We start from the raw sequence: 54,315 nt of genomic DNA, 5'->3' as shown, positions 1-54,315 counted from the left end.
AGCCGACGGCCCAGCCCGATCAAGCCGACGGCGCAGAGCAGGTCGGCCGCCCTGGGCGAGGGCGTCAGGCGCCTCGGCCGGCCTCGTAGGGGCGCCCACGTAGTCCGCCCGACCGTCGGTACGAGACCGATCCACCGTTGACCGCCGTCGGCAGGTCACCCGGTCGATCCAGGCCCATGGCGGCTCGGCGTACCCCCTCGCGCTGGGCGGCCAGGCGGCGCTGCGCCTCCCGGCGGGCTGCGGCCCGGCGAGCCTGCTCCCGGCGCACCTCGGCCTGCCGGGCCGCCAGCCAGGCCGCCTCCCGGGCCCGGGCGCGGCGACGACGACGCCCAGCGAGTGCCCGGCCACGCAGGTGGACGACGTACATGGCCAGGAGCAGGAAGGTGGCCGAGAAGCCGATCCAGAAGCCGGGGCTGACGAACAGCACGCCGATCAACTCGACGACGTTGAGCAACAGCAGAGCGGCGAGCACTCGGCGACGCCGGTACACGGCAGGGGTGTGCTGTCGGCGGGGCGGCGGGCGGCGGCGGGACCGTTTCGGTGCGGGTGGCACGGCGCGCAGCCGACCGGAGCGGCGGGCGGCCGGGGGTGCGGAGACCGGCGCGGCCAACGCACCCGTAGCCGTGTCCTCACTGAGTGTGATGATGAGCGCGCGCGGAGGGTGGACGGGTTGCCGTCCCGGCACAGTGCGGCGTCGCCGGCGGCGCTGGAGCACCCGCGCCGTCGACTGCGCCCGCTCCGCCACCAGCCGCTCGGTGGCGTCGTAGCGGCGAACCAGCGCCGGGGCCAGAGCGAGCAGGCCGGCGGCGGCGAGGACGGCGAGGAGCACCGAGGTCGGCACCCTCACCCCTCCCGTCACCGAATTCGAAGCAACCGCCACCCGACCGCAGGATCTTCCACCGATGGCGCTTGAATGCGTGGATCGTCCGGCCAAGGAGCGCTTGCCGCAGCTTGCAGTTACTTGAGGTTACGGCGAGCCGACCGGGATGCCACCGCGCCGCGCCGATCCCGTCCGTGGGACGGCTGAGAGGCTGTCGGGAAATCCCGCCGCGGCTACGGCGGGCCCCGCCGACGACCGGCGGCGTTGGAGGTTGGTCCGGATACAACACCGGTATCCGGGTCAACCTCCGTTTTGCCGGATCGCCACCTGGACTCCGCCTCGAACGCCCCGGGATCTCCCGACAGCCTCTTACCGGGCTTTGGCGCGGATCCGGTGCCAACGGGCCAGCAGGCCACCCTCGGCGGCGATCTCCTCACTCGTCATCGCGTATCCGATGTGGTCACGCCAAGCGCCGTCGATGTGCATGTAGCGCACGTGGTACGACTCCTCGCGGAAGCCCAACTTCTCCACCACCCGCCGGGACGGCTGGTTCTCCGGACGGATGTTGATCTCCACCCGGTGCAACCCGCCCGGGCCGAACACGTGGTCCACGGCAAGCGCGAGCGCCGTTGGGATCACACCCTGGCCGGCGACCCGGGCGTCCACCCAGTAGCCGACGTAGCCGGAGCAGAGCGCCCGCCGCACGATGCTGCCCACATTGATGTGCCCAACCAGCCGATCCCGGTCGGCCTCGCGCAGGCAGACCGCGAACGGCATGCCCTCACCCTCACGGGCTGACCGCCGCTGGTCACGGTGCACCCAGCGGAACGCGGCCGGCGAGTTCAGTTCGTCCCAACCGCCGGGCAGTGACGACTCCCAGGGTGCCAACCAGGCCCGGTTGGCCCGGCGCACCTCCGACCACGCCGCAGCGTCGGAGCGTCGGTAGGGCCGCAGCAGCACCGGGCCGTCCGCCAACTCCGCCGGCCAGCCCGGTGCCCGTGCGGGTCCGAAGAGACTCACCCGCACAGTCTCCCGCGTGAGACCGTGTCGTGCGCAAGTGGACCCACCGCACCAACCACACCCACCGGGACGACCGCACCCACCGGGACGATCCGGCGACCGCCTGACGCAGGCCGCCGACGGACCGACCGGGACAGCGTCACCGACGGCGGTCCAGCAGCAGAACATCCACCGTGGAGCCGGCGGCAGCGGTGGTGACGCGCTCGCCGAGCACCAGCAGCCCGTTGGCCTCGGCCAGCCCGGAGAGGGTGAACGGCCCCCCACTGAGCGGCTGGACGGTGTAACCACCGCCGCGCCGCTCGGCGACGTGCGCGGGCCGAAACTCGCGCAGCCCGCCCGGGGACGACACGGTCTCCAGCAGATGCGCCCGCACGCTGGGCCGGAACACCGGCTCGGCGCCGGCGAGCAGTTGGATGGCCGGGCGGGCCAGCACCTCGAAGCCGATCAGCGCGGCACCGGGATCGCCGGGCAGGCAGACCACCGGCACCTCCTCGGCGCCGACCGTGCCGAAGCCGAGCGCGGTGCCGGGATAGAGCGCCACATCGGTGAAGGTGACCGGACCAGCCCGGTTGCCCTCCCGCCGGGACAGGATCCGACGCACCATGTCTCCGGGGCCGGTGCCGGTCCCCCCGGTGGTGATGATCAGGTCGGCGCGCAGGGTCTGGTCCTCCAGCAGCCCGCGCAGCCCCTCCGGGTCGTCGTCGCAGATACCCACCCGGTACGCCTGCGCTCCCACCTCTGCCGCGGCGGCGGTCAGCGCGTGCGAGTTCGCGTCCACCACCTGCCCCGGCTGGCTGCCCCGACCCACGTCGACCAGTTCGTCGCCGGTGGCCACGATGACCACCCGTGGGCTGGGCCGGACCACCACGTGCCCGATGCCGGTGGCGGCGAAGACCGCGACCAGGGCCGGGGAGACGTACGTGCCGGCCCGGGCGAGCAGAGTGCCGCCGGGCAGTTCCTCACCGGCTCGGCGTACCCCGTACCCCCGCTTGGGGGTGCGGAAGATCTCCACCGCGGCCATGCCCTGGTCGGTCCACTCCACCGGGACCACCACGTCCGCGCCGATCGGCAGCGGCGCCCCGGCGGCCACCGAGAAGCACGAGCCCGGGGTGAGCCGGACCGGCCGCCAGCTCGCCGCGCCGAGATCGCCGACCACGTTCAGCCGGATGGTCCGGCCCCCGGGCGTGCCGGAGGGGGCCGGGACATAGCTCGGGCCCCGGCCCCCTCCCGAAATGTCCTCCCAGCGGGCGGCGTAGCCGTCCACGGCCGCCTGGTCGAAGGCCGGGAAGGCGTGCGGCGCGACGACGTCCTCGGCGAGGACATTGCCGTGCGCCTGCGTGAGGTCGAGGTCGAGTGGCGGCAGCGCACGCAACCTGCGCAGCACGCTGCCCAGGTAGTCGGCGAGCGGCGTCAACTCGTTCGCGGCCGCCTCGGCGTCGGCCGTCGCGGTCATGTACCAGATCCGCCTGCCGAGTCGGCCTTGACGAACTCGGCCAACCAGGACCGGAACTCGGCGCCCAGGTCGTCGCGCTCGGCGGCGATCTGCACCACCGTCTGCAGGTAGCCCAGCGGCATGCCGGTGTCGTAACGGGTGCCCCGGTAGACGATCGCGTGCACCGGGGTGCCCTCGGTGCGCAGCAACTCCATCGCGTCGGTCAGCTGGATCTCGCCGCCGCTACCCGGCTTCGTCCGTTGGATCGCGTCGAAGATCGTGCCGGGCAGCACGTAGCGGCCGAGCACCGCGAGGTTGCTCGGGGCGTCCTCCGGCTGCGGCTTCTCCACCATCCCGGTGACCTTGACGACCTCACCGATGTCGGTCAGCTCCGACTCGGCGGGCTCGACGGAGGCGATGCCGTACCGCTTGGTCTCGGCCGGGTCCACCTCGAAAAAGGCGAGCACGACGCCGCCGGTGCGGGCCTGCAGCTCCAGCATCGCCGGCAGCAGCGGCTCCGACGGCTTGACGAACTCGTCGCCGAGCAGCACCGCGAAGGGCTGGTCGCCGATGTGCGACTCGGCGTACCCGACGGCGTGGCCGAGCCCGAGCTGCTCGGGCTGCCGCACGGTGTAGATCTCGGCCAGCTCGCTGGGCCGACGCACGGCGGCCAACCGCTCGGCGTCGCCCTTCTCCTCCAGCCTGCTCTCCAGGTCGGGGCGACGGTCAAAGTGGTCCACCATCGATGTCTTACCCCGACCGGTGATCAGTAATACGTCACTGATGCCGGCCTGGGCGGCCTCCTCGACGATGTACTGCAGAACCGGCCGGTCCACCACCGGCAGCAGCTCCTTGGGCACCGCCTTGGTGGCCGGCAGGAACCGGGTGGCAAGTCCGGCGGCCGGGATGACGGCCTTGACCGCCAGGGGACGGCCAGTTGCGGCGACCGTCGATGAGGGGTTCGCTGAGTGCTCCGACATGCCGCGAGACTATCGGCCACGGCTCTGCCGCGGCGGCTGTGGCCCAGAAGACGCGCCGCCACCCGACGCCGGCCGCGCGGCGCCCGGGCCGGCCCACGCCCCGCCCGTCGCGCTGTCCGCCGGGTCGTCGGCCGACTCCGGCCGGGCCTGCGCCGGGCCGGCCGACGATGATTCCGGTACGCCCACAGCCGGCTCCGACCGGGCGGGCCCGCCCGGCTCCCGGATGGCGTGCACGGGCTGGCCGGCGCGCGGCAGCCCATCCGGTGGGCTCACGGCCCTCGCGAGCACCGGTATCTCCCGCGTCGGCACGTCCGGGTGCACCTCGGCGACCCGGTACGTGTCGCGGCCGGCCGCCTTGGCCGCGTAGAGCGCGTCGTCGGCGGCCTCCAGCACCTCCCGCCCGGTGCTGCCGTTGTCCGGAAAGACGGCGATGCCCACCGACACGGTCACCAGGACCGGCCCGGCGTACGCCTCGACGGCGATCGGCGTCTCGCGCACCACCGCGCCGAGCCGCTCGGCCACAATCGCCGCGCCCCGCGTGTCGGTCTCCGGCAGCAGCAGAACGAACTCCTCACCGCCCTGCCGGAAGGCCAGGTCGACCTCACGGATCTCGCCGCGCACCCGCCGGGCGAACTCGGCCAGCACCGTGTCCCCCGCAGCGTGCCCGTACGTGTCGTTGACGTCCTTGAACCGGTCGAGGTCCAGCGCGAGGATGCTGAGCATCCGCCCGAAGCGACTGGCCCGTTCCACCTCCCGCCGGATGGATTCGCGCAGGTAGCGGTAGTTCCACAGCCCGGTGAGCGGGTCGGTGAGCGAGAGCCGCTGCGCCTCCTCGTGCACCCGGACGTTGTCCACCGCAACCGCCGCATGGCTGGCGAAGGTGCGCAGGGTGACCAGGTCGTCGTCGTCGAACTCGTCCGCGCCCAGCCGGTCGTAGAGGGCCAGCACGCCGAGCGCCGCCGCGGCGCCGGCCTCGTCGGCCGACCCCGAGGTCCCGCTGAGGGTGGCCGCGGCGCCGCCGGGGGCGGCGAACGGGACCGCGACGTACGTGCGGCAGCGCGGCTCCCCCGACGGGGCCTCGGTCGGCTCGGCCCTGCCCCGCTGCGGTTCGCCGGTGGCGGCGACGGCGCCGACCACACCGACGCCCACCGGCACCCGAAGCGTCTGCGATCCGTCCGCGTCCCCCTCCGGCCAGCGCCCGTCCAATCCCTCGGTGCACTGGGCGACGAGCACCCCGCCGGTCTCCACCAGCAGCACGGCGCCGGCGCGCGCGCCGGTGGCTCCGATGGCGCTGCGCAGGATCACCCGCAAGATGCGTTGCAGGTCGTGCGTGCTGGCCAGGGTGTCACCGAGCACCGCGAGGTGCCCGCGGAGCTGGTCCCGGTTGCTGGTCAGCGCCGCGACGTAGGACCCGGTCTCCCGGGTCATCCGGTTGAAGGCGGCGGCCAGCCGGCCCAGCTCGTCGCGGCTGCGTACCGGCACTCGGGCGGTCAGGTCGCCGTGGGCCACCCGGTCGACCGCGCCAGCCAACTCCACCAGCGGTCGGGTGGTCACCCGGGCCAGCCGCCAGGCGGTCAGCACGGCGAGCAGCCCGGCCAGCACGACCACCCCGACAAGCGTGGCGTGCAGCCCCGGCGGCCGCTCGCTGGGCACCGAGAGCACCAGCGGCAGCGGCTGCGCGTCGGACGGACCGATCCTCCGCACGTACCGACCCTCGCTGGTCTCGGTGACCCGCTCGCCATCGACGGCGCTGGCGGCGGCCAGCACCGCGTCGCGTACCTCGCGGGACTCGGTCGTGTGGGTGACCCGCGCGGCGGTCGCTCCGCTGTCGAGCAGGGTGACCGCCACCCCGGTCACCGCCGCCAGCCGGGCGACGAAGGCCGGGTCGACAAGTTGCGCGGCGGTCACCCTGCCCAGCAGGGTGCCAGCGCGGTCGCGCAGGTCGACCTCGGCGGCCAGTGCGCGGACCGGGCTGGTCGAACCCGTGGTCGAGTCCGAGCAGTCCCGCCACGGGGTGGACGGCGCGCCGGGCGAGACGTAGGTGACCTGGCCGTCCACGTCGGTGATCAGCACCGCAGCGGCCAGGCCCCGGCTGACCAGTTGAGCAGCGGTGACGGCCGGATCGGCGGTGAGGGCCACCGCGTCGGCGGCAGCGCGCAACTGCTGGCAGAGCGCGTCGACCGACGTCCGCACGGTGGACGCCGCCACCGCCAGGCGCTCGATCGAGCGGCTGCGGTCGACAGCCGCGACGGTGGAGGCGACGAAGAGCGCGCCGAGCAGGACCGGCCCGAGCACCACCACGAGGAAGGCTGCTGTCAACCGCCCGCGTAGCGTCACTCGGTCCCCCCGGAAGTTCCGCCTCCGATGCTTGCGATGCTGACACAGAGCGACCGTGCGAGAGGCGTTGCGTCAGGAGTGTTGCGTGCCGGAATTTTCTGATGAAGCAGAAGTGACCCGTGCTGCGAAGCGGGACGCCCGCGTCGAGCTGCTCGCCCGCCGCCGGTTGCTGCCCGGTCCCGCCCGGGTCGCCGCCGCCGGGCGCGTGCAGGTCGAGCTGGTCGCGCTGGTACGCCGGCTGCGCCCGCAGAGGATGACGGCGTACGTGCCGGTCGGCTCCGAACCGGGCGGCGCCGACCTGCCGGAGGTGCTGCGGGCGGCACTGCCAGCCGACGCCGAGTTGCTGCTGCCGGTGCTCCTCGCCGACCTCGATCTGGACTGGGCGGCGTACACCGGGCCGGACGACCTGATCGCCGCGGGTCGGGGTATCCGCGAGCCCGTTGGTGCCCGCCTCGGGGTGGCCGCCGTGGCGGGCGCGCAGCTGGTGGTCGTACCCGCTCTCGCGGTGGACCACCTGGGTCGGCGGCTCGGACGCGGCGGCGGCTCGTACGACCGCGCACTCGCCCGGGTGCCCGAGGCGACGCTGACGGTGGTGCCTCTGCACGACGGCGAGCTGGTTGAGGCGCTGCCGGCGGAGTCGCACGACCGCCGTGTCCGCGCGGTCGTCACCCCTGCCGACGGGGTGCGTACGCTTGATGATGGCCCGGGTGCGGCGCAGGGTGTCGCGCCCCACACGTCCGCTGGACGAACCCGGGGCGAATGACGCACCATTGGCACTCGAATACGTCGAGTGCCAACTGGCTGAGCCCCAGATCCGGAGGAGAACGTGCCCACGTACCAGTACGCCTGCACCGCGTGCGGTAACCAGCTCGAGGCGGTGCAGTCCTTCTCTGACGCGCCGCTGACCGAGTGCCCGGCGTGTCAGGGGCGGCTGCGCAAGGTCTTCAACTCGGTCGGCATCGTCTTCAAGGGCTCGGGCTTCTACCGCACCGACTCGCGGGCGTCCGGCTCTGAGGCGACGGCGGACGGCGCGGCCAGCAAGCCGGCGAAGTCCGAGTCGTCCTCCGGCGAGGGATCGTCGTCGTCCTCGTCGTCCGGTTCCTCCTCCTCATCGTCGGGTTCGTCGTCCTCCTCGGGGTCGTCCTCTTCGGGGTCGTCGTCCTCGGGGTCGTCGTCCTCTTCGGGTGGGTCGAGCGGCGGCAAGGCTCCGGCGGCCAGCTCCGCGGCCTGACCCGTCCGCCCACGCACGGTCCTGACCCGTCCGCCTCACGCACGGTCCTGGCCCGTCCGCCCCACGCTCGCCGGGCCGGGCCGGGCCAGGCCGGCGGGCCTTGATCCACTCGGGTTCACGGATGTCGGGCTGTCCCGGCTGGTTTGATAGCCCGCCTTCCTTGACCTCGAGTCGATCAAGGCCGATGCGATAGCAGGTCGAGCCGACCGGTGGGAGTTATCCACAGGCCGGCCGGTTATCCACAGGCACCGTCCGACGGCCGGCCGACCAGGGTGGAACGGCCTAACCTGCCGCCACGGGGGTCGCTGCGGCACCCGGGGACGGGAGGCGGCAGAGACCATGGGTGATCCAGACTCCGCGCGGGCGTTGCGTCCGCTGCGCCGGCCCACCCTGCCCGGCGGGCGCTCCCTGCTCCGGGCCGGCCTGGTCGCCACGCTGCTCGGCCTGGCCGCCGCCGTTCTATACACCCCGAGCAGCTGCCCGTCGACCACCGTGCCCTCCGCGGGAGCAGACGGCACGGCCGGGCAGGTCGACGAGGGCGGGTCGACCGACCCCCGCAGGACAGGCTCCACCGATCCGGACCGGGCCGACCTCGACAGGCCAGACCCCACCGACCCCGACCGGGCAGGCCCCACCGACGGAAGCGGAACGGCCGGGCCGCCGCCATCCGGCACGACCGACGAAAGCGGCGCGCCCGCCGCGAGCGGAAGGACCAGGTCGCTGCCGCTGCCGAGCGGCGCTGTCGGGGTGCCGGTCCGGTTGGCCGAGCCGGCCGCGCTGGCGGTGGTCCGCCCCGGAGCCCGGGTCGACCTGCTCGCGGCGGCGCCGGGCGGGGCGGGCACCGAAGCAACGTTGCTCGCTCCCGCGGCGCTGGTGCTGGACGTGCTGGGCGCCGGCGCGACCGACGGGACCTCGGCGCTCTATCTGGCACTCCGCCCCGACCAGGCGCAACGCGCCGTCGGCCTCCCCGAGGGCACCCGGTTCGCCATCGTCGTCCGCAGCTGAGCGCCAACCCGCAAACCCTCCCCCGGGCCGCGAGCCGGGCCGGGCCGGGCCGGGCCGGGCCGGGCCGGGCCGGGCCGGGCCGGGCCGGGCCGGGCCGGGCCGTCGAGGTCACCACGCTGTCGGTTGCCGGGCTGTCGACCGACTTCGCCGCGAGCCGGGCCGGGCCGTCCAGGTCACCGCGCTGTCGGCCGGGCCGATGTCGCAGGGAGCCGGCCAGGCCGCAGGTCAGTCCCAGTGCGGAGGGCGTTCGGCGAGCAGCCAGTCGTCGTTGCCGCTGGCCCGCTCGCCCCAGCCGCGATCGGTGTCGTCGGAGGTCTGCTCGGGCAGCACCACGAAGTCTTCGCTCAGGTCGACGGTGCGCTCATCGTCGCCGCGCGCGCCCTGCGTGCCGGGGTCCTCGGTGCTCACGAGCGGCAAGACTAGCGCAGCCGACGGCAGCGGACCCGCCGTCGACGATGCCACGCCGGCCAGAAACGACCGGGCCGCCGCCCGCGTTGGTAGCGTCGGACGGCGTGACGACCCCCAGCGGTGGCAGCACCCCGGACGACTACTGGCGACGCCCCGGCACCGGTGACGACGCGGTGGCGGATCAACCTCCCGCCGCGCCCGTGACGACACCGGCGAACGCGTACGCCGGCCCGCCGCCGAGCGTGCCGCCGCCGACCGGCTGGCGTCCACCCGTACACCTGCAGCCGGCGCCGCCACGGCGGCTGCCGCCGCAGGACATGGCCGACCTGGACGCAGCTGAGCAGCGCTCGCAGCGGGTGACCTACGGCTTCGGGGCTGCGGCCAGCGTGGTGCTGGTGGTCCTGGTCTGCCTGCTCTGCTCGCGGGTCATCTTCTGATCCGCGCCGTGTCTGCCGGTCAGAGGGTGGTGCTCCAGACTGCCTCGGCGCCGGTGTGGCCGGTCAGATAGACGTAGACCAGGGCGGCGATGGACAGCGCTACGACCGCCACCGCCAGCACCGGGGTGACCAGCGCCGGCAGCCGCGGCACCCGAGGGTGTCCGCTGGTCGCCACCAGCAACAGGATGGCCGCGATCCCGAGCGGCACCACGATGCGGAACAGAATGTCGCCGTAGCGGGAGTGCTCGAAGATCTGGTCGAGGATCTGGCCCTGGAAGCCCCGGGCAACCAGCGCGTCGGTGAACGCCTCACCCGACTCGACGGCCACGAAGGCCATCACCGGCGCGGCCACGGCGAGGAGGCCCAGGGCCCAGTCCAGCCGGGGCCGCCACCGCGGAAGCCCCACGTACGCGATGGCCAGCACCGCCAACAGCGGGACGAACACGACAACCGCGTGGACCACCAGGACGTGTACCGGTAGACCCAGGATCTCCTCGAACATCGAACCCTCCAGGTCGATCATGGTTGAGGATTGTCAGCGTACGGTCCGCCAATTGTCCCCAGGCTCTCGACCGGACACACGCGCGCGACCCCGATCGGGTTCATCGTCGCCCGGCCCTGCTCCTGATCTTCTGGGCTGTGTCGGCGGCCACCCGGGCCGGGCGACGGTTGTCGATGCCGGCCGGGCGTGCTGTCATTGGCAAATGTCCGGTACCGAGGAGCTGCTGCGATCGAAGGGCCTGCGTGTCACGCGGCCACGCCTCGCGGTGCTCGATGTGCTGGCCGGCGGCGGCCACCTGGAGGTCGACGAGATCACCCGGCGGGTCCGCGAACGCCTCAACTCGGTCTCCACCCAGGCGGTCTACGACGTGCTGGGTGCGCTGTCCCGGGCCGGGCTGTCCCGGCGGATCGAGCCGGCCGGCGGTCCTGCCCGCTACGAGGCACGCGTGGGCGACAACCACCACCATGTGGTCTGCCGGGGCTGCGGCGAGATCGCCGACATCGACTGCGCGGTGGGCAGCGCCCCGTGCCTGGAGCCGAACGTCGCGCACGGGTTCGAGGTGGACGAGGCGGAGGTGACCTTCTGGGGCCTCTGCCCGAGCTGCCGGGCCCGCCGCTTCGCCGACGTCTGAGCGGCGCACCGGCGGTACGTGGCCGACGCGGTCGGCCACGGCCGTGGCACTCTTGGGCGGTGGACTCCGATGACCTCGGCCTCTTCGGTCCGGGTTCGGTTACGTGGAAGGTGCACGAGGAGCCGATCCTGATCGTCGCTGGCCTGCGCTCGCTCTACCTCCAGGCGTTGCACCCCCGGGCGATGGCCGGGGTCGCGCAGAACAGCAACTACCGCACCGATGCCTGGGGCCGTCTGGTCCGCACCGGCACCTACGTGGGGACCACCGTCTACGGGACGACCGCCGAGGCGGAGGCGGCGGGCGCCCGGCTGCGCCGGTTGCACGCCCGGCTGCGGGCCACCGACCCGCTCACCGGCGAGGAGTTCCGAATCGACGACCCGGACCTGCTGCGGTGGGTGCACGTCACCGAGGTCGAGTCGTTCCTCAGCACCGCCCGGCGTGCCGGGCTGCCGCTCAGCGACGACGAGGTGGACGGCTACTACACCGAGCAGCGCCGCTCCGCCGCCCTGGTCGGCCTGGATCCGGCCACCGTCCCGGGCACCGCGGCAGAGGTCACGGACTACTACCGCGCCGTACGGCCGCAGTTGCGGATGACCCGGGAGGCCGCCGAGACGGCGCTCTTCCTCACCGCCCCGCCGCTGCCGTGGAAGCTCAGCCTGCCGGCCCGGTTGGGGCTCACCCTCGGCCCGCCGCGCTGGGCGTACCTGGGGATCGCGGGCACCGCGCTCGCACTGCTGCCGGCTTGGGCACGCCGGATGTACGGCGGGCTCGGTCTGCCTACCACCGCACTGTCGGCGGACCTGACCGTGCGCGCACTGCGGCTCGCGTTCACTGCCGTCCCCCGTCGCTATCTGGAGGGGCCGTTGCTGCAGGCCGCCAAGGAGCGGGCCGCGCGCCATGCCGCCACTCCGCTGGCCGGCTGACCTGCCCCTTACGTCTCAGGGGGTCAACCGGCGGCGGGACGGTCCATGGCCGCCCACGGCTCCTTGCCCGGCACCTGCGCGCCGGCCGGGCAGTGCCGTCGGAAGTCGCACCAGCCACAACGCGAGCTGGGAGCCACCGGGAACGCCTCGTCCGCGTCGGCGCCGTCCGCGACGGCCCGTTCGGCGGCCATGATGTCGCGGGCCGTCTCCTCCGCGCGGGTCAACTGCCGGGCCAGCGACTCGACGGTGTGGTCGTGGCCGGCGACCGTGCCGGTCGGCAGGTGGTGCAGTTCCACCCGGCGGCACGGTCGGCGGAACACCCGCTCGGCCGCGTACGCGTAGAGCGCCAACGCCTGCGAGCCCCGGGCGTCGTCCGTGTCCAGCCCGGTGCGACCGGTCTTGTAGTCGACGATGACCAGCTCCGGCCCCTCCGCCCCGGGCCGCGAGTCGATCCGGTCGGCACGGCCGTTGAACGCCAGCACGGCGGTCTTGACCGCCACCACCCGCTCCACGCCGAGCGGGTCGGTATCCGGCTCCAGCGTCTCGACGTACGCCTCCAACCAACCCAGCGCCCGCCGGTAGGCGGCCCGCTCCTGCTCGTCGTCGCGGTAGCCCTCGCGGACCCAGGTGCCCTTGAGCAGGGTGGCCAAGGCTTCGGGGCGGCGCCGGTCAGCGGGCAGCGCATACCAGTTTTTGAGGGCGGTGTGCACGCTGGCGCCGAGCGAGTTGTGCGCCCACGGCGGGCCCTTGGGCGGGGCCGGCCGGTCGACGTAGGAGTAACGGTAGCGGCGTGGGCAGTCCGCGTACGCGCCGAGCTTGCTCGGTGTGCACACGAACAGCCGCTCCGGCATGCCGTCGAAGCCGAGCTGCTCGGCGCCGCCGGCGCGCTGTTTCGGGGCCCGGCCGCCGGCGGCGGGTCGGCCCGCTGAGGAGGATCGTCGCACGCCTGCGATCCTGCCATCCACCTCCGACACAATGGGTGTGCCGGGGTCAGGTCATGTTCACGTACTGCGTGACGAAGGCGAACACCGCGTCGGCGATGAGCTGCACGGCGATCGCGGCCAACAGCAGGCCGGCGATCCGGGTCAGCACCTCGATCCCGCCGGGACGCAGGATCTTCACAATGCCGCCGGAGAAGCGCAGCACGATCCAGACCGCGAGCATCACGGCGAGGATCGCCACGGCGATCGCGGTGAAGTCACCCAGCCCGTCGGCCTGCTGGACGAAGAGCATGGTGGCCACGATGGCACCCGGGCCGGCCAGCAGCGGGGTGCCCAGCGGCACCAGCGCGATGTTCGAGGTGGCTTCCGAGCTCGGGCCGTCGGTCTTACCGGTCAGCAGCTCCAGGGCGACGAGCACGAGCAGCAGCCCACCGGCAGCCTGCAACGCCGGCAGGTCCACGTGCAGGTAGGCCAGCAGGGTCTGCCCCGCCACCGCGAAGACCACGATCACGCCCAACGCCAGCGTGACGGCCTGCCAGGCCGCCCGATTGCGGTCGCGGGCGGGCAGCGGGCCGGTCAACGCCAGGAAGATCGGCATCATGCCCGGCGGGTCAGTGATCACCAGCAGGGTCACAAAAACCTCGCCGAACAGCTTCAGATCCACGTGATCAACCTAGCCGCGCCGCCAAACGCCGAAACTGGGATCAGCCGGAAGCGACCTCGGTCACCCCCTCGGCGACGATCCGCTCGTACGCGTCGACGCTGGTGCCGAACGCTCCGAGCTGGACGGTCTTGTGGGTGCCGTGGAAATCCGACGAGCCGGTGACGAGCAGGCCCAGCTTGGCGGCGAGCGCCCGCACGTGCTCCCGCTCGGCCGGGCTGTGGTCCTCGTGGTCGGCCTCGAGCCCGGCCAGCCCGGCGGCGGCCAGCTCGGCGATCAGCTCGTCGGGCACCACCCGGCCGCGTCGGGTGGCCCGGGGATGGGCGAAGACCGGCACGCCGCCGGCCGACCGGACCAGCCGGATCGCCCGGAACACGTCGATGTCGTCCTTGGGCAGCCGGTACCGCTCGCCCAGCCAGTCCGGGCCGAACGCCTCCCGAGTGCTGGCGACCAGGCCGGCCCGGATCAGCGCCTGCGCGATGTGCGGGCGGCCCACGGTGCCGCCGCCCGCACCGGCCAGGATGTCCGGCCAGCTCACGTCGACGCCGTCGGCCCGCAGCAGCGCGACGATCCGTTCGCCGCGTTCTTCCCGGGCGGCCCGCACCCGGGCCAGCTCGGCCACCAGTTCCGGGTGGCCAGGGTCGAACAGGTACGCCAGCAGGTGCAGCGGCACCCCTGGCTGCGCACCGGACCAGCGGCAGGACAACTCCGCACCCCGGATCAGGCGTAGTCCCGGCGGCAGCGCGCCCACGGCTGGTGCCCAGCCGGCGGTGGTGTCGTGGTCGGTGATCGCCAGCACGTCCAGCCCGGCCGTGGAAGCTGCCCGGACCAGCTCGGCCGGGGTCAGCGTGCCGTCGCTGGCCGTCGAGTGGGTGTGCAGGTCGATCCGCGGGACGGAGCCGGTACGCGAGGTCACCGTCCGACGCTACCGAGGAACCACCGAGCCCGGCTCACGGAGGTGACCCCGACCGCGTGGGGTCAGAAGTTGGCCACCAGGACCGGTCGGTCGCCGGCTGGCACGCCGGGCACCGGGACGGCGCTGGCCGGCTTCCCTGCCCACACCCGGCCGACATCGACCCGGACCAGCTTGCCGGCGTCGTCGAGGTACGAGGCGTGGGCCTCGTTGCTCCAGACGATCGCGCCGGTCATCGGCGGCCCGGCCGAAACGGCGGTCGTGCTCGGCCCGAGCCGCAACAGGTCGACCAGCAGTGCCCCGCCGACCGTGCCGACCGACCCGTTCACCAGCAGCCACCGCCCGTCGGCGGAGATCCCGCCGACTCCGTCCTGGCTCAGCTCCGGACCGCAGCCGGTGTGCACCGGGTTCAGGTGACGCGCCGGTTCGAGCACGGCCAGGCAGGTTCGGCCCGGGTCGGTCGTGGAGATCTGACCGACGAGCCGTCCGTCGGGCAGCCTCCCGTAGACATTGAGGGTCTTCTGGTCGACGGCCTCGGGCAACTGCCCGGCACCGGGCCGCCACAGGGTATGACCGGCGTTGGCCGGGTCGAGTCGGACCAGCACGCTGTCACCGACGAACCGGACAGGTTCCGCTGCTGCGGGTGCCGGGGTGCGCACCGCCCCGATGAGCTGGGTGCCGACCACGCCTGCCGTCAGTAGATCGCTGCCGTCGCGCCAGGCGACCTGGCGGCTGTCCGGTGCCAGGACGATCGGGCCCGCCCCAGCCAACAGCACCTGCACCAACCCGTCGTTCTGCACCACCCAGAGGGAGCGACCGGCGGCGGTCGGCGTGCTGACCACCAGCCAACCATCGCCGCTGGGCAGGAGCTGGGCGCGTTCGGCCGGCCCGACGTCGGGCAGCACCAGCCGCCGCCCGTCGGCGCTGACCAGGGTCTCGCTCACGAGCATGTCAGCGGACGTTCCGGGTGAGAGGTCGGGACCAGGAACGCTGGTCGGGATCGGCCGGCTGGACGGGTCCGGGTCACCGATCACCACGATGGCTGACCCGCCCCGCCCGGTCTCGGTGCCGAGCTGGGCCATGCCGGCGCTGAGCAGCACGGTGGCGACCGCCGCAAGGGCGACGCCTGCCGCGGTGCGCCGACGCCAGATCCGGTTCGCGCGGCGGATGGCCTGGCCCGCCGGGTCGGCGCCCATCGGGCGGGCAAGGACGACCTGGCGCGAGAGGGTGTCCCGCACCGCACCTTCCAGCTCCTCAGGCCGCACCTGGTATGAACGCCGCGGGCCGTCCGTCAGGTTGTCGGGCCGGCCTGGGAATCCGCTCACTGCTGCTCCCCGGAGCGCGTGCCGACGGGCACGGCCGCCGGGGCGGGGGGCAGCACGACCTGCGGGCCGATCGGACGCGGCGCGGCTGGGCGGGGCGTGGCCGGGCGTGGCACGGGTCGGCCAGCCGTCTGCCGGGGTCGCAGCGTCGCGGCAGCACCGGTGGCCGGGACCTGTCCGCTCGGGGCACCCGAGCCCCGTGGCCGGGCGACACCGGCTGCGGCCGGCTGGTTGGCAGTGCCGACTGCGGCCGCCAGGTCCGGTGCGTCGGCGCCCATTCGGCGGCGCAGCGTGGCCAGCGCTCGGGACGCCTGGCTCTTCACCGTGCCCGGTGAGATGTCCAGCATCGCGGCGGTCTGCGCCTCCGACATGTCCTCGTAGTAGCGCAGCACCAAAACCGCCCGTTGCCGGACGGGCAACTCCCTGAGATGCCGCCAGAGCAGGTCACGGTCAAGCTGCTGCGCGATCTCGTCGACACCGGCCCGCTCGGGCAGCACCTCGGTCGGGCGTTCACCGTGCCAGCGCCGCCGCCACCAACTCGTCGACGTGTTGACCATTACCCGCCGGGCGTACGGCTCGACCGCCTCGATGCCACCGAGTCGCTTCCACGCGAGGTAGGTCTTGGTCAGCGCCGTCTGGAGCAGATCCTCGGCCGTGGCCCAGTCCCCGGTGAGCAGGTAAGCAGTGCGTAGGAGCGCGGCCGAGCGGGCAGCGACGAACTCGCGGAACTGCTCCTCCAACGAGTCCCTGCTCGCCACCGCCCACCTCCACACCCCAGTCGTCCTGGCAGAGTGCCATGTCAGAGACGTTCCGGTCCATGACGAAAGGTGCGCACTTGCTCCGATGTTCGGTCGAAAACCTTCACGCGCCGTCGTCGGCCTTGGCCTCGTCGGCCTCCTTGCCGAGCCGGGCCTCGACCGCCTGCGGCTCGTACATTTCCTCAACCACGCGCAGGTAGAGCTCGTTGGGGTTGGGCAGGTTCTTGATCTCGCGGAGCGCCTGCTCCTGGCCAGCGGACTCCAGCACGAAGGTGCCGTAGTTGAGCGCTCGGCCGGTCGGTGTCTGCTCGTACTTCATGTCGGTGACCCGGACCAGCGGCATCATGGCGACCCGGCGGGTGATGAGGCCGGCGACCACCATGACCCGCTTGTTGGTCAGGATGAACCGGTCATACCACCAGTCTGCGATCCGCCAGGCCACCCAGCCCATCACGGCAAACCAGAGCAGCACGGCGATGGTGGTCAGCGCGCCCACGTTCTGACCGGCAAGGAAGCCGGAGAGGTAGCCGAGCACGAAGGTCGCCGCGATGCCGATCAACAGCGGGGTGCTGAGGTGGATCCAGTGCCGCTTCCACTCACCCCGGTAGCGCTCGGTGGGGAAGAGGTAGCGGGCAACCAACGAGCTGGGCTCGTCTTCCAGTGGCAGCACCCGCCGAGGGGTCGCGCCGGTCGCGTCGGCACGCAACCCGGCCAGCTCGTCCTCGGAGATCTGCGGCGGCTGGTAGCCGGACTCCGGATCGCGGATCCACGCCCGATCGGAGCGACCCTGACCGGCATAGCCGGGCCCGTCGCCATAGCCGACGTCGTCCGAAAGGGACGGACCATCGGACAGGCTGGGCCCGGCCCCGTAGCCCGGGCCGTCATCAGGCCCGATCCGCGGGATCGGCTCGGTGTCGCGCTCGCGGCGCTCCCGGTCGGGGTCGTCCGGGTCAAAGGGTGGACCGGAGGGGCTGCCCATCGGCGGCTAGGCGACGAGACTGGTGAAGAAGTCGCCGAACCCCTGGGCGATGTCCATGATCCCGCCGCCGAGCGACTTGAACACATCTGCCGCAGAGTTTGGTCGGTAGGCGACGAAGAAGATCAAGAATGCGATTCCGGCCCAGGTGAGGACCTTCTTGACCATGGCGGGCCATCCTCTCGCGCGGCGCCGGGTCCCATTACCGCAGCGGCACCCAGAGTATCAGTGTGGTGTCGTACAGTGAATATCTGCGTCCGTTCTCCGTCAATCCGGATGGGTTGTCAAGCCCTGCCGGGTAAGAACGGGGATGGTGCGCCGTACACGAGCTCGGGCGGAGTCCACTCGGTCAGGTCGTGTAGCACGACGTCTTCCGCGAGCAGGTGACCCGCACTCGCCGGCCAGGCTATCGCATGGAGCCACATTCCCCGAGCCTCGCCTGCGTACGCGCTTCGATCCGTCGGAGAATTCACCAACCACAGTGGAGTGGGGTGTCCGCTGACCCTGATCCTGGCCTGCCCCACGTGGTCGGGGTGACCCGGCCCCGGATCGGTCAGCGCGTCGGCCAGTTCCGGCCCCGGGTCCGGACCGGCCAGTCCGGCGAGCCGGGTGCCCAGGCCGACGCCCGGCTCCTCGGCCACGAAGACCAGGTCGGCCGGACCACCGCCGAGGGGCGCCGGGCCCGCGATAGCCACCGCGGTCGCCCGCACTCCGGTCCGTTCGTCCCCGGCGTACGCCACCCCGGTGAGGGTCCAGCCGGGCGGCAGCGGCCACGGGCACCACAGCGGCGTCACCGGCGGATCCCCGGTCGCGGTGATCCGCTCCACCACGCTCGCCACAATGTCCGCTCCGATATGCTCCGGCACGTGCAGAGGCGGCACCGGGCCGCAGCGCAGACACCTCGAGTCGGTGTGCATCAGATCCGGCGCCCGTACCGGGCCCCCGCATCTCGGACAACTCACCGCGACACTCACATCCCCACCGTCACCCCAGACCGCCGGCACGTCAAGCCGGAACGTCCGATTCGGCACCCGGGCGCGGGTCAGTCCGGCGGCACGCCGGCGTGAGCACGGATCCAGGCGTGCATGGCGATGCCACTGGCCACGCCCGCGTTGATCGACCTCGTCGAGCCGTACTGCGCAATGGAGTACAGCTGGTCGCACGCGGCGCGGGCCGGCGCGGAGAGTCCGGGTCCCTCCTGGCCGAACAGCAGCACGCAGTGCCGAGGGAGGGCTCCGGTCTCCAGCGGACGCGAACCGGGGAGGTTGTCGATGCCGAACACCGGCAGCCGCCGCTCGGCCGCCCAGGCGACGAACTCCTCGATCGTCTCGTGGTGCCGCACGTGCTGGTAGCGATCGGTCACCATCGCGCCGCGCCGGTTCCAGCGTCGCCGTCCGACGATGTGCACCTCGGCGGCGTTGAACGCGTTGGCGTTTCGGACCACCGTGCCGATGTTGAAGTCGTGCTGCCAGTTCTCGATCGCGACGTGGAAGCCGTGCCGGTGCCGGTCCAGGTCGGCGACGATCGCCTCGTGCCGCCAGTAGCGGTAGCGATCGACGACATTGCGCCGGTCCCCCTCCGCCAGCAACTGCGGGTCGAAACGCGGGTCGTCCGGTGGGTCCCCCTGCCAGGGGCCCACGCCCACCTCAAGCTGGTCGTCGGTCACGGTCATCAGAGGGTACGGACCGCGCCGGCGTTCGACGCGACGGCCTGCCGGATCAGCCCAACCCGAGCGCGGCACCGAGCCGGTCCAGGAAACGCCGGTCCGCCGGGCTGGCCGGTTGGTCCAGCCGGCGTTCGCCGGGGCCGGGGGTCGCGCGGCAGACCCGGGCCGCGACCGACTGCACCCACTGGCGGTACGCGGCCGAGTCGGCGGGGTCGGCGCGCCGCCGGAGGACCCGGCTCGCCACCCGACAGGCGGCCAGCACGTCCACTAGATCGGTGAGCTGCTCGGCGGGCTGCGGGGTGCCGTCGTGACGGGCATAGATCGCGGCGACCACCGCGCGGACCAGATCGCTGTCGAAGGCTCGGCCTGCGGCCACGGCCTCCAGGCCGGCCAGACCCGCCGTGACCCCCCGTTCCGTGCGGCCAGGGCCGGGAGCTGCGGCGGCCACGAGGACCCGACCGGGCAGGCTGGTGAGCAGGTCCCACTCGGCGACGGAGTAGACAGCGGTGGTCAAGGGTGCGGCTCGGCGGCCGGCAGAGGGCGGCTCTCCGGCAACGGAGTGGCTCATCGGAACCTCCGGCGCCAGCATATGCCCCGAAAACGGGAACAGGGCCTCTTCCCCCACAGAACCCGCGGTGGGGGAAGAGGCCCAGAGTCCGACGGCGGTCGATCCGCCGCGATGCTCAGCGCGGCTCGGGAAAGCTGGGCCGCTCCGGATCCACTCCATCGGGGACGGCGCTGGTCGCATACTCCCGCTTGGGGACCATGACCTTGCGCCGGAAGACGCAGACCATCGTGCCGTCCTGGTTGTAGCCGCGGGTCTCCACCGACACCACGCCCCGGTCGGGCTTGGAACCGGACTCACGCTTGTCCAGCACCGTGGTCTCGCCGTAGATGGTGTCGCCGTGGAAGGTTGGCGCGACGTGCCGCAGCGACTCGACCTCCAGGTTGGCGATCGCCTTCCCACTCACATCGGGCACCGACATGCCGAGCAGCAGCGAGTAGATGTAGTTGCCGACCACGACGTTGCGCTTGAACTGGCTGGCCGTCGCGGCGTAGTGCGCGTCCATGTGCAGCGGGTGGTGGTTCATGGTGAGCAGGCAGAAGAGGTGGTCGTCGTACTCGGTGACGGTCTTGCCCGGCCAGTGCCGGTAGACCGCGCCGACCTCGAACTCCTCGTAGTAGCGGCCGAACTGCATCCTGGTCCCTTCGACGGACGGCGATGGAGTTCGGCACAGCATGCCTTACCGGTGGTTAAGGCGATCGGCAGGGCGCGACGGCGGCGGAAATGTCACACCGGTCACTCGAACGGGGGGAGACGCAATGAGCGGCGGGGCCCTCCCCGGCACCCGCCGCCCACGCTCTGATGCCGAGAATTCTGCCCTACGCCAGCGTAGGTTCAACAGAGACCGCGGTCACATTTATCTTTTTGTAACACTACTCTCCGTGATGGCGTGGAGGTTGATCAGCGATCTCTGCAGGCCGGATACGTCCTTGTCAAGGGTCAAGTTACCGATTCGTAGCGTTCAATCGGGTAGATCTCCTTGGAAACGCTCCCATCACCGCAGGTCACGCAAGTGCGTCATGCATTTGCGTTCCGCAGGTCGGAATTAACAGACGTAGATCGATGGCCCCCGGCACCCCCTGGCAGCCCTGGCACGTTTCGTGCCCCACCGTCCGGGAATTCGATACGGTCAGCCCTGGTTCTACGGGACGTAGACAAACCGCGGTGATCGGAGAGTGAAATGGCAACCGTTGAGCTGACCTCGACGAACTTCGACGAGGTGACCGGCAACGACGGCATCGTCCTGGTCGACTTCTGGGCCGAGTGGTGTGGTCCGTGCAAGCGGTTCGCCCCGGTCTACGAGCGCTCCTCGGAGAAGCACCAGAACATCGTCTTCGGCAAGGTCGACACTGAGGCTCAGCAGGAGCTGGGCGCCAAGTTCGACATCCGATCCATCCCGACGATCATGGCGATCCGCGACGGCGTCATCGTCTTCGCCCAGCCGGGCGCCCTCCCCGAGTCCGCCCTGGAGAACCTGATCGAGCAGGTCGAGGCGCTGGACATGGACGACGTCCGCAAGCAGCTGGCCGAGCACAACCACTGAGCCGCCCCCACGACGGCACGCGAGGCCGGGCCCGGTACGGGCCCGGCCTTCGTCGTACCCCCGCAAGCGCATGCATGATCACCTGCCTGGGCAGGTCGAATTGACCGTCGGAGGGACCCGACGCAGTCGGTAATTCCCGTATCGTCACGACCCGATGGAAAATCTGACCACCCGCGGGCGCGTGACCCGGCTGGGCGCGACCGCAATCGGCCTCGTCCTGCTGCTCGTCGGCACCTTCTGGGGCAGCGACGACGACTTCCCGTTCGGCCCGTTCCGGATGTACTCCACCTCCAATCCGCCGAACGCACCCGCCCCCGACACCCGTGTCGAGGGGGTGAACAGTTCCGGGGCCGTGATCGACCTGAACCAGGAGGCGACCGGCATCCGCCGCGCCGAGATCGAGGGCCAGCAGGCCCGGTACGCCGCCGACCCGACGCTGCTCACCGAGATCGCCGACGCGTACGCCGAACGCCACCCGGCCGCCGCCGCGCTGGTCGAGGTCCGCATCGTCATCCGCTGGCACGGCATCCGCGCCGGCCGACCGACCGGCCAACACACCGATGAGACCGTCGTCCGCTGGCAGGCATCCCGATGAGCCGCTGGCTGACCGAGGCCGTGCCCCGGGGCCGGGTGGCCGCGTTCCGGACCCTGATCTACCTCTTCGTCGCCGCCGACCTGGTGATCTTCACGCCGTGGGTACGCACCCGGGTCACCGTGCCCGGCGACCTGTACCAGCCGCTGCTGATCGGCCGCCTGCTCTCACTGCCGACGCCGACGCCGGCCCTGGTGGCGGTGATCTTCTGGTCGTTGCTGCTGCTCGCGCTCCTCGCCGCGACCGGACGGGCACCCCGCCTGCTCGGTTGGGTGGTCTGCGCGCTGTACCTGGAGTGGATGATCATCGCGATGAGCTACGGGAAGGTCGACCACGACCGGTTCGGGCTGCTCATCGCACTGGCCGTGCTACCCACCGCGGGTCGGGCCCGGCACGGCGACACCACCCGCACCGAGGCCGGTGGCTGGGCTCTGCGAGTCACCCAGATAGCGGTGATCTGCACGTATTTCCTCGCCGCCTGGGCCAAGCTGCGGTTCGGCGGTCTGGACTGGCTGACCGGCTCGGTCCTGGCTCGCGCGATCATCCGGCGCGGCACGGACCTGGCAGACCTGATCGCCCAGGTGCCGTACCTGCTGATCGTCGCCCAGTTCGGCATCGTGGCCTTCGAGTTGCTGAGCCCGGTGGTCTTCCTGCTGCCGGCCCGCTGGCGACTCGCCATGGTCGGCTTCTTCTACTCGTTCCACGCGGTCACCATCGCGACCATCACGATCTCGTTCGCGCCGCACCTGGCCGCGATGACCAGCTTCCTTCCGCTGGAGCGGGTCCGCCCGCTGGTCTGGGCCCGCCGGCTCGTCGGCCGCGAAACTCCCGGGTCGGTGACGGACGCCCCGGCTCCGGACCCGGCGGCCGTCGGCACGCAGCCGGCGTTACCCGACCAGGCCGCGGTGGGAGCCGGTGCGCAACCAAGGCCACTCGGCGATCAGGCCCCCGTGGTCGGGCGACCGGCCGGACCGTAGAGCCGTTCCCGGGCCTCCTGCGGCAGGGAGCAGGCCGCCGTGCCGCCCGGCAGTCGGTGCCGGTTGCGCGCCACCCAGCGGTACGCCGGCCAGGCCGCGGCGCGTACCGGCGGAAACCGCAGGCCGGCACCGGCGACCCGCCAGAGCGGACCGCTCGCGGCGAGCAGCTTCGCGATGGCGTCCGGACCGGCGGCGCGCGAGCCGTCCGCGCCGACCCACTGCACGGCCTCCTCGCACTCGACGGCCGTGAGCCCGAGCGCGTCCAGGTCGGCGAACTGCCAGGGCACCACCCGAGCGGCGGTGGGGATGCGGCGTGCGATGAACTCCGCGCAGCGCGTGCAGAACGCGCAGTCCCCGTCGTAGACGAAGGTCGACGTCTCCATGGTGTCCATCCTCCCCTCTCCGACCACCGCAACGACCACCGGTGTACGGCGGGTCACTTGCATTCGACTCGTACACGGCGGCGCCACCCCTGCCGCTGGCGCTGCCCGCCTGACCCTGCTCGAGCCGGTGCCGGAGCTACAGTTGGCGGGTGCGTACCGCTCAGCAGATCCTCGCCGACTCCGCCGTGATCGCCGTCGTGGGCGCGTCCCGCGACCCGTTGAAGGCCGCGCACGGCGTGCCGTTGCACATGCAGCAGCACGGCTGGCGGATCATCCCGGTCAACCCGACCATCGACGAACTCTTCGGGGAGCGGGCGTACAAGACGCTGGCCGACATCCCGCACCCCGTCGACCTGGTGGACGTGTTCCGGCCGGCCGCTGACGCCGTGCAGATCGTCCGCGACGCGGCGGCGATCGGCGCCCCGGCGGTCTGGCTGCAGTTGGGCATCGTCTCCGCCGAGGCACGGCGGATCGCCGAGGAAGCTGGAATGGACTACGTCGAGGACCGCTGCCTCCTCGTCGAACGTGCCGCCGCCGGCCTGACCCGCCTCGGTTGAACGAAACCCGTACGCTTCGGCCGTGTTCATTCCTCGGCCGCGCCGGGTGCCGAGGCTGGGCGACGGATTGTGGCCGCGCCGGCTGCTGGCGCTGGCGGTCGCGGCATTGGTGGCGGCGGCGGTCGCCGCCGGCCTGTTCCGGGTACCCGCGCTCTCCGGCGTGAGCTGGGTCGTCTGGCTGGCCTTCGGGACCCGGCTGCTCGCGCGGCGGTGGCGGCCACGGAGGGACGGCCAGCTGCACTGGAGGAAGCGGGTCAGCGGCTTGGACATAGTCGAACCCGGCCTGGTGGCACACCGGTCGCTCGCCGGCTGGGTCGACCTGGCGGCAGAGGCGGTCGTGCTGATCGTGATCGGGGCGTGCCTAATCACCACACTGCCCCAGCACGGCTGGTGGGTCGAGGTCGCCCGACCGGTGCTCGCCGTCGGGGTCGCGGGGTGGCTTGGTCGGACCGCCTACGAGCAGGCGCGGTTCACCGGCCGGCTGGTGATGACCGTCAGCGCGATCCGGCATGGCCGCCAGGTCCTCGACTGGGCGAACATCGACCGGGTCAGCCCACACCAGCGCGACGGCCGGCTGAACGGCGTACGGCTGCGGCCGGCGGTGTGGCGATCGCTGCAGCCTGCCCCGGTAGTCGGTGGCCGGGACACAGCGGTGCCGGAGGATCGCCTGATCGCCGCGATCGAGGACTACCGGTTCCGGCCGCAGGATCTGGCCAGGGAGCCCGCCTCGCGGACGCGACCCTCGCCCGAGAGTGATGCCGCTGGGGCATCTTGATGCCTCAGCGGCATCACGTTCACAACCAACTGGCAGGCCGCGCAAGGCGGTGATCGATCAGAGCTTGTACTCCTTGAGCAGGCCGCGGGAGATGATGGTCTTCTGGATCTCCGAGGTGCCCTCGCCGATGAGCAGGAACGGTGCCTCCCGCATCAGCCGCTCGATCTCGTACTCCTTGGAGTAGCCGTAGCCGCCGTGGATGCGGAACGCCTCCTGGACGACCTCGGCGCAGTACTCGGAGGCGAGCAGCTTGGCCATTCCGGCCTCGACGTCGTTGCGTTGGCCGGCGTCCTTGAGGCGTGCTGCGTTGACCATGAGGGCGTGGGCGGCCTCGATCTTCGTGCCCATCTCGGCGAGTTTGAAGGCGATCGCCTGGTGCTTGGCGAGCGGCTGGCCGAAGGTCTTGCGCTGCTGGGCGTAGCTGACCGCCAACTCGAAGGCGCGGATGGAGATGCCGCAGGCACGCGCGGCCACGTTGACCCGGCCCACCTCGATGCCGTCCATCATCTGGTAGAAGCCTCGGCCCACCTTGTCGGCGCCGCCGAGGATCGCCGAGTCGGGCACGGTCACCCCGTCGAGCACCATCTCGGTGGTCTCGACGCCCTTGTAGCCCATCTTCTCGATCTTGCCGGGGATGGTGAGGCCGGGGGCGGTCTCGCCGAAGCCCGGCTCCTTTTCGAGCAGGAAGGTGCTCATGTTGCCGTACACCGACTCGGCGCCGGTGTCGGTCTTGACCAGGGTGGCCACCACCGAGGAGTACGCCCCGTTGGTCAGCCACATCTTCTGCCCGTTGAGCACGTACCGGTCGCCCTCCCGTACGGCCCGGGACTTGATCGCTGAGACGTCGGAACCGGTCTCCGGTTCGGACATGGAGAACGCGCCGCGCACCTCGCCGGTGGCCATCTTCGGCAGCAGCCGGGCCTTCTGCTCGGCGGAGCCGTGCTGAGAGATCAGGTACGCCACGATGAAGTGGGTGTTGACGATGCCGGAGATCGACATCCAGCCCCGGGACAGCTGCTCCACCACCAGCGCGTAGGTGAGCAGCGACTCGCCGAGCCCGCCGTGCTCCTCGTCGATGGTGAGGCCGAACAGCCCCATCTCGCGCATGCCGTCGAGGATGTCGGTCGGGTACTCGTCGGCGTGCTCCAGCCGCTGGGCGTGCGGGATGATCTCTTTGTCGGCGAACTCCCGGACGGTCTCCAGAATCGACCGCTGCACATCGGTCAGGCCGGGCGTCTGGGCGAGTCGAGCCATCTCAGCCTCCGAAGGTCAGCGCACTACTCATGGGTAACTGAACGCTGGGTCAGTATCGGTCTTCGGGCCAGCAGGGCCAAGGTGACCAGTCCACACAACCGCTGTGAAAAGGTTCACCGCTACGGGTAGCGTCCGGCAAGAGGGGCTTTTCCGGCACCGGCAGGAGGAGGACAGCCGTGAGCTACCCGCCGCCGTCGGGACCGCCAGGGGACGACCAGCCGCCGTCACCCTACGAACCACCCAGGGACCAGTCGCCGTACGGGCCGCCAGCGGACGAGCCGTCGCCGTACGGGCAGCAGGGGCCGCAGCAGTCGGCGCACTGGAGCCAGCAGCCGCCGTACCCTCCGCAGGGCCCCTACGGTCAGTACGGCCCACCGCAGTCCGGCCCCGGTCGGGGTACCAACGTGCTGGCGATCCTGTCCCTGGTGTTCGCCTTCGTGTTTCCGCCGGCCGGTGCCGTCCTCGGCCACGTGGCCAAACGGCAGATCCGCACCAGCGGCGAGGACGGCGACCAGCTCGCCACCTGGGGGCTGATCCTCGGCTACGTCTTCACCGGGCTCACCGTGCTGGCCTGCTGCGGGTGGCTGGCCCTGATCGTCCTTGGCCACGCCGGCAACAACAACGGGCGCTACTGACCGGCGATCCGGGACGGTCCACCGTGGTCAGCGGAACCGGGCCTCACGAACGCTGTTGCCGCCGTCCACCACCAGCATCTGACCGGTGATGTACGAGGCTGCCGGCGAGCAGAGGAAGCTGATCGCCGCGGCGACCTCGTCCGGAGTGCCCGGCCGACCCACCGGGGTGCCCAGCCCCTGCTTGACCTCCGCCATCGTGGACGCGGCGGTGTAGATGGTGCCGGGAGCCACCGCGTTGACGGTCACGCCATCGGCGATCATCTCCATGGCCAGCGCCCGGGTCAGCCCGACGACCCCGGCCTTCGCCGCGGCGTACGCGGCCTCGGTGGGCAGAGCGTTGACCGGGCCGGCCGTGGCGGCCAGGTTGACGATCCGACCCCAGCCCCGCTCGGCCATCCCACCGATGAACGCCCGACTGCACAGGAACGCGGTGGACAGGTTGCGGTCGATCTCGCCACGCCACTCGTCGTAGGTCAGCTGCGCGACCGGCCGCAGCACGCCCTGGCTGGCCCGACTGGCCAGGCCGGCGTTGTTGACCAGCACCTCGACGTCACCCAGCTGCTCGGCTACCGCGTCGGCGAGCGCGCCAACCTCGGACTCGTCGGTCAGATCCGCGACGAAGCCGGTCACCCCCAGTTCGGTGGCCCGCTCGTGGATGCGCCGGGTGGTGGAGACGATGGCCACTCGAGCGCCCAGGTCGGCGAGTCGCCGGGCGGTGGCGTACCCGATGCCGTCCGGGCTGCCCGCTCCGGTCACCAGGGCGACCCGCCCGTCGAGCCGCATGGTCACCGGGTCGGCGAGCGCGACCGGCTCATCCGGACCAGGGCTGCCCGCCGGCGTGGCCGCACGGGCACGCCGGGCCACGCCGGGTCGGCTGACGTCCCGTCTGGGTCGGCTGCCGGAGCGGTCCGCGGCGCGCGCGTCGAATGCCATGCCAGGATCCTGCCCGTTACGACCGGCCCGAGCAACGCGGCACCCGGTGGCGGGGACGTCGGGTTTGAGCGGCGCTGGCTACCCTGACTCCGCACCCGACCTGACGGAGAGTTCGCATGACCAACCCCCCATCGCCCGGCAACTGGACCGATCCCACGTGGTCGGCTCAGCCGTCGAGCCCCGCACCGGACCCGACCCTCGTGGCCGGCCAGCCGGTGCCCACCCAACCTGGCCCCGTCGACCCGTACGCGCCGGTCGATCCTTACGCCGGCGCGCAGCCGGCAGCGGGCCAGCCGATGCCCGGTTACGCCCCGCCCGGTTACGCACCCCAGCCCGGTTACGCATCCCAGCCCGGCTACGCCCCGACCGGCTACCCGCAGCAGCACCCCGGCTATGGCTACCCGCCACCGCAGAAGACCAACGGAATGGCGATCGCGGCGTTCGTGCTGGCGCTGGCCGGCTTCGCGTCCTGCATCACCGCGCCGGTCGGCGCGATTCTCGGGCACGTGGCTCAGAAACAGATTCGGCTCAGCGGTGAGGGCGGTGCGGGGATGGCGAAGGCCGCCATCATCATCGGCTGGATCCTCACCGGTCTGATCGTGCTGCTGCTCGCCTTCTACGCCGCCGCGATCATCTACGCGATCACGACGGGCGCCAGCAGCAGCTACTGATCGGCGGCTGGGTCGGCGTACCGCCGGTTGTGGGGCCGGATCGACAGCCGCCGGCGGTCGGTCCGGCCCCGGCCGGTCACTCCGCCGGTGGGGTGAACGACGAGGTACGGCTCATGCCGGCGGCCCGGCCCTTGGCGGCGATCACGAGCGCCATCTTGCGGGACGCCTCGTCGATCATCTCGTCGCCGAGCATCACGGCCCCGAGCCGGCCTCCGGCCTCCGAGGTGTAGTGCTGGTACGCGTCGAGGATCAGCTCGGCGTGGTCGTAGTCGGCCTGCGCCGGCTGGTAGACCTCATTGGCGGCGTCGATCTGGCCCGGGTGCAGCACCCACTTGCCGTCGAAACCCAGCGCCGCCGAACGCTTGGCCACCTCGCGGAACCCGTCGACGTCCCGGATCTGCAGGAACGGGCCGTCGATGGCCTGCTTGTCGTGCATCCGAGCGGCCATCAGGATGCGCATCAGGATGTAGTGGTACGGGTCACCCGGGTAGTCCGGGATCAGCGCGCCGACCACCAGCGACTTCATGTTGATCGACGCCATGAAGTCGGCCGGGCCGAAGATGATGGTCTCCACCCGGGGCGAGGCGCCAGCGATGGCGTCCACGTTGACCAGACCGGCGGCGTTCTCGATCTGCGCCTCGATGCCGATCCGGCCGACCTCCAGGCCGAGCGTCTTCTCGATCTGGGTGAGCAGCAGATCCAGCCAGTGCACCTGCTCGGCGTTCTGCACCTTCGGCAACATGATGCAGTCCAGGTTCGCGCCGGCGCCCTCGACCACCTCGATGACATCCCGGTAGGTCCAGGGGGTGGTCAGGTCGTTGACCCGCACCACGCGGGTCTTGCCGGCCCAGTCACCCTCGTTGAGCGCGGCCACGATGTTCTTGCGCGCATCCGGCTTGGCCAGCGGGGCAACGGCGTCCTCCAGGTCGAGGAAGACCTGGTCGGCCGGGAGCCCCTGCGCCTTGCCGAGCATCTTGACGCTGGAGCCCGGTACGGCGAGGCAGGACCTGCGGGGGCGACCGATCGCGGCCATGGATGCGCTCCTTCCAGCGTCCGGCGGGCATGCCGACGCCACCTGACGACAGATTCGAGACCTTAACGATCCCAAAGGGCGTTGTGACGTCACGGTAACCTCGCGCCATGACCGGGGTGAATGGACCTGTGGAAGATCTCACTGGGCGTCGACTGGTGGTGGTGACCGGAGCCAGCTCCGGCATCGGGTTGGCCGCCGCCGTGCACCTGGCCTGCCGTGGTGACCAGGTGGTGCTGGTCGGGCGGGACCCGGCCCGCCTCCAGGCCGCCGCGGAACGGGTACGGGAGAACTCGGGCGAACGTCCGGAGCTGTTCCGGGCCGACTTCGCGGTGCTCGACGACGTGCGCCGGCTGGCCGAGCAGTTACGGGCCGCGTACGACCGCATCGACGTGCTCGCCAACAACGCCGGCGCGATCGCGTTGCAACCACTCAGCACCGTCGACGGCTTCGAGATGTCCATCCAGGCCAACCACCTGGCCCCGTTCCTGCTGACCAACCTGCTCGCCGACCGGGTGGGCCGGATCGTGGTGACCGCCTCCGGTGCGCACCGCCTGGGCGCGCTCGACCCGGACGACCTGAACGCGCCACTGCGCGGCTACTGGCCGATGGGCGCGTACGGCACCAGCAAGCAGGCGAACATCCTGTTCACCGCCGAGGCTGCCCGGCGCTGGCCGGGCATTCCCGCGTACAGCTTCCACCCCGGGGTGGTGCGTACCCGGTTCGCCAACGACAGCAGGCTGGTCGCGTTCGGCATGCGGATCCTGCCGTTCCGCAGCCCGGAGAAGGGCGCCGAGACGCTGGTGTGGCTGGCCAACCAGGACCGCGCCCGGCTGGTCGACGGGGGCTACTACGCCGGCCGTCAGCTGCGTCGGCCGTACCGGAAGGCCACCGATCCGCAGCTCGCCGCCCGGCTCTGGGCGGCAAGCGCGAAGGCCGTCGGCATCGATGGCTAGCATGGCCGCCATGCTGACTCTTGTCGCGATCGTCGAGTTTCCCGTGGGCGCCGAGGCCGCCGGGCAACGCTACGAGGACACGGTGCTGGCCCTGCTCGGGCGGCACGGCGGCCACCTGGAACGGCGGCTGCGCGGCACCGACGGGCAGACCGAGGTGCACGTGATCCGGTTCGACGCCCGGGCCGGGTACGAGGCGTTCCTCGCCGACCCGGACCGGGCGGCCCTGCGTGCCGCCGTCGGCGAATCCGCACCGACCACCAGGGTGATCGAGGTCTACGAGGGCTAGGCCGGTGGCCGGCTGGTCCGAGCGCCCCAGCGGGGACGCCGACCGCGCCACCGCCGCAGCAGCGCCAGCACGGGCACGGCGACCAGGACCGCCAGGACGAATCCCACCGCGAGCGTCCAGAACGGCAGCGGCCCGTAGTCGGGGCGGCCGGACTCGCGTACCGCGCCGTCGATCGCGAGGTCGGCGGCGACCGACAGGTCGGTGATGCCCTCCGGAGTGCGGAAGAGCACCTCCGGCGCAGGTGCGCCCCGGCGCAGCACCACGAGTTCCACCGCCTCCGTGCCGAGCTCGTGATAGGGCCCCCACGAGATGTCGTGGTCCTCGGGCCGGTCCACCGCCTCCGGGCCCGGCACGCCGACCAACGCGACCGCCTCGTCCGCCGAGCGCCAGCCGAGCAGCTGCACGAACGAGCGGGAGGACAGCGGCGGGAACGCCGCGCCGGCCAGCGGTGTGCCATCGACGGTGGACCGCAGCGCCAACGTCCAGGTGCGCCGGTAAGACGGCACCGGGCAGTCGGTGCAGCTGGACCTGCCCAGGACGGCCACCGAACGCCCGTCCGGCAGCCACGACCCGGCCCCGGCGAGCCGCCCGCCGGCCAGCGGCAGCTTCCGGTACGGCTCGGCGACGCCGTCGGCCCCCGCATCGGCGACCCGGGCGAGCCAGACCTCGTCGCGGACCTGGAGAGCCAGCTCACCGCCGTCCGGTGAGAGCGCCGCCGTGCGTCCCGGCGGAATCCACGCGGTGTCAACCCGCACCCGCAGCACGTCCGTTCCACGTTTCCGGTCGTGCACCCCGACGTACGGGGTGGTGTAGGTGTTCGGCGGGATGAACGCGGCGTCGTCGTCGGCGTAGACGAGCCGCTCACCATCCGGCGCGAAGGCGAGCGGGTAGCCGTTTGGGCGATCCGGGGTGGACCTGCCGGATTTCAGGTCGAGCAGTGACGCGCCGACCCAGGCGTACCGGCCGTCCGGGGAGAGCAACGCGTCGAAGCCCGGGACGAGCGGACCGAGGTCCAGCACCCGGTACCGGTCGCTGTCGGCGGCCACCAGGCCCATCCGGGTCTCGAACAGGTCCGTACGCACGGCCGGGCCGCCGAAGAGCATCGCCGCCGAGCCGGGTGCCGAGTCCCGTACCGCGGCGGTACGCAGCGGCGGGTCGACGAGTCGGGTGGGCAGGCCAGGGGCGTCGTGACGCGGGCCGGCGGGCATCGGCAGTGCCACCGGGTGCAGCGCGTACCCCGTGCCGAGGAGCAGGATCAGGACGGCGAGCGCGCCGGCGACGGCGGCCCGGCGCCGGCGGTGCCGGGTCCGCGCCGCGTCGAAGAGCCCGTCCGGTAAACGCGCGGGTGGCACGTCGTCGGCGAGGCGGCGCAGCGCCTCGGAGAGTCGGGCGGTCATCGGGTCACCTCCTGCGGGCTACGGCCGACGAGTTCGGCCAACTCGGGGGCGAGCACGCGCAGCCGACCGAGGGCGTGGCGGGTCTGGCTCTTCACGGTGCCGACCCGGCAGCCGAGCAGCGCGGCCGTCTCCGTCTCGGTGCGGTCCTCGTAGTAGCGCAACACGAGAACCGCACGCTGCCGCACGGTCAGCCGGGCCAACGCCGCCCAGAGCACCAGCCGCACGTCGGGGTCGGCACCCGGGCCGGGTCGTTCCGGCAGCACCCCGCCCAGCCGCTCCGGCGGGCGGGCCCGGCGCCACCGCCACCAGCTGGCCGCCTGGTTGCAGAGCACCCGACGCAGGTAGGCGTGCGGGTCCTCGACCCCCTCCCAGCGCACCGCGACCCGAGCCAGGGCCACCTGGACCAGGTCCTCGGCGTGGTGGAGATCGCCGGTCAGCAGGTATGCGAACCGGGTCAGCCCGGCGTTCTCGGCCCGGACGAAGTCGGCGAAGCCGTCCCGGGTGCGGTCCTCAGTCGTCAACGGATCGCCCTCCTCACCCGGACAGACGCCGGGCGGACCCGCCACGGAGGGAACCGGCGTCCATGTTTCTCACGTCGTCCCCAACCAGGTCCAACCGAGCAGGGCCGGGCGCACGGGACGTAATCCTCACACGTATGACGGTCAGCACGGAGGGTCAGCGCTCCGTTACGATCACGCGGGTCCGCGCCGGCGACCCCCGACCGCCCGGAGGCGCTCCACCCTATGCCCAGCTACCAGGCGGTGCTGTTCGACTTCTTCGGCACCCTGACCCATTCGGTGCAACGAGGTGTCGCACACGCCGGCACCGCCGAGTTGCTCGGCTGCCACACCGACACGTTGACCGAGGTGCTGGACCGCACCTACTACGAGCGGGCCACCGGCCGACTCGGCAACGCGGAGGCGACCCTTCGCTGGGTGTGCGCGCAGGCCGGCGTACACCCCAGCGACCATGCGGTGCGGGCGGCGGTCGCGTCCCGCCACCGGGCGGTCCGCGCGGACACCTGGCTGCGGGCCGACGCCGTGCCGGTGCTGGCGGCCCTGCGCCAGCGCGGCCTGCGCACCGGCGTGATCAGCGACTGTACGCATGAGCTGCCGGCCTTCCTGCCACAGCTCGCGGTCGCCCCGCTGCTCGATGTGCGGGTCTTCTCGGTGCAGGTCGGACGGTGCAAGCCGGATCCGGCGCTCTACCTGACCGCCTGCCAGCGGCTCGAGCTCGCGCCGGGCGACTGCCTGTACGTCGGCGACGGCGGCAGCCAGGAGTTGACCGGCGCCGAGCGGGCCGGGATGACCGCGGTCCGACTCGCCGCGCCGGACCTGGCCACGCACATGGTGTTCAACGCCGACCTGGACTGGCGCGGCCCCGCGCTCGGCACCCTGGGTGAGGTGCTCGCCCTCGTCGATGTCGACGCCGGGGTGGTGGGCGTCGGCGGTCGGGCGGGCTGACGAGCCGATCAGCGACGACGGACCCGGTGCAGGCGGAACGGCTTGCGGGTGACCCGGACCGCCGGGGTGGCCCGGGGCGGCTCGGCCTGCGCGTCGGCCGGCAGGTCGGCACCGGCCAGCGGCGTGCCGGCCGGGGCGAGCCGATTCACCGCGCAACCGTCGGCAGCCCACCGGGCCACCAGATCGGCGGTAGGGCCGGGCGCGTTCAGGCGCTTCGCCGCCACCAGCGACGCGGTGGTGTCCCACGCTTCGGTGCCCGGCTGCACCCGGCTCACCCGCGCCGGCCAGGTGACGATCCGCCCACCATGGTCGCCCCGCAGGGTGACCTGTGCCTCGGTCGCGTCGGCCAGACCGGGCGCGGCCTGCTCGCCCGGCCCGCTGACCACCAGGAGCGCACCCTCCAGCGGGGCGCACCAGAGCGCGAGCGCGGGCCCGCCGGACACGCTGACCCAGGCCACGGCAGCTTTCTTCATCGCCTCGTCGACCAGCGGCGTGCCCCCGGGGGCGTCCTCGTCCGTCACACCCGCATCCTCCCCCATCGGCACCTCAGCTCAGCCCACGAACGGCGGCACGGCGATCTCGCCCCGGGCCACCGGCATCACCTGGCCGGCAACCGTCGCGCCGACCGCCACGCCGTTCGCCGCGGTGACCGTGCAGGCCAGCGCGGACGGACGGTTCATTTCCACACCCTGACGGACCGCGTAATGGGACAGCCCTTCGCCGGGCAGCAGACCGGCCGTCACCAGCCAGACACCGAGCCCGAGCGCCGCCGAGCCGGTCGCCGGGTCCTCCGGGACACCGAGCCCCGGCACGAAGACCCGGGCGTGCGCGGTTTGCGCGGCCTCGTCCCAGGAGAAGACGCTGACGTGCGCCACCCCATACCGCTCTGCCGCCGCCGGGTTCAGCCGGGCGCGGGCCACCGCATCCGGACGCACCGGCAGGTAGGGAAACTCCAACCCGCAGCCGGCGACACGTGGGGCGGGTCCGATGTGGTCGCCCGCGACCAGCCCGGCCATCTCCAGCAACGGCTCCGGGTCCAACTCCGGCCCGAGGGTTGGGGCGCCACCGGTCAGCGTCGCCCCGGACGTGGTCACCTCGATCGGCAGCACCCCGGCTTCGCACTCCTGGGTGATCTGCCCCACACCGAACATGCCGCGGCGGCTCGCGGTGACCGCCGCGCCGACACTCGGATGCCCGGCGAACGGCAACTCCTCGACCGGGGTGAAGATCCTGGCCCGATAGGTGGCGTGGGGCTGGGTCGGGGGCAGCACGAACACCGTCTCGGAGAGATTGAACTCCAGGGCGAGGGCCTGCATCTGCTCGGTGGCCAGCGCTTCCGCACCGAACACCACGGCCAGCGGGTTGCCGGCGAAGGGCCGGTCGGTGAAGACGTCCACGATCTCGTAGGCCAAGGTCGACATGTTGATAAACACTAGGCGCTTAGGCTGGTGCCCGTGAGCACGCCGGCCCGGATCTACATCGCCCGTCTCGCCGGAGTCGCCGTCTTCGACCCGAACGGCGATCAGGTGGGCCGGGTTCGTGACGCCGTGGCACGGTTACAGGCGACCAAGCGTCCGCCGGAGGTGGTGGGCCTGGTCGCCGAGATGCCGATGCGTCGTCGGATCTTCCTGTCCATCAACCGGATCACCTCCATCGACGCGGACGCCGTCGTGCTCGGCTCCGGCACCCTCAACCTGCGCCGGTTCGAGAAGCGCCAGAACGAGCTGTTGGTGCTCCAGGAGTTGCTGGACCGGCGGGTGCACCTCGACCCGGGCGGCCAGCCTGGCGCGGTCGTGGACGTCGCGATGGAGTGCGCGCGCAGTGGTGAGTGGTCGCTGACCCGTGTCGCCGTACGCGAGCAGACCGGTCGGCTCACTCGCCGCGGCCACCTGCACCAGGTCGAGTGGGACCGGGTGCGCGGGCTCAGCGGCATCGCCGACAACCGGGGTACGGCGAACCTGCTCGCCGTCCTGGAGGACATGCGCCCGGCCGACCTGGCCAACGCGCTGCAGGATCTGCCCGACGCACGGCGCAACGAGGTCGCTGCCGCGTTGGACGACGAGCGGCTGGCCGACGTGCTCAGCGAGTTGCCGGAGCGCGACCAGGTGGAGATCCTCGCCGCCCTCGACCGGGAACGGGCCGCCGTCGTCCTGGAGGAGATGGACCCGGACGACGCCGCGGACCTGCTCAACGAACTGCCGCCACCGGAGCAGGACGTGCTGCTGGACCTGATGGAGCCGGACGAGGCCGACCCGGTGCGTCAACTCCTCAAGTACACGGCCGGCACGGCGGGCAGTGTGATGACCTCGGAGCCGGTCATCCTGCCGCCGGACGCCACCGTCGCCGAGGCGCTGGCCCGGATCCGGGAGCCACAGCTCTCCCCCGCCGTCGCCGCACAGGTCTTCGTGACCCGGGCCCCGCAGAACACCCCGACCGGCCGCTACCTGGGCATGGTGCACTTCCAGGCGCTGCTGCGCGAACCACCGGCGGATCTGCTGGGCAAGGTGGTGGTCAACGACATCGACCCGCTGCGCCCGACCACTTCGCTGCCGGAGATCACCCGCCGGATGGCCACCTACGACCTGGTCGCCATGCCGGTGATCGACCGGAACAACCGGCTGGTCGGCGCCGTCACGGTGGACGACGTGCTGGACCATTCGCTGCCCCGGGACTGGCGGGACCGCAACGCCCTGGCCGTCCCGGGCGCCACCGACGAGGGGCTGGATGGCGCCGATGGCTGACCAGCGGCGGGCGGAACGGCTCGACCAGCCACGCGAGCCCCGGGGCATCAAGCTGCCCCGGTTCGACGCGGAGGCGTTCGGCCGGTGGTCGGAGGGCATCGCCCGGGGCATGGGCACCGCGAACTTCATCGTCGTCATGACGGTGGTGATCGCGATCTGGTTCGTCTGGAACACGTTGGCCCCGGCCGACCTGCAGTTCGACCCGTACACCTTCACGTTCCTCACTTTGGTGCTGTCGTTGCAGGCCAGCTACGCGGCGCCGTTGATCCTGCTGGCGCAGAACCGGCAGTCCGACCGGGATCGGGTTTCGCTGGAGGAGGACCGGCGGCGAGCCACCGCGCAGAAGGCGGACACCGAGTACCTGGCGCGGGAGATCGCGGCACTGCGGATCGCATTGGGTGAGGTGGCCACCCGCGACTTCCTCCGCTCCGAGCTGGCCCGGCTGGCCGAGGAACTGGACGAGGCGGGGCAGCGTCGTCAGCGGTTGGAGCGCCGCCAGCAGGACAAGGACAGCCGGCAGGAAAGGCGTGGCCAGCGGCCCACCGACGGTGTTGGCCTGGACGAGCCACGGGACGACCTGGACGGCGACTTCACCCGAGACGCCCGCCCGGGCGCCACCGGACCTCGCCGTGCGGACGGCTGACCAGCGGGCCAAGGCGGACCATCGATTGGCTCACACCGCCCCGGCCAGCAGCGGCAGCGGATGCCCCGCGACGTAGCATTGCGGGCATGTCAGCACCCGTGAGCACCGTCGAGGACGCGATCCAGGCCGCCCTGGCCACCGTCAACGACCCGGAGATCCGCCGGCCCATCACCGAGCTGGGCATGGTCCGCTCCGCCACGATCGGTGCCAGCGGTGTCGTACGGGTCGAGTTGCTGCTCACCGTCGCCGGCTGCCCGCTGAAGGACAAGCTGCGTACGGACATCACCGCTGCGGTCGCCGCCGTGCCCGGGGTTACCGGCGTGGAGATCGACTTTGGTGTGATGAGCCCCGAGCAGCGGCAGTCGTTGCAGTCGCAGCTACGCGGCGGGGGTGCCACCGAGGAGCCCGTCATCCCGTTCGCCCAGCCCGGCTCGCGCACCCGGGTGTACGCGGTGGCCAGCGGCAAGGGTGGCGTCGGCAAGTCCAGCGTGACGGTCAACCTGGCGGCGGCGCTCGCCGCTCGCGGGCTCTCCGTCGGCGTGGTCGACGCGGACATCTACGGCCACTCGGTGCCCCGGATGCTCGGCGCTGACGGCCGGCCCACCCGCGTCGAGGACATGATCATGCCGCCGCAGTCGCACGGCGTGAAGGTGATCTCCATCGGCATGTTCACCGACGGGAACGCCGCCGTCGTGTGGCGCGGCCCGATGCTGCACCGGGCGTTGCAACAGTTCCTGGCCGACGTCTACTGGGGCGACCTGGACGTGCTCCTGCTCGACCTGCCCCCGGGCACGGGCGACGTGGCCATCTCGCTGGCCCAACTGCTGCCCAACTCGGAGATCCTGATCGTCACCACCCCACAGACCGCCGCCGCCGAGGTCGCGGAGCGGGCCGGCGCGATTGCCCTACAGACCCACCAGCGGGTGGTCGGCGTCATCGAGAACATGTCCTGGTTGGAGCTGCCGGACGGCTCCCGGATGGAGATCTTCGGCGCTGGCGGCGGCACGGCGGTGGCCGAGTCGCTGAGCCGGACCATCGGCGCGCAGGTGCCGCTGCTCGGGCAGATCCCCCTGGACACCCGGGTCCGCGAGGCTGGCGACGCCGGCAACCCCATCGTGCTGGCCGAGCCGGCGTCCCCGGCGGCGCAGGCGCTCGGCGCGATCGCCGACCGGCTCGCGCTGCGCCGTGAGTCGCTGCTCGGCAAGCCGCTCGGCCTCAAGCCCGCCGGGCGCTGAGAGCGGCCTTCCTGGGGCGACCATGAGCTAGCGTCCGGCCGCCGCGTGGGCGGGTGCGGCCGCTCAGGTGGCGTCGTCGTAGCTGGCCCGGGGGGCCGGCGCCGACGGGGCACCGGTGGCGGTGCCGGAACGGCTGCCATTCGACCTGATGTCGGCGGCGGCGGCCACGTCCTTCAGCTCGTTGTGCACGCCACCGACGTCCGCGCGCAGGTTGTCGTAGACACCCTGCAGCGGCTTACGGATCGCCGCCTCGTCCTCCTCGCTGAGGAGGTGCTTGCGGATGAACGCCTTCGGGTGCAGATCTTCCAGCTGGATGTCGGTGCCCAACTCACGGCTCAGGTCGCCGGTGGCGTTGCGGGCCATGTTGCGCAGATTGCGCACCATCCGCAAACCGTCGGTGATCACTGCGGGCAGCCGGTCACCGAAGATCAACAGCGCCAGGAGCAGCAGCGCACCGACCTCCCACACGTTCAGGTTCTCGAACATCCCGCGGGCCTCCCTCCGGCTTCAGCAGCAAGACTACGCACGTCGAACGACCTTTGGGCAGGGGGTGACCGCTGTTCACTTGGCATCCGCGGCGAGAGTGACCGAGGTGTTCTGCCGGGCGGCACCCCGCCGGAACTCGACGGTCACCACCGAACCTGGAGCGAACTTGCGGACCAGGGCGATCAGGTCCGTCGGCTCGGTCATCGGCCGACCGTTGAGCTTCAGGATCACGTCGCCGACCTTCAACCCGGCGCCAGCCGCCGGCCCGGACGGCTCCACGGCGGCCAGCCGTACGCCGCCGCTGGCTCCCGCGCCAGGGCCGCCGACCTGGGCGCCGATCACCGTACGCCGGGCCTTGCCGGTGCCGATGATGTCCTGGGTCACCCGCTTGGCCTGGTTGATCGGGATGGCGAAGGCAAGCCCGATGTTGCCGGCCTCCTGCCCCTCACCCACCAACGACTTGATCGTGGAGTTGACGCCGACCACCCGCCCGGCGCCATCGACCAGCGGGCCGCCCGAGTTGCCGTGGTTGACCGCCGCGTCGGTCTGGATGGCCGCGTAGTAGCGCACCGGGCCGCCCGGCTCGCCGGCCTGCATCGTCCGATCCAGGGCACTCACGATGCCGGCGGTGACCGTGTTGGCCAGCGAGAGCGGTGAACCGATGGCGAGCACCGGATCGCCGACGGCCAACGCGTCGGAGTCGCCGAACTCCGCCGGCCGCAGCCCGGTCCGGTTCACCTTGATCACCGCGATGTCCGACTCCGGGTCCTGACCGACCACGGTCGCCGACGCGGAGGTGCCGTCGTTGAAGACCACCGACGCCTTGCCGCTGCCGCCGGCCACCACGTGGTCGTTGGTGATCACGTGGCCCTCCGCGCTGGCGATGAAGCCGGAGCCCTCGCTGGTCCCACCGAGGCTGCTCACCCGGACGGTGACCACGCTGGGCAGGACACGCTCGGCGATTCCGGCCAGCGACTCCGGTTTGCGCTGGGCCAGCAGCGGTGGCTCCGCGGCCTCCGCGCCGAGCACCGTCCCGCCGGCACCGCCGCGCACCGCGAACGCGTAGCCCAGCGCACCGCCGAGGGTGCCGGCCAGCAGCGCGGTGAGCACCGGGATGAGCAGCAGATGGCGCAACGTTGGTCGACCCGGGGCGTCCGGGTCGGTGACCGGCTCGGGCTCGGTGCCGGCAGCCACCACCCCGGGCACCACCACGGCGACCGGTGCCGCCGGGTCACGCCACGGATCGCGGAGCGCGTCGGACCACCAGGGCGAGGCACCGGCCGCACCGGACCCGCTCGCGGTCGGCGCCGGCCAGATTGCCGGCGGCCCGGCGTACGGCACACCCACCCCGGGCGCTGGCCCGGTTGCCGGCGACCCGGCCGTGGGCGCGCTGCCGCTCGCCGGCATGGTCGGCGGCCCTGCCGGCGGGGCCTCTGCCCCGGGCGGTCGCGCCGGAGCCGGAGTCTCACCGCCCCGGCGCCATTCCCAGCCGTCGGTCACGTCGGTGCCTCCCAGTCCGTCCCCGGATCCCGCGCCGCGCCACCCGGCCACGGATCGGCGCGGTCGAGGCTGACGGGATGCCGCTTCCAGGATTGCACGGATGCGCGCGGTGGAGTCAGCGGTTGCCCCCGGTGATCGCGATGGACGGAGGCGCGGCTGCGCCCTCCGACGGTCGCCTCTACGCTCACAGTGCCAACCCGCCCCCGCACCACGCACCGCCCCCGGAGGTGCCCCATCGCCACGGTCGCCGGTTCCGACAGTTCGACGGCCCAGGCTCAGCAGTTCGCCGAGTCGTACGTCACCGAGGATCTCGTGCTGCGCACCGCCCGCAGCCTGGCCCATGAGGTGGGCCTCGACGCGGTCACCCCCGGTGCGGGAGCGGCCCTGCGGCTGCTGGCCGCGGCCGGAAACGCCCGCGCGGTGGTGGAGATCGGCACCGGGACCGGCGTGAGCGGGGTCTGGTTGCTGCGCGGCATGCGCGCCGACGGCGTACTCACCACCATCGACGTGGAGGTGGAGCACCAGCGGATCGCGCGGCGGATCTTCGCCGAGGCGGGCTTCGCGGCCGGTCGCACGCGGATCATCACCGGTCGCGCCCTCGACGTGCTGCCCCGGCTCGCCGACGGTGCGTACGACCTGGTGTTCGTGGACGCGGAGGCGACCGGCTTCCATGCCTGCGTGGAGGCGGCACTGCGGCTGTTGCGTCCGGGGGGCGTGCTCGCGCTCAACGGCATGCTGGCCGGCGGCCGGATCGGCGACCCGGCCGCCCGGGACGCGGAGACGGTGACGGTCCGCGAGACGATCAAGGCGGTCCGGGAGTCGGAGCACTGGATCCCCGCGCTGCTTCCGGTCGGGCACGGGGTGCTCGCCGCGGTGAAGTGCTGACCCTCGCTCAGGGCCTGCGTCAAAACCCCGGACCGGCCGATGGCTCCGACACCGGTGCTAGTCGACGCTGGCCAACCAGCGCAGCAACGACCGGACGCCCCAGCCGGTGGCGCCGCGGCTGACCTCGGCGTGGTCGCCGTCCGCCCAGGACGGGGCCGACATGTCCAGGTGCAGCCAGCGGTCCCGTAGTTCACCGGTGAACTCGCGCAGGAAGAGCGCGGCCGTCACCGAGCCGGCGCCCCGTGCCGGCGCGCTGTAGAGGTCGGCGATTTCGCTGCCCAGATACTCGACGTAGTCGTTGTGCAGCGGCATCCGCCACGCCGACTCGCCGGCCGCCTCGACGGCGGCCTGCACGTCGGCGGCCAACTGGTCGTTCTCGCTGTACAGGGCGGCGGTGCGCTTGCCCAGCGCCACGGCGTTGGCGCCGGTGAGGGTGGCCAGGTCGAGCAGCAGGTCCGGTGTGAGCTGCTGCACCGCGTACGCCAGTGCGTCGGCGAGGACCAGTCGGCCCTCAGCGTCGGAGTTGGTCGTCTCGCTGGTCGTGCCGCCGTAGTGCCGGACGACGTCGCCGGGGCGGAACGCCGAGCCGCTGACCATGTTCTCGGCGAGCGGGACCAACGTGGTGACCCGGACCGGCAGGCGCAGCGCGGCGGCGCCGAGGGTGGCGGCGGCGACCGCGGCCCCGCCGGCCATGTCCTTGCGCATCAGCTTCATCGCCGGCACCGGCTTGATCGAGATGCCGCCGGTGTCGAAGGTGATGCCCTTGCCGATCAGCACCACGTGCGTGCGCGCGTCGGCCGGGTGCCAGTCCAGCTCGACGAGCCGGGGGCCGCTGGCCGAGCCACCGCCCACGGCGAGGATCCCGCCGAAGCCCTCGGCGGCCAGCTCGGCCGGGCCACGGACCCGCAGCCGCAGGTCCGGCAGGTCGGCGGCGGCGGAGGCCACCTGGTCGGCGAACCACTGCGGGGTCTTCACCGACGAGGGGGTGTTGGTCAGGTCACGGGCGAGATGGGTCATCGCCGCGGTGGTCCGGGCCGTGGCCACGGTGGCCTCGTACGCGGTCGGGTCCGCGAGCAGCAGATCGACGTTGCGCAGAGCTGGTGGGTCGCCGGCCTGGGCCAGCCGGAACCGGTACGGGGCGAGCAGCAGCCCTTCGGTCAACCCACGGACTGCGGCCGACGTCACATCGGCCGGCAGCGCGATGGTGATATGCGTCTCATCGGCGGCGGAGCGGGCCAGTGCCGCGCCAGCCGTCCGCCAGGCCGTCTCGTCGCCGGCACCGATGCCGAGCAGCAGCAGCCGGCCGGGGGTACGCCCGGGGCGCAACTGGGTGTGGATCTCGCCGGCTCGGCCGGTCAGTCGGGCCGCCGGCGCCAGCGCGGCGGCTTCGTCGGCCGTGCCGTCCGGGAGCGCCACGGCGGCCGACATGGGCTCGGCCGAGGTGTCACCTCCCGCTGCCTGATCGGCGGGACGGACAGGCAGGACGAGGACGTCGAGCCGGTCAGGCTCGGCGGTCAGGCGGATAGCGAGCACGCGGAACCGCACCTCCAGGAAAGCGTCGCGGAGCGGGACCGGGCCCGGCTGCCCGCACCGATGAAGACCCTGAGCCACCGACGATTCCGGTGGCTCAGGGCCCGATGAACGCTCCGGGCGGTGTCAGCCGCCCGGACCACTCCTTACTCAGCCGGCCGCTGCCTTCAACGCGTCACCGAGTGCGTTGGCCTCGTCGGGGGTCATCTCGACGACGAGCCGGCCACCGCCCTCCAGCGGGACCCGCATAACGATGCCCCGACCCTCCTTGGTGACTTCCAGCGGACCGTCGCCAGTCCTCGGCTTCATCGCCGCCATGTTGTCTCCCCTCAGACCTACACCAGGGTCGGTGGGTTGCCCCACAGCCACTTCGTCACGACCACCCGCAACTCCTCGCGGGGGTGTCGACCAACGATTTTCCCTGATAAACACCGCCGGACCCAAACCGGAGCAGCATTGATGTAACAGCATCTAGCTTATCTTGAGAAGGCCTGTCACAATGTGCGGTCATGCAGGCACGGTCGGCACTCTTCGACCTGTACGGCGACCACCTTCGTCCGAGGGGTGGCCGGGCACCGGTTGCCGCCCTGGTCAAGCTACTGGCGCCGCTGGGAATCGCACCGCCAGCCGTTCGCACCGCCGTGTCCCGGATGGTGCGTCAGGGCTGGCTCGAACCACTCCGGTTGGTCTCCGGACCGGGATATTCGATCACACCGAAAGCCGCCCGGCGACTCGACGAGGCAGCGGCCCGGATCTACCGGACCGGCCGAGTCACCTGGGACGGCCGGTTCGATCTGCTGGTGTTGGAGGCCCCGGGCTCCCGACGGGACCGGCAGCGGCTCGCCGCCAACCTGAGCTTCCTCGGCTACGGCACGCTCGACGAGCAGACCTGGGTCGCCACCCGCCCCGGCGAGGACGTCGACCTGTTTCTCGCCGAGGCCGGCATCCGGTTCGAGCGGTTCAACGCCTCACACTTCGCCGGCACAGCCGGCGCGATGGGCGTGGTCCGGCGGGCGTGGAACCTCACCGAGATCGGCCGGGCCTACGAGCGGTTCGTCGCGGATCAGCGTCCGCTGCTCGCCACGGTCACCGTGCGCAGCAGCGACGAGGAGGCATACGCGGCCCGGTTCCGGCTCGTGCACGCGTGGCGTACGTTCCTCTTCCGGGACCCGCAGCTGCCCCCGGCGCTGCTGCCCGAGCGTTGGCCCGGCACCGCTGCGGCCAGTTTCTTCGACCGGCACGCGGCCCGCCTGCGTCCGGCCGCCGACCGGTACGTCGAACAGTGCCTCGACGCCGGCAACCGCATCGTCCGACAGAAGGGTCGTTAGACGTGACCGAGCCGCTGCTGGTCGACCGGACCGACGCCGTCGTCACCCTCACACTGAACCGGCCGAACGCGATGAACGCGCTCGACGTGGCGCTGAAGGAGGCGCTGCGGGACGCCCTGGCGGAGCTGGAGACCGACCGGTCCTGCCGGGCGGTCGTGCTGGCCGGGGCCGGCGGGTCGTTCAGTGCCGGTCAGGACCTGCGCGAGCACGTGTCCGCCCTGGAAAACTCCGCCGGTGACCCCCTGGGCACCGTGCGGGCGCACTACAACCCGATCGCCGCCCGGCTCGCCAACCTGCCGAAGCCGGTGATCGCCGCGGTCCGTGGGATGGCCGCCGGGGCGGGGGCGTCGCTGGCGTTCCTCGCCGACATCCGCATCGGCGGCCCGACCACCAGTTTCCTGATGGCCTTCGCCAAGGTCGGCCTCGCCGCCGACACCGGCGCCTCCTGGACGTTGCCCCGGCTGGTCGGCCACGCCAAGGCGGTGGAGCTGCTGTTGCTGGCCGAGCCGGTCCGCGCCGAGGAGGCCTGCCGGCTGGGCCTGCTCAACCGGATGACGGACGACGACGAGCAGGTGTTGCCGGCCGCCCAGGAGTTGGCCGCCCGCCTCGCCGCCGGCCCGACCGTCGCGTACGGGGCGATCAAGCGGCAGCTCTCCATCGCCGACGCCGGCACCCTCGCTGACGCCCTCGCGGCCGAGGCGCAGGCCCAGTCGATCTGCGGTGCCACCGCCGACCACCGGGCGGCCACGCTCGCCTTCGTCGGCAAGCAGAAGCCGGTCTTCGAGGGACGCTGAACGCGGCGGTTCCGGTTCATCGTGATCCGGTGAGCGAACTCCGACCCGCTAGTCGTCCTCTTCCGGGTCCTGGTTGGCCTCGGCGCCGAGCACGAACGCCTGCATGGCCAGTTCGTCGCCGGACGGTGAGACGAAGGTGGGCAGCTCACGGGGGCCCAACTCCTGCACGTACGACCAGAACAGTCGGACCGCCTCGGCCGGTGTGCCGGCCTCGATCGGCAGGTCGAGGCTGACCAGCCAGGTACGCCGCGTCGGGGGCGGACCGAGCTGGTCGGCCAGCGCCCGGAAGGCCGCCGGCTCCAGTGCGGTGACCGGTCCGTCGAGCGTCAGCAGGTCGGCCGGCACCGGCTCGTCGAAGGCCCGCCGGGTGTACGCCACGACGAGGGTGCCGGGCTCGACCGGCGACTGGGGGTCGTCCGGGTCTTCCCGGTGGCGCTGGCCGGGCGCGGTGACCCGGCCGAGCGCCACGAGCCTCGGCGGCGCGTCGACCAGCACCGCCACCTGGTCACCCGGTCCCGGCCGGCTGACTCCGGTCAGCCCGGTCAACTCCAGCGTGTCGTGGTGCACGAGCCGCTCAGCCTCGTACCGCTCGGCTGGCAGCAGCACGGCCCAGGTGCCCACCCCGTCGGCACGGCCGGACCCACCGGCCCGGTACGCGGTCTCGGTCGTCATGCCGACCATCCCATCATGTCGCCGGTGGGAGCGTGACGTGACAGCCGACGATGTGATCGTCGACCATGCCGGTGGCCTGCATCAGCGCGTACGCGGTGGTCGGGCCGACGAACCGGAAGCCGCGCTTCTTGAGTGCCTTGGCCATCGCCGTCGACTCGGGGGTGATCGGCGCGAGCTCGGCGAACGAGGCGAGGCGGGCCGGCCGGGGCTCCGGTGCGAAGGACCAGAGCAGCGCGGACAACCCGTCCGGCAGCTCCAGTGCGGCGCGGGCGTTGGCGATCGCCGCCTCGATCTTGGCCCGGTTACGGACGATGCCCGCGTCGGCGAGCAGCCGGGTCACGTCGGCTTCGTCGTACGCGGCGACGGTGGAGATGTCGAACTCGTCGAAGGCCAGCCGGAACGCCGGGCGTTTGCGCAGGATGGTCAGCCAGGACAACCCGGACTGGAACGCCTCCAGCGTGATCCGCTCGTAGAGCGCGTCGTCGCCGCGCAGCGGCCGCCCCCACTCGGTGTCGTGGTAGACCGCGTAGTCGGGGGTGCTCGACCCCCAGGCGCAGCGAGCCAGCCCATCGGCACCGATCACCAGGTCAGTCACCTCGTACACGCTAGGGCATCGCCCCGACAGCCCATTGCCACCGGCCGTCCGGCTGCCTATGGCGCTTGTTACCGACCGGTAGGTCGGGGTCACCCAGCGGTGCGCCCCGACCGGCGACGGCGAGCGGAGGCCGCGCGATGAAGGAGTTCCCGGACGTCATCGCCTGGTCGATCCCGGCCTTCGTGCTGCTCATCGTGCTGGAGCGGGTCTCCTACCTGCTGCACCGCGACGACGACGAGGTCGGCTACGGCGGCGCCGGGCGTGGTCAGGGCAGCCGGCCATGCTCGACCAGACGGGCGAACCTCTTCAGCACCTGGGTGAGGCCGAGCTTGGAACCGGGCCAGAGCAACGGCCACACCAGTCGACCGGCCCCGCCCCCCGGCAGGTGGAACCACTCGTGCCAGACGACCTGGGTGCGGTCCCGGCCCAGCTGGGTGCAGCGCAGCACGCCCGGGCCGCGCAGCAACTGGCCGTGGTGCACCACGGCGATCTCGTACGGCTCGTCGACCCGGACCACCCGCATCTCGTCGCGCAGGGTCGCCCGGCCGAGCGCGGTCACCGCCTCGATCCGGCTGCCCTCGCGCCCGTCGCCCTCGACCACCCGGACGTGGGTGAACGGGATCCAGTCGGACTGACGCTCCCAGGCGAGCAGAGCGGCGAAAACCCGCTCCGCCGGGGCGTTGACGATCACCGTGGCGGTTACCTCACCGGCACCGGGTCGGGCTGCCTCCCGAAGATCGTCAGCGCCCTCCGGGTCGGTCACGCCGACTCCGACCGAACCACCGCGTCGTGCTTCCCGGTGCCGTCAGCGGGCACGTCGTCGGTCTGCTCACGGTCGGCCGGCTCGTCGTCGGCTGGTGCCACGGCTGGTGCCACGCCGTCGGAGTCGGCCGGGGATGAGGTGGCGGCGGGCAGTGGGCCTGCGGCGGTCGAGCCGACGGGAGCCGCCCCGACGCCCGCGTCGTCAGCCAGCGGCCCAGCCACGCCCGGCTCCGCCGCATCGGCGTTCGTCGCCTTGCTGGCGGACTGCTCACGGGCCTGGCGCAGCAGGTCCGCGTCGTCGGTGCGCCCCTCACGCAACGCGATGACCTCCGACTCCAAGACGTCGATCAGCTCGGACTTGTAGCCGATGTCGTAGGCGGCGCGGCGCATCGCCTGATCGACCTGAGCCATCCGATACCCGCGCAACCCGGTGTCGAAACGGACCGCCCCCACATCGGATTCGCGCAACGGCCGGGTGCCCGGCAACGCCACGGCCAGCGAATCCGGCTCGGCGGGCACCAGCCCCGGATCACGGCCGCTGACCAGCACCGTCACGCCGAATATCACCGCCGCGACGGTCAACGCCACGACCAGGAGGAGCAGAAGCTGACCCATGTACTGATCGTGGCATGACAGCCGCCCAGGAGCGACCCCGCCACCCGCCCCGATCACGATTGTGCCGACGCCCGCCCGGAGTTCGGCTCCGACGACCGACTAGCGTCGGGTTCGGCCGACGCGGCGGCGACGGCGCGGACTCTCAGGAGGCGGGCATGGCCGGGGTGCTTCGGCTGGGTGGGCGCACGTTCGCCCCCGGCGAGCTGGTGGTGATGGCGATCATCAACCGCACACCGGACTCGTTCTTCGACCGGGGGGCCACCTTCGCCGCCGACAGCGCTCTGCGCGCGGTGGAGCGGGCGGTGGACGAGGGCGCGGCCATCATCGACATCGGCGGGGTCAAGGCCGGCCCCGGCGTGGAGGTCGACGTCACCGAGGAGATCCGGCGCACGGTGGGCACCATCGCCGCCGTCCGGGCCGCGTTTCCCGAGGTGGTGATCTCCATCGACACCTGGCGTGCCGAGGTGGCGACGGAGGCCGTGGCGGCCGGCGCCGACCTGCTCAACGACACCTGGTCAGGCGCCGACCCGACGCTGGCCCGGGTGGCCGCGCGGACCGGCGCGGGCCTGGTCTGCTCGCACGCCGGCGGCCTGGTCCCGCGGACCAGGCCGCACCGGGCCGCCTTCGAGGACGTGGTCGCCGACGTGGTCGCGACGGTGACCGGGCTCGCCGAGCGCGCGGTGGCGGCAGGGGTACGCCCCGACGGCATCCTCATCGACCCGGCACACGACTTCGGCAAGAACACCCGGCACTCCCTGGAGATCACCCGCCGGCTGGACGAGCTGACCGGAACCGGCTGGCCGGTGCTGGTGGCGCTCTCCAACAAGGACTTCATCGGTGAGACGTTGGACCTGCCCGTGGCCGAACGGCTGGAGGGGACGCTCGCCGCGACGGCGGTCTCGGCCTGGCTGGGCGCCCGGGTGTTTCGGGCCCACCAGGTCGGTCCGACCCGCCGGGTGCTGGACATGGTGGCCTCGATCCGCGGCGACCGCCCGCCCGCGGCGACCCGCCGGGGTATGGCCTGACCGGTCGTCGCCGTAACCGACCGCGAACGGCCGGGCGTACCGGCACGATCGCCGGAGGTCGCGCCGCTCAGGTCCAGCGGAGGATGTTCCTACGCCAGGCGTAGAGGATGCCGAGCGCGAGCACCGCCACGAACACCGCCATCTCCACCACCGTCACCAGACCGAAGCCCGGCCGGTCGAAGACCACCGCCCAGGGGAAGAGGAACACCGCCTCGACCGCGAACAGCACGTACAGGTACGCGTAGACGTAGTAGCGGATCTGCATCTGCGCCCAGTCCGCGCCGACCGGGTCGATCCCACACTCGTAGCTGGCCCGCTTGCCGGGCGGATCGGCCGGACGCGCGGGGCGTAACACCCGGTTGGCCGAGAACGCCGTAACGAAGAACAGAACGCTGGCGAGCAGCAACAGCCCGAGCGTCGCGTACGAGCCCAGGTAACCGGTCACAGTCGGGAGCCTACCGTCCGCCGAGGAGGGCGGTCCCGAACACGTTACGGATTTGTTTCCAGATGGGACTAGTGCATCAGGGCAATTGTTACCGAATATTGGACACCCACCCATGTCACCGGAGGACAGATGGGCCGCGCGAAGGCATCGCCCGGTAACCGGGCGGAGGGGCGGCGTCCCACGCCCCTGCTGGCGACCGCGCTCGCGCTCGGTCTGCTCGCGGCGCTTGCCGCAGGGCCGGCCTGGGCCAGCGCGGCGGCGTCGGACGCGGACACGGTCGTGGTGCTGCCCGACCCGGTCGGCGGACCAGGGGAAGAGCCCGAGACCACCCCGGCGGAGGAACCCACTCCCACCGAGGGGCCGGGTACTGCTCTGCCGACCGATCCGGCACCGGAGACCACCGCGCCGCCGCCGGAGACGACTCCGCCGGCACCGGTGACCACCGCCCCGGACGTGCCACCAGCGCCGACCACCGCCATACCCGTGCCGTCCGGAACGACCCGACCGCCCACGCCGGCACCACCGGCGCCTCCGGCGCCCACGGTTCCGCCGGTCGCCCCGGTTCCGCCGGTCCGCCCGCCCGCTCCGGGGTCGGCTGCACCGCCGGCGAACCCGCTGGGCGTACAGGTTACCACCCAGGACGTCACCCTCACCGAGGCGTACTGGAACACGGCCAGCACGGCCACCACCCTGCAGGTCACGGTGCACAACACCGGCACGACCGCGCAACGGATCCGGCTCTCGTACACGCTTCCGGCCGGGCTGACCGACGCCGGGACGAAGGGCTGCACCGCCGCCGGTGGGGGCACGTACCGCTGTGGGGCCTGGACGGCCGAGGCGGGCGTCCGATTCAGCACCCTGCTCCGACTGCGGGTCGCCGGCACCGCGTGGAAGCAGATGCCGCTCGGCGGCGCCGTCCAGGTCATCGCGGACGCGCCGGGAGTGCCCGGGGAAGCGATCGACGACCAGGGCTTCGCGGTGCTCTTCCCGCCCGGTCCGCCGGTGCCCGGGATCGCCCTGGCCGCCGACGAGGTGGCCTTCGACATCAGCGGTGCCGCCAGCGCCCTCACGTTCCGGCTGGGCAACACCGGCACGGTGGACGCCGCCGGTCGGGCCGAGGTCGTCCTGCCGGCCGGGGTGACCGTCCCGACCCCACCGCCCGGCTGCGTGGCGGTCGACCCGACCCGGACCCGCTGCGACGCCGGACTGGTGCTGGCGGGCAGGACCGCCGAGTTGCGACTGCCGGTGGAGGCGACGCCGCAGGCCCAGCGGGACGCGCCGTTGTCCGGTGCCGTGATCGGCCAACTCGATCCGCGCAGCGGCCCGACCCGGCAGGTGCAGATGAGTTTCCGGATCACCGCTGCGGCCGCGTTGGCCACGCCGGTGGTCTCACCGCCCGCGCCGACCGGCTCCCAGGGCGTACTCCCTGCCGGTGCCTCCACCGGCGACGGCGGGATGACCTCGGTGCAGCGCACCGCGATCATCCTGATCGTGGTCTCCACGCTGTTGGTGGCGCTGGCGCTCACGCTGGCCACCACCTCGCTGCGCCGCCGGCTCACCGGCCCGGCGCCCAAGCCTTCGCCCAACTCCGCCGACTGATCGACGACGAACCCGACCGGGCCGAACCGGGGGTCGTCGGAGCGACCCGGTGGTGATCTGAATTACGGCGGGCGGTGCATAACGCCTCAAACCTGGGCATTTTTCAGCTTAGTCCGGTCCCAGTCGGCGGACCTCCGGGGATGGTTAGGGCTCCCTTAGACGTAGGCTCTCAGGTGAGGTACGACAGCGGCCGGACCAGCCTGGGGCGGTGCGGTAACACGTCGCGTCAAGGAGGTCCTGTGGCCGGGCAAGGCGAGGTCACCATCATGTTCAGCCGCCCGCGCGACCACGCGCAGCGAAGCGAGGTGCAGGCGTGACCAAGCAGATCCGTCAACTCGACCGGGTGGTCATCCGGTTCGCCGGTGACTCCGGCGACGGCATGCAGCTGACCGGCGACCGATTCACCTCGGAGACTGCGCAGCTCGGCAACGACATCTCCACGCTGCCCAACTTCCCCGCCGAGATCCGAGCTCCCGCCGGCACTCTGCCTGGCGTGTCGAGCTTCCAGGTGCACTTCGCCGACTACGACATCCTCACGCCGGGCGACGCGCCCAACGTGCTGGTGGCGATGAACCCGGCGGCGTTGAAGGCCAACCTGGCCGACCTGCCGCGCGGCGCGGACATCATCGTCAACACCGATGAGTTCACCAAGCGCAACCTCGCCAAGGTCGGCTACCAGACCAGCCCTCTGGACGACGACTCGCTGGCCGGTTACGTCGTGCACCCGGTGGCGCTGACCTCGATGACGGTCGGTGCGCTCGCCACGTACGCGGTATCGAAGAAGGACGCCGAGCGGTCGAAGAACATGTTCGCCCTCGGCCTGCTCTCCTGGATGTATTCGCGGCCGTATCAGTCGACGCTGCGCTTCCTGGAGCGCAAGTTCGCGGCCCGTCCGGAGCTGGTCGCGGCGAACGTCGCCGCGTTCAAGGCCGGCTGGAACTTCGGCGAGACCACCGAGGACTTCGCGGTCCGCTACGAGGTCAAGCCGGCGAAGATGAAACCGGGCACGTACCGCAACATCACCGGCAACGCGGCGCTCTCACTGGGGCTCGTCGCTGCCGGGGTCCGCTCCGGGCTGCCGGTCTTCCTCGGCGCGTACCCGATTACGCCCGCGTCGGACATCCTGCACGAGCTGAGCAAGCACAAGCGTTTCGGCGTGCTCACCATGCAGGCCGAGGATGAGATCGCCGCGGTCGGTGCGGCGCTGGGCGCGTCCTACGGCGGGTCGCTCGGAGTGACCACCACCAGCGGCCCGGGCGTGGCACTCAAGAGCGAGACGATCTCGCTCGCGGTGGCACTGGAGCTGCCGCTGGTGATCGTGGATGTGCAGCGGGCGGGTCCGTCGACGGGGATGCCGACCAAGACCGAGCAGGCCGATCTGAACATGGCCCTGTTTGGTCGGCATGGTGAGGCGCCGGTCGCGGTGATCGCGCCCCGGTCGCCGTCGGACTGCTTCTTCGCGGCGTTGGAGGCGGCTCGGATCGCGCTGACCTACCGCACGCCGGTGATCCTCCTGTCGGACAACTACGTCGCCAACGGTTCGGAGCCGTGGCTGCTGCCCGACGTGGAGTCGCTGCCCGACCTGCGGGTCGAGTTCGCCACCGAGCCCAACGGCGAGGACGGCACCACCTTCCTGCCCTACCTGCGTGATCCGGAGACCCTGGCCCGGCCGTGGGCCATTCCCGGCACGGCGGGGCTGGAGCACCGGATCGGCGGCCTGGAGAAGGCCGACAAGACCGGGGACATCTCCTACGACCCGGCCAACCACGACTTCATGGTGCGCACCCGGGCGGCCCGGATCGAGTCGATTCCGGTGCCGGACATCGAGGTGGAGGACCCGGACGGCGACGCCCGGGTGCTGGTCCTCGGCTGGGGCTCGACGTACGGGCCGATCGGCGCGGCCTGCCGCGGGGTCCGCCAGCGCGGCCTGTCCATCGCCCAGGCGCACCTGCGGCACCTGGCCCCGATGCCGGCCAACCTCGGTGAGGTGCTGCGCTCCTACGACAAGGTGGTCATCCCCGAGATGAACCTGGGCCAGCTCGCCCACGTCATCCGGGCCCGCTACCTCGTCGACGCGATCAGCTACAACCAGGTCCGCGGCCTGCCGTTCACGTCGGCCGAGCTGGAGACGACGCTGGAAGAGGTCCTGAAGAATGTCTGAGCCCGTCGCCCTCAAGCTCACCGCGAAGGACTTCAAGTCCGACCAGGAGGTGCGCTGGTGCCCCGGCTGCGGTGACTACGCCATCCTGGCGGCGATCCAGCAGTTCATGCCGGAGCTGAACATCCCCCGGGAGCGGACGGTCTTCGTCTCCGGGATCGGCTGCTCGTCGCGCTTCCCGTACTACATGAACACGTACGGGATGCACTCGATCCACGGCCGCGCCCCGGCGATCGCGACCGGCCTGTCGGTGTCCCGGCCGGACCTGTCGGTCTGGGTGGTCACCGGCGACGGTGACGCGCTCTCCATCGGCGGCAACCACCTGATCCACGCGCTGCGGCGTAACGTCAACCTCAAGATCCTGCTGTTCAACAACCGGATCTACGGGCTGACCAAGGGTCAGTATTCGCCAACGTCCGAGGTCGGCAAGGTCACCAAATCGACCCCGGCCGGCTCGGCGGACGCCCCGTTCAACCCGCTCTCGCTCGCCCTCGGCGCGGAGGCCAGTTTCGTCGGTCGGACCATCGACTCCGACCGTAAGCACCTGCAGTCGGTGCTGCGGGCCGCCGCCGAGCACCAGGGCTCGGCGTTCGTGGAGATCTACCAGAACTGCAACATCTTCAACGACGGGGCGTTCGAACAGCTCAAGGACCCGGCCACCCGAGACGACTACCTGATCCGCCTGGAGCACGGGCAGCCGATCACCTTTGGCGCCGACGGGCAGTTCTGCGTGGTGCACCCGCCGGGCGCGTTCGGCCTGGAGGTCCGGGAGACCAGTTCGGTGCGCCCGGAGGAGATCGTCGTGCACGACGCGACGGTGACCGACCCGGCGTACGCCTTCGCGCTGTCCCGGCTGCCCGGCCTGGACCTGCGCAACACCCCGATCGGGGTGTTCCGCTCGGTGGACCGACCGTCCTACGACAGCGTGGTGCAGAGCCAGCTCGCGGCCGCCAAGGCGACGGTCACCGAAACCCCCGAGCAGCAGCTCGCCGGCCTGCTGAGCAGCGGCGACACCTGGACCATTCTCTGACCCACAGTTCCGTGACGAGAGCGGCCGGCCCCTAGGACAGAGGCGGCCACTCTCGTCGTACCGGTGGCGCTTCAGAGCTGGGCGGAGGCCGGCAGCCAGAGGTTGTCGATCTCCTCCTCGGTCGCCGCGAGGCTCGCCTCGTGCAGCGGGATCAGCTCGGCCATCGCCGGGACAGAGGTGGCGAGGGTCAGCTCGGTGCTGATGAAGCGCGGCTGCAGGCCGGTCATCGACAGGCCGTGCGGGAGCCAGGGCTCGGCGTGGTCCCAGCCGTTGCGCGGGGTGTTCTCGCCGTAGCCGCCGCCCCGGGTCGCCAGCACGACGAACTCACGCCCACCGAGCAGGCCCTGCTGGGTCGTCAGGTCGTAGGCCAGGCCGGGCACGATCAGGTGATCGACCCACGCCTTGACGCTGCTGGGCGCGCCGTAGTTGTAGAGCGGCAGCCCGAGCAGCACCACGTCGGCCTGCTTCACCTCGTCGACCAGCTGCTCGCTGAGCTCCCAGGATTCGCGCTGCTCCGGGGTGTGCTGGTCCGCTGGCGTCATCCGGGCCAGACCGCCCGCCGAGTCCAGGTGCGGCAGCGGAGCCGAGCCGAGGTCCCGGTAGGTCACCGTGCCGTCCGGGTGGGCCGCGCGCCAGGTGGTGACCGCGCGGGCGGTGAGCCGCCGGCTGACCGACCACTCGCCCCGAATACTCGAGTCAATATGCAGCAGGTGCATTATTCATCCTCCAACGATCGTCTGTGCAGCACCAACTATTTATAACAGGTCGATGTTTCACCAGCTCGGTAGACTGGGTCACATGTCCGCCCCGCCGCTTGATCCCTCGGAGCACCGCTCGGGTGCGCTCCTGGACCATCTGGCCCGACGGATGCGACTGCGGTCGGAGTCGGTGCTGGCGCCACTGGGCCTACGCCCCCGGCATCTGGTCGCGCTCACCGTGCTGCGCGCCGGCGGTGGCACCGGCCAACAGTCGCTCGCCACCATCCTGGAAATGGACAGCACCAACATCGTCGGGCTGCTCAACGACCTGGAGGCGAAGCAGCTGATCGAGCGTCGCCGCTCGCCCGAAGACCGCCGCCGACACGTCGTCGAACTCACCGAAGACGGGGCAAAACGCCTCAACGAGGCCGAATGCGCCCTCGCCGGCGCCGAAGACGAGGTGCTGGGAGCGCTGGATCCCGCCGAGCGGGAGACGCTCTACGAGCTGCTCCGGCGGGCCACCACCACGCCGATCAGCTGCACCGAAGTGCTCTGCGTAACCGACGACGGCCTCTGACCGCGCATCTCCTCACG

General features: G+C 72.0%; 63 protein-coding genes and 1 pseudogene. 27 read left to right on the top strand and 37 right to left on the bottom strand.

From position 1 onward, the window contains the following. Positions 1–64: 64 nt before the first annotated feature. The 5 genes from OG811_RS14405 to OG811_RS14385 all read right to left on the bottom strand — a co-directional run bounded on the left by OG811_RS14405 (position 65) and on the right by OG811_RS14385 (position 6,589). A complete protein-coding gene (locus OG811_RS14405) occupies positions 65–847 on the bottom strand; it encodes a hypothetical protein (RefSeq protein WP_406074830.1) in 783 nt (260 codons plus the stop codon). Positions 848–1,189: 342 nt separating this feature from the next. After that, positions 1,190–1,840 carry a GNAT family N-acetyltransferase gene (locus tag OG811_RS14400; RefSeq protein WP_406074828.1) on the bottom strand — a complete coding sequence of 217 codons (651 nt, stop codon included), beginning with the start codon at positions 1,838–1,840 and terminating at the stop codon, positions 1,190–1,192. A 139-nt stretch (positions 1,841–1,979) separates the two neighbouring features. Continuing rightward, positions 1,980–3,293: a gephyrin-like molybdotransferase Glp gene (gene glp, locus OG811_RS14395; RefSeq protein ID WP_406074826.1), complete on the bottom strand. Its 1,314-nt coding sequence runs from the start codon at positions 3,291–3,293 to the stop codon at positions 1,980–1,982. Continuing rightward, positions 3,290–4,252: a UTP--glucose-1-phosphate uridylyltransferase gene (locus tag OG811_RS14390; protein ID WP_406074825.1), complete on the bottom strand. Its 963-nt coding sequence runs from the start codon at positions 4,250–4,252 to the stop codon at positions 3,290–3,292. The genes glp and OG811_RS14390 overlap by 4 nt, the downstream gene beginning before the upstream one ends. Positions 4,253–4,261: 9 nt before the next feature. Then, positions 4,262–6,589 carry a diguanylate cyclase gene (locus OG811_RS14385; RefSeq protein ID WP_406074824.1) on the bottom strand — a complete coding sequence of 776 codons (2,328 nt, stop codon included), beginning with the start codon at positions 6,587–6,589 and terminating at the stop codon, positions 4,262–4,264. A gap of 85 nt (positions 6,590–6,674) precedes the next feature. Between OG811_RS14385 and OG811_RS14380 the strand changes: the two genes are divergently transcribed. Together OG811_RS14380 and OG811_RS14375 are read left to right on the top strand one after the other, a co-directional pair. Further along, on the top strand, positions 6,675–7,352 hold the full coding sequence (locus OG811_RS14380; RefSeq protein WP_406074822.1) for a 5-formyltetrahydrofolate cyclo-ligase: 678 nt from the start codon (positions 6,675–6,677) through the stop codon (positions 7,350–7,352). A gap of 63 nt (positions 7,353–7,415) precedes the next feature. Further along, a pseudogene (locus OG811_RS14375) lies at positions 7,416–7,556 on the top strand (FmdB family zinc ribbon protein); the annotation flags it as partial. Positions 7,557–7,570: 14 nt separating this feature from the next. On the opposite strand, the gene OG811_RS14370 reads toward OG811_RS14375, so the two are convergent. Next, entirely contained in the window at positions 7,571–7,837 is a 267-nt protein-coding gene (locus OG811_RS14370; protein ID WP_406076027.1) for a hypothetical protein, read from the bottom strand. 322 nt (positions 7,838–8,159) lie between these two features. Here OG811_RS14370 and OG811_RS14365 point away from each other — a divergent pair, with 322 nt between their 5' ends. Continuing rightward, positions 8,160–8,825, top strand: coding sequence for a flagellar biosynthesis protein FlgA (locus OG811_RS14365; RefSeq protein WP_406074820.1), 666 nt, complete (start codon positions 8,160–8,162; stop codon positions 8,823–8,825). Positions 8,826–9,050: 225 nt separating this feature from the next. Here the strand turns inward: OG811_RS14365 and OG811_RS14360 are convergent, their stop codons facing one another. Then, positions 9,051–9,233, bottom strand: a complete 183-nt coding sequence (locus tag OG811_RS14360; protein WP_406074819.1) for a hypothetical protein — start codon at positions 9,231–9,233, stop codon at positions 9,051–9,053. Between the two features lie 104 nt (positions 9,234–9,337). On the opposite strand from OG811_RS14360, the gene OG811_RS14355 reads away from it, so the two are divergent. Then, on the top strand, positions 9,338–9,670 hold the full coding sequence (locus OG811_RS14355; protein WP_406074818.1) for a hypothetical protein: 333 nt from the start codon (positions 9,338–9,340) through the stop codon (positions 9,668–9,670). 19 nt (positions 9,671–9,689) lie between these two features. Here OG811_RS14355 and OG811_RS14350 read toward each other — a convergent pair whose 3' ends face one another. After that, positions 9,690–10,172, bottom strand: a complete 483-nt coding sequence (locus tag OG811_RS14350) for a DUF2231 domain-containing protein (protein WP_406075727.1) — start codon at positions 10,170–10,172, stop codon at positions 9,690–9,692. 202 nt (positions 10,173–10,374) lie between these two features. Between OG811_RS14350 and OG811_RS14345 the strand changes: the two genes are divergently transcribed. Further along, a complete protein-coding gene (locus OG811_RS14345; protein ID WP_406074817.1) occupies positions 10,375–10,803 on the top strand; it encodes a Fur family transcriptional regulator in 429 nt (142 codons plus the stop codon). Positions 10,804–10,862: 59 nt separating this feature from the next. Then, positions 10,863–11,726, top strand: coding sequence for an oxygenase MpaB family protein (locus OG811_RS14340; RefSeq protein WP_406074815.1), 864 nt, complete (start codon positions 10,863–10,865; stop codon positions 11,724–11,726). A 23-nt stretch (positions 11,727–11,749) separates the two neighbouring features. On the opposite strand, the gene OG811_RS14335 is transcribed toward OG811_RS14340, so the two are convergent. The 11 genes from OG811_RS14335 to OG811_RS14285 all read right to left on the bottom strand — a co-directional run bounded on the left by OG811_RS14335 (position 11,750) and on the right by OG811_RS14285 (position 20,162). After that, complete coding sequence (locus tag OG811_RS14335) at positions 11,750–12,670, bottom strand: RecB family exonuclease (RefSeq protein ID WP_406074813.1); 921 nt, start codon at positions 12,668–12,670, stop codon at positions 11,750–11,752. Positions 12,671–12,716: 46 nt separating this feature from the next. After that, positions 12,717–13,331, bottom strand: coding sequence for a MarC family protein (locus tag OG811_RS14330; protein ID WP_406074811.1), 615 nt, complete (start codon positions 13,329–13,331; stop codon positions 12,717–12,719). Between the two features lie 40 nt (positions 13,332–13,371). Continuing rightward, positions 13,372–14,244, bottom strand: coding sequence for a PHP domain-containing protein (locus OG811_RS14325; protein ID WP_406074810.1), 873 nt, complete (start codon positions 14,242–14,244; stop codon positions 13,372–13,374). 62 nt (positions 14,245–14,306) lie between these two features. Next, positions 14,307–15,566: a hypothetical protein gene (locus tag OG811_RS14320; protein ID WP_406074809.1), complete on the bottom strand. Its 1,260-nt coding sequence runs from the start codon at positions 15,564–15,566 to the stop codon at positions 14,307–14,309. Beyond that, positions 15,563–16,321: a SigE family RNA polymerase sigma factor gene (locus OG811_RS14315; RefSeq protein WP_406074807.1), complete on the bottom strand. Its 759-nt coding sequence runs from the start codon at positions 16,319–16,321 to the stop codon at positions 15,563–15,565. The genes OG811_RS14320 and OG811_RS14315 overlap by 4 nt, the downstream gene beginning before the upstream one ends. A 103-nt stretch (positions 16,322–16,424) precedes the next feature. Next, positions 16,425–17,300 (bottom strand): PH domain-containing protein, encoded by an 876-nt coding sequence (locus OG811_RS14310; protein WP_406074806.1) that lies wholly within the window; start codon positions 17,298–17,300, stop codon positions 16,425–16,427. Between the two features lie 6 nt (positions 17,301–17,306). Beyond that, the gene (locus OG811_RS14305) at positions 17,307–17,465 is read right to left on the bottom strand and encodes a hypothetical protein (RefSeq protein WP_007455302.1); all 159 of its coding nucleotides are present in this window, start codon (positions 17,463–17,465) and stop codon (positions 17,307–17,309) included. Between the two features lie 116 nt (positions 17,466–17,581). Beyond that, a complete protein-coding gene (locus OG811_RS14300; RefSeq protein WP_406074804.1) occupies positions 17,582–18,259 on the bottom strand; it encodes a DUF6758 family protein in 678 nt (225 codons plus the stop codon). An 80-nt stretch (positions 18,260–18,339) separates the two neighbouring features. Then, complete coding sequence (locus OG811_RS14295; protein WP_406075725.1) at positions 18,340–18,963, bottom strand: TrmH family RNA methyltransferase; 624 nt, start codon at positions 18,961–18,963, stop codon at positions 18,340–18,342. 52 nt (positions 18,964–19,015) lie between these two features. Further along, complete coding sequence (locus OG811_RS14290; protein WP_406074803.1) at positions 19,016–19,552, bottom strand: hypothetical protein; 537 nt, start codon at positions 19,550–19,552, stop codon at positions 19,016–19,018. A 94-nt stretch (positions 19,553–19,646) separates the two neighbouring features. Then, positions 19,647–20,162, bottom strand: coding sequence for a MaoC family dehydratase (locus OG811_RS14285; RefSeq protein ID WP_406074801.1), 516 nt, complete (start codon positions 20,160–20,162; stop codon positions 19,647–19,649). A gap of 546 nt (positions 20,163–20,708) precedes the next feature. Here OG811_RS14285 and trxA point away from each other — a divergent pair. The 3 genes from trxA (at position 20,709) to OG811_RS14270 (ending at position 22,640) form a co-directional block, all read left to right on the top strand. Beyond that, the gene (gene trxA / locus OG811_RS14280; RefSeq protein ID WP_272615271.1) at positions 20,709–21,071 is read left to right on the top strand and encodes a thioredoxin; all 363 of its coding nucleotides are present in this window, start codon (positions 20,709–20,711) and stop codon (positions 21,069–21,071) included. 154 nt (positions 21,072–21,225) lie between these two features. Beyond that, positions 21,226–21,666, top strand: coding sequence for a hypothetical protein (locus OG811_RS14275; protein WP_406074799.1), 441 nt, complete (start codon positions 21,226–21,228; stop codon positions 21,664–21,666). Continuing rightward, positions 21,663–22,640, top strand: a complete 978-nt coding sequence (locus OG811_RS14270) for an MFS transporter permease (protein ID WP_406074798.1) — start codon at positions 21,663–21,665, stop codon at positions 22,638–22,640. The genes OG811_RS14275 and OG811_RS14270 overlap by 4 nt, the downstream gene beginning before the upstream one ends. Here OG811_RS14270 and OG811_RS14265 read toward each other — a convergent pair. Beyond that, a complete protein-coding gene (locus tag OG811_RS14265; protein WP_406074796.1) occupies positions 22,604–23,023 on the bottom strand; it encodes a thiol-disulfide oxidoreductase DCC family protein in 420 nt (139 codons plus the stop codon). The two genes, OG811_RS14270 and OG811_RS14265, sit on opposite strands and share 37 nt — an antisense overlap. 149 nt (positions 23,024–23,172) lie before the next feature. On the opposite strand from OG811_RS14265, the gene OG811_RS14260 reads away from it, so the two are divergent. Together OG811_RS14260 and OG811_RS14255 are read left to right on the top strand one after the other, a co-directional pair. Beyond that, a complete protein-coding gene (locus tag OG811_RS14260) occupies positions 23,173–23,580 on the top strand; it encodes a CoA-binding protein (RefSeq protein ID WP_406074795.1) in 408 nt (135 codons plus the stop codon). Positions 23,581–23,602: 22 nt separating this feature from the next. Continuing rightward, positions 23,603–24,355, top strand: a complete 753-nt coding sequence (locus OG811_RS14255; RefSeq protein WP_406074793.1) for a hypothetical protein — start codon at positions 23,603–23,605, stop codon at positions 24,353–24,355. Positions 24,356–24,412: 57 nt separating this feature from the next. Here the strand turns inward: OG811_RS14255 and OG811_RS14250 are convergent, their stop codons facing one another. Further along, on the bottom strand, positions 24,413–25,609 hold the full coding sequence (locus OG811_RS14250; RefSeq protein ID WP_406074791.1) for an acyl-CoA dehydrogenase family protein: 1,197 nt from the start codon (positions 25,607–25,609) through the stop codon (positions 24,413–24,415). A 176-nt stretch (positions 25,610–25,785) separates the two neighbouring features. Here OG811_RS14250 and OG811_RS14245 point away from each other — a divergent pair, with 176 nt between their 5' ends. Beyond that, the gene (locus tag OG811_RS14245) at positions 25,786–26,244 is read left to right on the top strand and encodes a DUF4190 domain-containing protein (RefSeq protein ID WP_406074790.1); all 459 of its coding nucleotides are present in this window, start codon (positions 25,786–25,788) and stop codon (positions 26,242–26,244) included. 27 nt (positions 26,245–26,271) lie between these two features. Here the strand turns inward: OG811_RS14245 and OG811_RS14240 are convergent, their stop codons facing one another. Next, positions 26,272–27,108 carry an SDR family NAD(P)-dependent oxidoreductase gene (locus OG811_RS14240; protein WP_406075724.1) on the bottom strand — a complete coding sequence of 279 codons (837 nt, stop codon included), beginning with the start codon at positions 27,106–27,108 and terminating at the stop codon, positions 26,272–26,274. Positions 27,109–27,293: 185 nt separating this feature from the next. Between OG811_RS14240 and OG811_RS14235 the strand changes: the two genes are divergently transcribed. Beyond that, positions 27,294–27,848 (top strand): DUF4190 domain-containing protein, encoded by a 555-nt coding sequence (locus OG811_RS14235; protein ID WP_406074788.1) that lies wholly within the window; start codon positions 27,294–27,296, stop codon positions 27,846–27,848. Between the two features lie 76 nt (positions 27,849–27,924). Here the strand turns inward: OG811_RS14235 and OG811_RS14230 are convergent, their stop codons facing one another. After that, positions 27,925–28,881, bottom strand: coding sequence for an HpcH/HpaI aldolase/citrate lyase family protein (locus OG811_RS14230; RefSeq protein ID WP_406074786.1), 957 nt, complete (start codon positions 28,879–28,881; stop codon positions 27,925–27,927). Positions 28,882–29,009: 128 nt separating this feature from the next. On the opposite strand from OG811_RS14230, the gene OG811_RS14225 reads away from it, so the two are divergent. Both OG811_RS14225 and OG811_RS14220 read left to right on the top strand, forming a co-directional pair. Continuing rightward, complete coding sequence (locus tag OG811_RS14225; protein ID WP_406075722.1) at positions 29,010–29,834, top strand: SDR family NAD(P)-dependent oxidoreductase; 825 nt, start codon at positions 29,010–29,012, stop codon at positions 29,832–29,834. 10 nt (positions 29,835–29,844) lie between these two features. Then, positions 29,845–30,120, top strand: a complete 276-nt coding sequence (locus OG811_RS14220) for a hypothetical protein (RefSeq protein ID WP_406074784.1) — start codon at positions 29,845–29,847, stop codon at positions 30,118–30,120. Here the strand turns inward: OG811_RS14220 and OG811_RS14215 are convergent. Then, positions 30,117–31,517, bottom strand: coding sequence for a hypothetical protein (locus tag OG811_RS14215; protein WP_406074782.1), 1,401 nt, complete (start codon positions 31,515–31,517; stop codon positions 30,117–30,119). The genes OG811_RS14220 and OG811_RS14215 overlap by 4 nt on opposite strands. Continuing rightward, positions 31,514–32,038: a SigE family RNA polymerase sigma factor gene (locus OG811_RS14210; protein ID WP_406074780.1), complete on the bottom strand. Its 525-nt coding sequence runs from the start codon at positions 32,036–32,038 to the stop codon at positions 31,514–31,516. Before OG811_RS14210 ends, OG811_RS14215 begins: the two co-directional genes overlap by 4 nt. A gap of 222 nt (positions 32,039–32,260) precedes the next feature. On the opposite strand from OG811_RS14210, the gene OG811_RS14205 reads away from it, so the two are divergent. Continuing rightward, a complete protein-coding gene (locus OG811_RS14205; RefSeq protein WP_406074778.1) occupies positions 32,261–32,980 on the top strand; it encodes an HAD family hydrolase in 720 nt (239 codons plus the stop codon). A gap of 8 nt (positions 32,981–32,988) precedes the next feature. Here the strand turns inward: OG811_RS14205 and OG811_RS14200 are convergent, their stop codons facing one another. Further along, entirely contained in the window at positions 32,989–33,519 is a 531-nt protein-coding gene (locus OG811_RS14200) for a hypothetical protein (RefSeq protein WP_406074776.1), read from the bottom strand. 12 nt (positions 33,520–33,531) lie between these two features. Beyond that, positions 33,532–34,401 (bottom strand): PhzF family phenazine biosynthesis protein, encoded by an 870-nt coding sequence (locus tag OG811_RS14195; RefSeq protein ID WP_406074774.1) that lies wholly within the window; start codon positions 34,399–34,401, stop codon positions 33,532–33,534. A gap of 33 nt (positions 34,402–34,434) precedes the next feature. Here OG811_RS14195 and OG811_RS14190 point away from each other — a divergent pair, with 33 nt between their 5' ends. The 3 genes from OG811_RS14190 to OG811_RS14180 all read left to right on the top strand — a co-directional run bounded on the left by OG811_RS14190 (position 34,435) and on the right by OG811_RS14180 (position 37,599). Continuing rightward, a complete protein-coding gene (locus OG811_RS14190) occupies positions 34,435–35,721 on the top strand; it encodes a magnesium transporter MgtE N-terminal domain-containing protein (RefSeq protein WP_406074772.1) in 1,287 nt (428 codons plus the stop codon). Next, positions 35,714–36,364, top strand: a complete 651-nt coding sequence (locus OG811_RS14185; protein ID WP_406074770.1) for a DUF1003 domain-containing protein — start codon at positions 35,714–35,716, stop codon at positions 36,362–36,364. Before OG811_RS14190 ends, OG811_RS14185 begins: the two co-directional genes overlap by 8 nt. 86 nt (positions 36,365–36,450) lie before the next feature. Continuing rightward, complete coding sequence (locus OG811_RS14180; protein ID WP_406074768.1) at positions 36,451–37,599, top strand: Mrp/NBP35 family ATP-binding protein; 1,149 nt, start codon at positions 36,451–36,453, stop codon at positions 37,597–37,599. Between the two features lie 63 nt (positions 37,600–37,662). On the opposite strand, the gene OG811_RS14175 is transcribed toward OG811_RS14180, so the two are convergent. Both OG811_RS14175 and OG811_RS14170 read right to left on the bottom strand, forming a co-directional pair. Continuing rightward, a complete protein-coding gene (locus tag OG811_RS14175) occupies positions 37,663–38,085 on the bottom strand; it encodes a preprotein translocase subunit TatB (RefSeq protein WP_406074766.1) in 423 nt (140 codons plus the stop codon). A gap of 75 nt (positions 38,086–38,160) precedes the next feature. After that, positions 38,161–39,585, bottom strand: a complete 1,425-nt coding sequence (locus OG811_RS14170) for a trypsin-like peptidase domain-containing protein (RefSeq protein ID WP_406074764.1) — start codon at positions 39,583–39,585, stop codon at positions 38,161–38,163. A 312-nt stretch (positions 39,586–39,897) separates the two neighbouring features. On the opposite strand from OG811_RS14170, the gene OG811_RS14165 reads away from it, so the two are divergent. Further along, the gene (locus OG811_RS14165) at positions 39,898–40,470 is read left to right on the top strand and encodes an O-methyltransferase (RefSeq protein ID WP_406075720.1); all 573 of its coding nucleotides are present in this window, start codon (positions 39,898–39,900) and stop codon (positions 40,468–40,470) included. Positions 40,471–40,527: 57 nt separating this feature from the next. On the opposite strand, the gene OG811_RS14160 is transcribed toward OG811_RS14165, so the two are convergent. Next, positions 40,528–42,003: a leucyl aminopeptidase family protein gene (locus OG811_RS14160; protein WP_406074762.1), complete on the bottom strand. Its 1,476-nt coding sequence runs from the start codon at positions 42,001–42,003 to the stop codon at positions 40,528–40,530. A gap of 147 nt (positions 42,004–42,150) precedes the next feature. Next, the gene (locus OG811_RS14155; RefSeq protein ID WP_007455245.1) at positions 42,151–42,318 is read right to left on the bottom strand and encodes a DUF3117 domain-containing protein; all 168 of its coding nucleotides are present in this window, start codon (positions 42,316–42,318) and stop codon (positions 42,151–42,153) included. A 191-nt stretch (positions 42,319–42,509) separates the two neighbouring features. Between OG811_RS14155 and OG811_RS14150 the strand changes: the two genes are divergently transcribed. Beyond that, positions 42,510–43,328 carry a PaaX family transcriptional regulator C-terminal domain-containing protein gene (locus OG811_RS14150; RefSeq protein WP_406074760.1) on the top strand — a complete coding sequence of 273 codons (819 nt, stop codon included), beginning with the start codon at positions 42,510–42,512 and terminating at the stop codon, positions 43,326–43,328. A 2-nt stretch (positions 43,329–43,330) separates the two neighbouring features. Continuing rightward, entirely contained in the window at positions 43,331–44,122 is a 792-nt protein-coding gene (locus OG811_RS14145) for an enoyl-CoA hydratase-related protein (RefSeq protein WP_406074758.1), read from the top strand. Between the two features lie 48 nt (positions 44,123–44,170). Here OG811_RS14145 and OG811_RS14140 read toward each other — a convergent pair whose 3' ends face one another. From OG811_RS14140 to OG811_RS14125, 4 genes are all read right to left on the bottom strand, one after another. Further along, positions 44,171–44,794, bottom strand: coding sequence for a hypothetical protein (locus OG811_RS14140; RefSeq protein ID WP_406074756.1), 624 nt, complete (start codon positions 44,792–44,794; stop codon positions 44,171–44,173). Positions 44,795–44,807: 13 nt separating this feature from the next. Beyond that, entirely contained in the window at positions 44,808–45,389 is a 582-nt protein-coding gene (locus OG811_RS14135; protein WP_406074755.1) for a DNA-3-methyladenine glycosylase I, read from the bottom strand. A 265-nt stretch (positions 45,390–45,654) separates the two neighbouring features. Then, complete coding sequence (locus tag OG811_RS14130; protein WP_406074753.1) at positions 45,655–46,152, bottom strand: SRPBCC family protein; 498 nt, start codon at positions 46,150–46,152, stop codon at positions 45,655–45,657. Continuing rightward, positions 46,149–46,766, bottom strand: a complete 618-nt coding sequence (locus OG811_RS14125) for a DivIVA domain-containing protein (protein WP_406074751.1) — start codon at positions 46,764–46,766, stop codon at positions 46,149–46,151. Before OG811_RS14125 ends, OG811_RS14130 begins: the two co-directional genes overlap by 4 nt. 155 nt (positions 46,767–46,921) lie before the next feature. Between OG811_RS14125 and folP the strand changes: the two genes are divergently transcribed. Next, complete coding sequence (folP, locus tag OG811_RS14120; RefSeq protein WP_406074749.1) at positions 46,922–47,791, top strand: dihydropteroate synthase; 870 nt, start codon at positions 46,922–46,924, stop codon at positions 47,789–47,791. Positions 47,792–47,858: 67 nt separating this feature from the next. Here folP and ndhC read toward each other — a convergent pair whose 3' ends face one another. After that, a complete protein-coding gene (gene ndhC / locus OG811_RS14115; RefSeq protein ID WP_406074747.1) occupies positions 47,859–48,236 on the bottom strand; it encodes an NADH-quinone oxidoreductase subunit A in 378 nt (125 codons plus the stop codon). 129 nt (positions 48,237–48,365) lie between these two features. On the opposite strand from ndhC, the gene OG811_RS14110 reads away from it, so the two are divergent. The 3 genes from OG811_RS14110 to OG811_RS14100 all read left to right on the top strand — a co-directional run bounded on the left by OG811_RS14110 (position 48,366) and on the right by OG811_RS14100 (position 53,023). Next, positions 48,366–49,835 (top strand): hypothetical protein, encoded by a 1,470-nt coding sequence (locus OG811_RS14110; protein WP_406074745.1) that lies wholly within the window; start codon positions 48,366–48,368, stop codon positions 49,833–49,835. 313 nt (positions 49,836–50,148) lie between these two features. Continuing rightward, on the top strand, positions 50,149–51,996 hold the full coding sequence (locus OG811_RS14105; protein WP_406074743.1) for a 2-oxoacid:acceptor oxidoreductase subunit alpha: 1,848 nt from the start codon (positions 50,149–50,151) through the stop codon (positions 51,994–51,996). Continuing rightward, positions 51,989–53,023 (top strand): 2-oxoacid:ferredoxin oxidoreductase subunit beta, encoded by a 1,035-nt coding sequence (locus OG811_RS14100; RefSeq protein ID WP_406074741.1) that lies wholly within the window; start codon positions 51,989–51,991, stop codon positions 53,021–53,023. The genes OG811_RS14105 and OG811_RS14100 overlap by 8 nt, the downstream gene beginning before the upstream one ends. A gap of 71 nt (positions 53,024–53,094) precedes the next feature. Here OG811_RS14100 and OG811_RS14095 read toward each other — a convergent pair whose 3' ends face one another. Then, a complete protein-coding gene (locus OG811_RS14095; protein ID WP_406074739.1) occupies positions 53,095–53,739 on the bottom strand; it encodes an FMN-dependent NADH-azoreductase in 645 nt (214 codons plus the stop codon). Positions 53,740–53,821: 82 nt separating this feature from the next. Between OG811_RS14095 and OG811_RS14090 the strand changes: the two genes are divergently transcribed. After that, positions 53,822–54,298, top strand: coding sequence for a MarR family winged helix-turn-helix transcriptional regulator (locus OG811_RS14090; protein WP_406074738.1), 477 nt, complete (start codon positions 53,822–53,824; stop codon positions 54,296–54,298). Positions 54,299–54,315 lie beyond the last annotated feature (17 nt).

This window comes from Micromonospora sp. NBC_01638 (assembly GCF_045209745.1).
Classification (GTDB): domain Bacteria; phylum Actinomycetota; class Actinomycetes; order Mycobacteriales; family Micromonosporaceae; genus Micromonospora.
Note: the sequence above shows the minus strand (reverse complement) of the source record. Positions and strands in the feature narration are given on the sequence as shown.

Coding starts and splice junctions, on each gene's coding strand:
- glp (WP_406074826.1), bottom strand. CDS start 3,293: ATGACCGCGACGGCCGACGCCGAGGCGGCCGCGAACGAGTTGACGCCG.
- OG811_RS14390 (WP_406074825.1), bottom strand. CDS start 4,252: ATGTCGGAGCACTCAGCGAACCCCTCATCGACGGTCGCCGCAACTGGC.
- OG811_RS14365 (WP_406074820.1), top strand. CDS start 8,160: ATGGGTGATCCAGACTCCGCGCGGGCGTTGCGTCCGCTGCGCCGGCCC.
- OG811_RS14350 (WP_406075727.1), bottom strand. CDS start 10,172: ATGTTCGAGGAGATCCTGGGTCTACCGGTACACGTCCTGGTGGTCCAC.
- OG811_RS14345 (WP_406074817.1), top strand. CDS start 10,375: ATGTCCGGTACCGAGGAGCTGCTGCGATCGAAGGGCCTGCGTGTCACG.
- OG811_RS14310 (WP_406074806.1), bottom strand. CDS start 17,300: ATGGGCAGCCCCTCCGGTCCACCCTTTGACCCGGACGACCCCGACCGG.
- OG811_RS14305 (WP_007455302.1), bottom strand. CDS start 17,465: ATGGTCAAGAAGGTCCTCACCTGGGCCGGAATCGCATTCTTGATCTTC.
- OG811_RS14290 (WP_406074803.1), bottom strand. CDS start 19,552: ATGCTGGCGCCGGAGGTTCCGATGAGCCACTCCGTTGCCGGAGAGCCG.
- OG811_RS14285 (WP_406074801.1), bottom strand. CDS start 20,162: ATGCAGTTCGGCCGCTACTACGAGGAGTTCGAGGTCGGCGCGGTCTAC.
- trxA (WP_272615271.1), top strand. CDS start 20,709: ATGGCAACCGTTGAGCTGACCTCGACGAACTTCGACGAGGTGACCGGC.
- OG811_RS14275 (WP_406074799.1), top strand. CDS start 21,226: ATGGAAAATCTGACCACCCGCGGGCGCGTGACCCGGCTGGGCGCGACC.
- OG811_RS14270 (WP_406074798.1), top strand. CDS start 21,663: ATGAGCCGCTGGCTGACCGAGGCCGTGCCCCGGGGCCGGGTGGCCGCG.
- OG811_RS14265 (WP_406074796.1), bottom strand. CDS start 23,023: ATGGAGACGTCGACCTTCGTCTACGACGGGGACTGCGCGTTCTGCACG.
- OG811_RS14250 (WP_406074791.1), bottom strand. CDS start 25,609: ATGGCTCGACTCGCCCAGACGCCCGGCCTGACCGATGTGCAGCGGTCG.
- OG811_RS14235 (WP_406074788.1), top strand. CDS start 27,294: ATGACCAACCCCCCATCGCCCGGCAACTGGACCGATCCCACGTGGTCG.
- OG811_RS14230 (WP_406074786.1), bottom strand. CDS start 28,881: ATGGCCGCGATCGGTCGCCCCCGCAGGTCCTGCCTCGCCGTACCGGGC.
- OG811_RS14220 (WP_406074784.1), top strand. CDS start 29,845: ATGCTGACTCTTGTCGCGATCGTCGAGTTTCCCGTGGGCGCCGAGGCC.
- OG811_RS14215 (WP_406074782.1), bottom strand. CDS start 31,517: ATGACCGCCCGACTCTCCGAGGCGCTGCGCCGCCTCGCCGACGACGTG.
- OG811_RS14205 (WP_406074778.1), top strand. CDS start 32,261: ATGCCCAGCTACCAGGCGGTGCTGTTCGACTTCTTCGGCACCCTGACC.
- OG811_RS14200 (WP_406074776.1), bottom strand. CDS start 33,519: ATGGGGGAGGATGCGGGTGTGACGGACGAGGACGCCCCCGGGGGCACG.
- OG811_RS14195 (WP_406074774.1), bottom strand. CDS start 34,401: ATGTCGACCTTGGCCTACGAGATCGTGGACGTCTTCACCGACCGGCCC.
- OG811_RS14185 (WP_406074770.1), top strand. CDS start 35,714: ATGGCTGACCAGCGGCGGGCGGAACGGCTCGACCAGCCACGCGAGCCC.
- OG811_RS14180 (WP_406074768.1), top strand. CDS start 36,451: ATGTCAGCACCCGTGAGCACCGTCGAGGACGCGATCCAGGCCGCCCTG.
- OG811_RS14175 (WP_406074766.1), bottom strand. CDS start 38,085: ATGTTCGAGAACCTGAACGTGTGGGAGGTCGGTGCGCTGCTGCTCCTG.
- OG811_RS14155 (WP_007455245.1), bottom strand. CDS start 42,318: ATGGCGGCGATGAAGCCGAGGACTGGCGACGGTCCGCTGGAAGTCACC.
- OG811_RS14150 (WP_406074760.1), top strand. CDS start 42,510: ATGCAGGCACGGTCGGCACTCTTCGACCTGTACGGCGACCACCTTCGT.
- OG811_RS14140 (WP_406074756.1), bottom strand. CDS start 44,794: ATGACGACCGAGACCGCGTACCGGGCCGGTGGGTCCGGCCGTGCCGAC.
- OG811_RS14125 (WP_406074751.1), bottom strand. CDS start 46,766: ATGGGTCAGCTTCTGCTCCTCCTGGTCGTGGCGTTGACCGTCGCGGCG.
- folP (WP_406074749.1), top strand. CDS start 46,922: ATGGCCGGGGTGCTTCGGCTGGGTGGGCGCACGTTCGCCCCCGGCGAG.
- OG811_RS14110 (WP_406074745.1), top strand. CDS start 48,366: ATGGGCCGCGCGAAGGCATCGCCCGGTAACCGGGCGGAGGGGCGGCGT.
- OG811_RS14100 (WP_406074741.1), top strand. CDS start 51,989: ATGTCTGAGCCCGTCGCCCTCAAGCTCACCGCGAAGGACTTCAAGTCC.
- OG811_RS14095 (WP_406074739.1), bottom strand. CDS start 53,739: ATGCACCTGCTGCATATTGACTCGAGTATTCGGGGCGAGTGGTCGGTC.
- OG811_RS14090 (WP_406074738.1), top strand. CDS start 53,822: ATGTCCGCCCCGCCGCTTGATCCCTCGGAGCACCGCTCGGGTGCGCTC.